Origin of the sequence: Bradyrhizobium sp. ISRA442, from assembly GCF_038085055.1 — a bacterium.
Lineage (GTDB): Bacteria > Pseudomonadota > Alphaproteobacteria > Rhizobiales > Xanthobacteraceae > Bradyrhizobium.
This window is the reverse complement of record NZ_JALGCN010000015.1, coordinates 1-57,044: the sequence shown is the minus strand read 5'-3', so window position 1 is coordinate 57,044 and position 57,044 is coordinate 1. Positions and strand designations below refer to the sequence as shown.

At 65.0% G+C, this 57,044-nt stretch carries 50 protein-coding genes and 2 pseudogenes (1 of these 52 running past the window's edge); 21 read left to right on the top strand and 31 right to left on the bottom strand.

All coding sequences use genetic code 11. The annotated features are described in order from the left end of the window. Positions 1-934, top strand: partial view of an ABC transporter substrate-binding protein gene (locus MTR72_RS27185; protein ID WP_280967180.1) — the 3' portion only. 254 nt of this gene lie to the left of the window's left edge; the window shows 934 of its 1,188 coding nt (coding positions 255-1,188); its start codon lies beyond the left edge, outside the window; it ends in the stop codon at positions 932-934. 207 nt (positions 935-1,141) lie between these two features. Here the strand turns inward: MTR72_RS27185 and MTR72_RS27180 are convergent, their stop codons facing one another. Genes MTR72_RS27180 through MTR72_RS27165 form a run of 4 tightly spaced genes read right to left on the bottom strand, consistent with a single transcriptional unit; the run spans position 1,142 to position 5,738 of the window. After that, entirely contained in the window at positions 1,142-1,528 is a 387-nt protein-coding gene (locus MTR72_RS27180; protein WP_280967179.1) for an MAPEG family protein, read from the bottom strand. A gap of 25 nt (positions 1,529-1,553) precedes the next feature. Then, a complete protein-coding gene (locus MTR72_RS27175) occupies positions 1,554-2,636 on the bottom strand; it encodes a lipocalin-like domain-containing protein (RefSeq protein ID WP_280967178.1) in 1,083 nt (360 codons plus the stop codon). Beyond that, the gene (locus MTR72_RS27170; protein WP_280967177.1) at positions 2,626-5,088 is read right to left on the bottom strand and encodes an ABC transporter permease; all 2,463 of its coding nucleotides are present in this window, start codon (positions 5,086-5,088) and stop codon (positions 2,626-2,628) included. The genes MTR72_RS27175 and MTR72_RS27170 overlap by 11 nt, the downstream gene beginning before the upstream one ends. After that, positions 5,085-5,738 (bottom strand): ABC transporter ATP-binding protein, encoded by a 654-nt coding sequence (locus MTR72_RS27165; RefSeq protein WP_280967176.1) that lies wholly within the window; start codon positions 5,736-5,738, stop codon positions 5,085-5,087. The genes MTR72_RS27170 and MTR72_RS27165 overlap by 4 nt, the downstream gene beginning before the upstream one ends. Before the next feature lie 141 nt (positions 5,739-5,879). On the opposite strand from MTR72_RS27165, the gene MTR72_RS27160 reads away from it, so the two are divergent. Continuing rightward, complete coding sequence (locus tag MTR72_RS27160) at positions 5,880-7,229, top strand: MFS transporter (protein ID WP_280967175.1); 1,350 nt, start codon at positions 5,880-5,882, stop codon at positions 7,227-7,229. Positions 7,230-7,426: 197 nt separating this feature from the next. On the opposite strand, the gene MTR72_RS27155 is transcribed toward MTR72_RS27160, so the two are convergent. The 11 genes from MTR72_RS27155 to soxX form a co-directional block, all read right to left on the bottom strand. After that, a complete protein-coding gene (locus MTR72_RS27155) occupies positions 7,427-9,145 on the bottom strand; it encodes an N-acyl-D-amino-acid deacylase family protein (protein WP_280967174.1) in 1,719 nt (572 codons plus the stop codon). A gap of 107 nt (positions 9,146-9,252) precedes the next feature. Then, on the bottom strand, positions 9,253-10,461 hold the full coding sequence (locus MTR72_RS27150; protein WP_280967173.1) for an MFS transporter: 1,209 nt from the start codon (positions 10,459-10,461) through the stop codon (positions 9,253-9,255). A gap of 330 nt (positions 10,462-10,791) precedes the next feature. Beyond that, positions 10,792-10,947: a hypothetical protein gene (locus MTR72_RS27145; RefSeq protein WP_280967172.1), complete on the bottom strand. Its 156-nt coding sequence runs from the start codon at positions 10,945-10,947 to the stop codon at positions 10,792-10,794. 83 nt (positions 10,948-11,030) lie between these two features. Further along, positions 11,031-12,071, bottom strand: a complete 1,041-nt coding sequence (locus MTR72_RS27140; protein WP_280967171.1) for an MBL fold metallo-hydrolase — start codon at positions 12,069-12,071, stop codon at positions 11,031-11,033. 365 nt (positions 12,072-12,436) lie between these two features. Further along, positions 12,437-12,895, bottom strand: coding sequence for a DsrE family protein (locus MTR72_RS27135; protein ID WP_280967170.1), 459 nt, complete (start codon positions 12,893-12,895; stop codon positions 12,437-12,439). Beyond that, positions 12,892-14,640 (bottom strand): thiosulfohydrolase SoxB, encoded by a 1,749-nt coding sequence (gene soxB, locus MTR72_RS27130; RefSeq protein WP_341511565.1) that lies wholly within the window; start codon positions 14,638-14,640, stop codon positions 12,892-12,894. The genes MTR72_RS27135 and soxB overlap by 4 nt, the downstream gene beginning before the upstream one ends. A gap of 55 nt (positions 14,641-14,695) precedes the next feature. Next, complete coding sequence (locus MTR72_RS27125) at positions 14,696-15,004, bottom strand: hypothetical protein (RefSeq protein ID WP_280967168.1); 309 nt, start codon at positions 15,002-15,004, stop codon at positions 14,696-14,698. Further along, positions 15,001-15,855 (bottom strand): sulfur oxidation c-type cytochrome SoxA, encoded by an 855-nt coding sequence (gene soxA / locus MTR72_RS27120; protein WP_280967167.1) that lies wholly within the window; start codon positions 15,853-15,855, stop codon positions 15,001-15,003. The genes MTR72_RS27125 and soxA overlap by 4 nt, the downstream gene beginning before the upstream one ends. After that, positions 15,855-16,166, bottom strand: a complete 312-nt coding sequence (soxZ, locus tag MTR72_RS27115) for a thiosulfate oxidation carrier complex protein SoxZ (protein ID WP_280967166.1) — start codon at positions 16,164-16,166, stop codon at positions 15,855-15,857. Before soxZ ends, soxA begins: the two co-directional genes overlap by 1 nt. A gap of 11 nt (positions 16,167-16,177) precedes the next feature. Then, positions 16,178-16,669: a thiosulfate oxidation carrier protein SoxY gene (gene soxY / locus MTR72_RS27110; RefSeq protein WP_280967165.1), complete on the bottom strand. Its 492-nt coding sequence runs from the start codon at positions 16,667-16,669 to the stop codon at positions 16,178-16,180. Between the two features lie 26 nt (positions 16,670-16,695). Beyond that, entirely contained in the window at positions 16,696-17,052 is a 357-nt protein-coding gene (gene soxX / locus MTR72_RS27105) for a sulfur oxidation c-type cytochrome SoxX (RefSeq protein WP_280967164.1), read from the bottom strand. 237 nt (positions 17,053-17,289) lie between these two features. On the opposite strand from soxX, the gene MTR72_RS27100 reads away from it, so the two are divergent. Next, the gene (locus MTR72_RS27100) at positions 17,290-17,964 is read left to right on the top strand and encodes a DUF938 domain-containing protein (RefSeq protein WP_280971150.1); all 675 of its coding nucleotides are present in this window, start codon (positions 17,290-17,292) and stop codon (positions 17,962-17,964) included. 287 nt (positions 17,965-18,251) lie between these two features. Here MTR72_RS27100 and MTR72_RS27095 read toward each other — a convergent pair. Then, positions 18,252-19,364, bottom strand: a pseudogene (locus MTR72_RS27095) (prolyl oligopeptidase family serine peptidase); the annotation flags it as partial. Here MTR72_RS27095 and MTR72_RS27090 point away from each other — a divergent pair. The 3 genes from MTR72_RS27090 to MTR72_RS27080 all read left to right on the top strand — a co-directional run bounded on the left by MTR72_RS27090 (position 19,312) and on the right by MTR72_RS27080 (position 22,394). Then, positions 19,312-19,449: a hypothetical protein gene (locus MTR72_RS27090; RefSeq protein ID WP_341511564.1), complete on the top strand. Its 138-nt coding sequence runs from the start codon at positions 19,312-19,314 to the stop codon at positions 19,447-19,449. The pseudogene MTR72_RS27095 and the gene MTR72_RS27090 overlap by 53 nt on opposite strands. A gap of 248 nt (positions 19,450-19,697) precedes the next feature. After that, positions 19,698-20,945 (top strand): MFS transporter, encoded by a 1,248-nt coding sequence (locus tag MTR72_RS27085; RefSeq protein WP_280967162.1) that lies wholly within the window; start codon positions 19,698-19,700, stop codon positions 20,943-20,945. Positions 20,946-21,161: 216 nt separating this feature from the next. Beyond that, positions 21,162-22,394 (top strand): MFS transporter, encoded by a 1,233-nt coding sequence (locus MTR72_RS27080; protein WP_341511563.1) that lies wholly within the window; start codon positions 21,162-21,164, stop codon positions 22,392-22,394. 128 nt (positions 22,395-22,522) lie between these two features. On the opposite strand, the gene MTR72_RS27075 is transcribed toward MTR72_RS27080, so the two are convergent. Both MTR72_RS27075 and MTR72_RS27070 read right to left on the bottom strand, forming a co-directional pair. Next, complete coding sequence (locus MTR72_RS27075) at positions 22,523-23,017, bottom strand: VOC family protein (RefSeq protein ID WP_280967160.1); 495 nt, start codon at positions 23,015-23,017, stop codon at positions 22,523-22,525. A 110-nt stretch (positions 23,018-23,127) separates the two neighbouring features. Continuing rightward, entirely contained in the window at positions 23,128-23,673 is a 546-nt protein-coding gene (locus tag MTR72_RS27070; protein WP_280967159.1) for a carboxymuconolactone decarboxylase family protein, read from the bottom strand. 158 nt (positions 23,674-23,831) lie between these two features. Between MTR72_RS27070 and MTR72_RS27065 the strand changes: the two genes are divergently transcribed. Continuing rightward, positions 23,832-25,046, top strand: coding sequence for an acyl-CoA dehydrogenase family protein (locus MTR72_RS27065; RefSeq protein ID WP_280967158.1), 1,215 nt, complete (start codon positions 23,832-23,834; stop codon positions 25,044-25,046). Between the two features lie 155 nt (positions 25,047-25,201). Further along, entirely contained in the window at positions 25,202-26,341 is a 1,140-nt protein-coding gene (locus MTR72_RS27060) for an acyl-CoA dehydrogenase family protein (RefSeq protein ID WP_280967157.1), read from the top strand. 271 nt (positions 26,342-26,612) lie between these two features. Here MTR72_RS27060 and MTR72_RS27055 read toward each other — a convergent pair whose 3' ends face one another. The 10 genes and pseudogenes from MTR72_RS27055 to dctP all read right to left on the bottom strand — a co-directional run. Then, positions 26,613-27,650 carry an amino acid ABC transporter substrate-binding protein gene (locus MTR72_RS27055; protein WP_280967156.1) on the bottom strand — a complete coding sequence of 346 codons (1,038 nt, stop codon included), beginning with the start codon at positions 27,648-27,650 and terminating at the stop codon, positions 26,613-26,615. A gap of 111 nt (positions 27,651-27,761) precedes the next feature. Further along, on the bottom strand, positions 27,762-28,355 hold the full coding sequence (locus MTR72_RS27050) for a L,D-transpeptidase (protein ID WP_341511562.1): 594 nt from the start codon (positions 28,353-28,355) through the stop codon (positions 27,762-27,764). Between the two features lie 198 nt (positions 28,356-28,553). Next, a complete protein-coding gene (locus MTR72_RS27045; protein WP_280967155.1) occupies positions 28,554-29,528 on the bottom strand; it encodes a hypothetical protein in 975 nt (324 codons plus the stop codon). Positions 29,529-29,630: 102 nt separating this feature from the next. Beyond that, the gene (locus MTR72_RS27040; RefSeq protein ID WP_280967154.1) at positions 29,631-30,194 is read right to left on the bottom strand and encodes a thioredoxin family protein; all 564 of its coding nucleotides are present in this window, start codon (positions 30,192-30,194) and stop codon (positions 29,631-29,633) included. A gap of 30 nt (positions 30,195-30,224) precedes the next feature. After that, positions 30,225-30,923 carry a cytochrome c biogenesis CcdA family protein gene (locus MTR72_RS27035; RefSeq protein WP_280967153.1) on the bottom strand — a complete coding sequence of 233 codons (699 nt, stop codon included), beginning with the start codon at positions 30,921-30,923 and terminating at the stop codon, positions 30,225-30,227. Positions 30,924-31,423: 500 nt separating this feature from the next. Beyond that, entirely contained in the window at positions 31,424-32,035 is a 612-nt protein-coding gene (locus MTR72_RS27030; protein WP_280967152.1) for a sigma-70 family RNA polymerase sigma factor, read from the bottom strand. 310 nt (positions 32,036-32,345) lie between these two features. Next, the gene (locus tag MTR72_RS27025; protein WP_280967151.1) at positions 32,346-33,080 is read right to left on the bottom strand and encodes a response regulator; all 735 of its coding nucleotides are present in this window, start codon (positions 33,078-33,080) and stop codon (positions 32,346-32,348) included. 80 nt (positions 33,081-33,160) lie between these two features. Next, positions 33,161-34,906, bottom strand: a complete 1,746-nt coding sequence (locus MTR72_RS27020; RefSeq protein WP_280967150.1) for an ATP-binding response regulator — start codon at positions 34,904-34,906, stop codon at positions 33,161-33,163. Next, entirely contained in the window at positions 34,876-36,864 is a 1,989-nt protein-coding gene (locus tag MTR72_RS27015) for a sensor histidine kinase (RefSeq protein ID WP_280971149.1), read from the bottom strand. The genes MTR72_RS27020 and MTR72_RS27015 overlap by 31 nt, the downstream gene beginning before the upstream one ends. A gap of 141 nt (positions 36,865-37,005) precedes the next feature. Continuing rightward, positions 37,006-37,401, bottom strand: a pseudogene (gene dctP / locus MTR72_RS27010) (TRAP transporter substrate-binding protein DctP); the annotation flags it as partial. Between the two features lie 212 nt (positions 37,402-37,613). Between dctP and ugpB the strand changes: the two are divergent. From ugpB to MTR72_RS26965, 9 genes are all read left to right on the top strand, one after another. After that, complete coding sequence (gene ugpB / locus MTR72_RS27005; protein WP_280967148.1) at positions 37,614-38,936, top strand: sn-glycerol-3-phosphate ABC transporter substrate-binding protein UgpB; 1,323 nt, start codon at positions 37,614-37,616, stop codon at positions 38,934-38,936. Positions 38,937-39,369: 433 nt separating this feature from the next. After that, entirely contained in the window at positions 39,370-40,992 is a 1,623-nt protein-coding gene (locus MTR72_RS27000) for an ABC transporter substrate-binding protein (protein WP_280967147.1), read from the top strand. 542 nt (positions 40,993-41,534) lie between these two features. Beyond that, the gene (locus MTR72_RS26995; RefSeq protein WP_341511561.1) at positions 41,535-42,548 is read left to right on the top strand and encodes an ABC transporter permease; all 1,014 of its coding nucleotides are present in this window, start codon (positions 41,535-41,537) and stop codon (positions 42,546-42,548) included. 65 nt (positions 42,549-42,613) lie between these two features. Further along, a complete protein-coding gene (locus MTR72_RS26990) occupies positions 42,614-43,513 on the top strand; it encodes an ABC transporter permease (RefSeq protein ID WP_280967145.1) in 900 nt (299 codons plus the stop codon). 353 nt (positions 43,514-43,866) lie between these two features. Continuing rightward, positions 43,867-45,735, top strand: coding sequence for a dipeptide ABC transporter ATP-binding protein (locus MTR72_RS26985; protein ID WP_280967144.1), 1,869 nt, complete (start codon positions 43,867-43,869; stop codon positions 45,733-45,735). 20 nt (positions 45,736-45,755) lie between these two features. Further along, positions 45,756-45,935, top strand: a complete 180-nt coding sequence (locus MTR72_RS26980) for a DUF4089 domain-containing protein (RefSeq protein WP_280967143.1) — start codon at positions 45,756-45,758, stop codon at positions 45,933-45,935. Positions 45,936-45,942: 7 nt separating this feature from the next. Further along, a complete protein-coding gene (locus tag MTR72_RS26975) occupies positions 45,943-47,337 on the top strand; it encodes an AtzE family amidohydrolase (protein WP_341511560.1) in 1,395 nt (464 codons plus the stop codon). A gap of 1 nt (position 47,338) precedes the next feature. Then, positions 47,339-47,731: an oxalurate catabolism protein HpxZ gene (hpxZ, locus tag MTR72_RS26970; protein ID WP_280967141.1), complete on the top strand. Its 393-nt coding sequence runs from the start codon at positions 47,339-47,341 to the stop codon at positions 47,729-47,731. Between the two features lie 4 nt (positions 47,732-47,735). Further along, on the top strand, positions 47,736-48,458 hold the full coding sequence (locus tag MTR72_RS26965) for a GntR family transcriptional regulator (RefSeq protein WP_280967140.1): 723 nt from the start codon (positions 47,736-47,738) through the stop codon (positions 48,456-48,458). Positions 48,459-48,577: 119 nt separating this feature from the next. Here the strand turns inward: MTR72_RS26965 and atzF are convergent, their stop codons facing one another. After that, positions 48,578-50,386 carry an allophanate hydrolase gene (gene atzF, locus MTR72_RS26960; RefSeq protein WP_280967139.1) on the bottom strand — a complete coding sequence of 603 codons (1,809 nt, stop codon included), beginning with the start codon at positions 50,384-50,386 and terminating at the stop codon, positions 48,578-48,580. A 192-nt stretch (positions 50,387-50,578) separates the two neighbouring features. After that, entirely contained in the window at positions 50,579-51,085 is a 507-nt protein-coding gene (locus MTR72_RS26955; protein WP_280967138.1) for a MarR family winged helix-turn-helix transcriptional regulator, read from the bottom strand. A gap of 155 nt (positions 51,086-51,240) precedes the next feature. Here MTR72_RS26955 and MTR72_RS26950 point away from each other — a divergent pair, with 155 nt between their 5' ends. Beyond that, positions 51,241-53,100, top strand: a complete 1,860-nt coding sequence (locus MTR72_RS26950) for a feruloyl-CoA synthase (protein WP_280967137.1) — start codon at positions 51,241-51,243, stop codon at positions 53,098-53,100. A 491-nt stretch (positions 53,101-53,591) separates the two neighbouring features. Here MTR72_RS26950 and MTR72_RS26945 read toward each other — a convergent pair whose 3' ends face one another. Beyond that, on the bottom strand, positions 53,592-54,098 hold the full coding sequence (locus tag MTR72_RS26945) for a MarR family winged helix-turn-helix transcriptional regulator (RefSeq protein ID WP_280967136.1): 507 nt from the start codon (positions 54,096-54,098) through the stop codon (positions 53,592-53,594). An 83-nt stretch (positions 54,099-54,181) separates the two neighbouring features. Between MTR72_RS26945 and MTR72_RS26940 the strand changes: the two genes are divergently transcribed. From MTR72_RS26940 to MTR72_RS26930, 3 genes are read left to right on the top strand one after another with little or no spacing between them, the layout of a single operon-like run. Continuing rightward, on the top strand, positions 54,182-55,402 hold the full coding sequence (locus MTR72_RS26940) for a cytochrome P450 (RefSeq protein WP_280967135.1): 1,221 nt from the start codon (positions 54,182-54,184) through the stop codon (positions 55,400-55,402). Positions 55,403-55,414: 12 nt separating this feature from the next. Beyond that, the gene (locus MTR72_RS26935; RefSeq protein ID WP_280967134.1) at positions 55,415-55,738 is read left to right on the top strand and encodes a 2Fe-2S iron-sulfur cluster-binding protein; all 324 of its coding nucleotides are present in this window, start codon (positions 55,415-55,417) and stop codon (positions 55,736-55,738) included. 58 nt (positions 55,739-55,796) lie between these two features. Continuing rightward, positions 55,797-57,008: an ABC transporter substrate-binding protein gene (locus tag MTR72_RS26930; RefSeq protein ID WP_280967133.1), complete on the top strand. Its 1,212-nt coding sequence runs from the start codon at positions 55,797-55,799 to the stop codon at positions 57,006-57,008. Positions 57,009-57,044 lie beyond the last annotated feature (36 nt).

The window sequence follows — 57,044 nt, the reverse complement described above, 5'->3', positions numbered from 1 at the left end:
GTACGATGTCGAGAACGTCGACATGATCACGGAGCTGACGACGTCCTCGGTCGCGCTCGCGATCCACGAGCTCTCGAAGGAAAAAAAGAAGATCGACATTGTCGTGGGGGCCGCAACATCGCGCCTGACGGGCGATGCCTGCCAGCCCTACGGCTTTCACTGGGCCTATGACACCCGCGCACTCGGGGTCGGGACCGGCGGCGCCCTGACGAAAGCCGGCGGCGACACCTGGTTCTTCCTCACGGCCGACTACGCCTTCGGTTACGCGCTGGAGAAGGACACCAGCGAGATCGTCACCGCCAATGGCGGCAAGGTGGTCGGCTCGGTCCGCGTTCCCCTCAACTCGTCGGACTTCTCCTCCTTCCTGCTCCAGGCGCAGAGCTCGAAGGCCAAGATCGTCGGGCTCGCCAACGCCGGCCTCGATACCACCAACTCGATCAAGCAGGCCGCCGAGTTCGGCATCGTCACCGGCGGCCAGAAGCTTGCGGGCCTCTTGATGACACTCGCGGAGGTCAACGGCCTTGGCCTCCAGGCCGCGCAAGGCCTCGTGCTCACCGAGGGCTACTACTGGGATCTCAACGACAAGACGCGCAGCCTCGGCGAGCGCTTCTTCAAGCGCACCGGGCGGATGCCGAGCATGATCCACGCCGGCACCTATTCGGCGACGCTGAGCTATCTCAAGGCGGTCAAGGCGGCCGGCACCAAGGATCCGGACGCCGTCGCCAAGAAGCTGAAGGAGCTGCCGGTCGACGACGCCTTCGCGCAAGGCAAGGTGCTCGAGAACGGCCGCATGGTCCACGACATGTATCTGTTCGAGGTGAAGAAGCCCTCGGAGTCGAAGAAGCCCTGGGACTATTACAAGCTGCTGGCCACCGTCCCCGGCGACAAGGCATTCTTCAGCGCCAAGGAAAGCGGCTGCCCGCTGACGAAGTAGCGGGAAAAGGCAACGCCCGCGCCACAACCTCCGTGTCGTCCCGGCGAAGGCCGGGACCCATAACCCCAGGGAGAAGTTGTGGCGCGAGATCGTGGTTACCAATCTTCGCCAAACCGCATTCTGTGGTTAGGGTCCCGGATCAGCGCTCCGCTTCGCTGCGCTTGTCCGGGACGACGGCCGAGATCGGAGTTGCTGCCGCAGCGCCCCTCACACCAGCCGCCACACCACGGCGCCGGTCGCGCCCGCCCAGAGGATGATGCAGGCGAAGGCCTGGATCGCGAATCCCGGGCTGCGCTTGGCCACCGCCTCGCGATAGCCGACGAAGTAGACGATGCGGCCGAGGATCCAGACGAGGCCGAGCGCCGCCGCGATGACATCGCTGATATAGATCGCGAACAGCCACAGCGACGGCAGGAAGATCGGCATCCATTCCAGCGTGTTCATCTGGATGCGGAACATGCGCTCGAAATCCGCATTGCCGGAGATCGACGGCAGCATCACGCCATAGCGGATGCGGGCACGCGCGACCTGCGTCGAAGTGAAGAAGTAGAATGCGACGGCGAGGCAGGTCACGATCGCGGTGTCATGATACATTGCAGGCACTTCCTCGTTGCTGGTCTCAATATCCGGTCATCTCAAGATAGCCGATTCCCGCGTGGCTGCCCGCAAACCGGATCGGGCCTTCCCAATAGGAGAATCCGGTACCCATCCAGGCCTTCGGGTTGAGCGGCGTGGTTTCGATCGCGAGGCCGCGGGCGGGAAGGTTCACGCGCCAAGAGGTCGGCAGCTTGCGGCCGTCGATCTCGGTCATCGCCAGTGGCGTGAGGCTGTTGCCGGGCGCGGCGATCTCGACCGAGCGGCCATCCGGCGTGATCCAGTTGCCGAGCAGGTTGTCGCGGCCGTCCTTCTGGCGCAGGCGATACAGCATCAGCTTCTCGTCATCAGGCAGATGCAGGGAGAACCAGTCCCAGCCGGTCTGGTCGGACGCCAGCGGCTGACTGCTCCATTCGCGGTCCATCCAGGCCTGCCCCGAAACGTCGACCGGTCTGTCGTCGATGGTGAGCGTGCCGCGGGCGCGGAAGAACGGCTGGCTGTAATAGTAGGACGCCTGGCCGCGATCGGACTTGCGGCTGTAGCCGGCATAGCCCTGCAGCACCACGGGACGATCAGTTTCAAGCGTCAGCGCGTAGCTGAAATCGGTGCCCGAGGCCTTCAGCGTCAGCGGTGCCAATGTCCGATCGTCGGTGCGCGCGGCGCCCTTCATTTCCCAATCGTCGATCCAGGCCATGAACGGTTTTGCTTCGACGCCGGCCTGCCCGACACCGCCGCGTGCAAACAGCTCGCTGAAGCGATGGGTCTCAGCGCGCGTCACGGCGGCGTGTCCCATCCACACCTGCTGATTGGCCCAGCCTTCTTCTTGCAGTCCCGGCCGCGTCGCCTGGCGAAACAGCGTCCATTGCAGGCCGCAAGCCGCGCCACTGCCGTCGGTGAGGTTCGCCGTGAGATACCACCACTCGATGCGAAACTCAGGGTGCGGGCCGTGATCGGCCGGAAAAGTGAACACTTTTCCGGGCGTGACCGGCGCAAAACCGTCGGCGGTATCGCCGAGGCCGGCATAGCCCTGCGCACCTGCGCGGCGGGCGAAGCTGAGTGCGGCGATGCCACCGGCGAAGGCGCGCCGCGAGATCATCTCAGCGCTCATTGGCGAACACCTTGACGAGGTCGGTCGGCTGCATCCGCGCGAGCCGCGCGACGGGCAGGAGCGCAGCCAGCAGCGCAGCGAACAGCGCCACCGCCACCAGTTCGAGAAGCTGCAGCGGAAATACGTGGAACGGCAGCCGCCAGCCGAATGCCTTCACATTCACGATTGCGATCAGGCACCACGCCACCACCAGCCCGAGCGGCAGTGCCAGGAGCGCGGTGAACAGCGAGACCGACAGCGTCTTGGTCAGCTCGATCGCGGCGAGCCGTGGTCGCGTGATGCCGATCGCCCAGAGCGGCGCGAGCTGCGGCAGGCGCGAGTTCGCCAGCGTCAGCAGGCTGGTCAGCAGTGCGATTCCGGCGACGCCGAGCGTAAAGGCGTTCAGCGCGGAGGTGACCGCGAAGGTCCGGTTGAAGATGCGGATCGATTCCGCCTTCACCGTGGCCTGGTCGGCGACGCTGCGGTCGTCGAGCGAGAACTGCTGCTGCAATGCTGCGTTCAGCGAGGGGATTTGTTCGCGCGGGACAATGAGCCCGATCCGCGTCTGCGGCGTCTGCGGAAACTGCCGGATCAGCGCCGCGACGTTCACGGCGAGCTGCCCCTTGGGATTGCCGTAGTCGGCATAGATGCCGACGATGTCGAGCTCCCAGGGGCCGCCCGGCGCCGGGACCTCGACCACATCGCCGACGCGGACGTTCAGGCGGCGGCTCAATTGTTCGCTGATGAAAGCGGCATTGCCCGGTATGAGCCGGGTCCAGCCGCGTGGCGCGGCTTCCAAGAGCGGCCAGCGCTCGCGATAGAGCGCGTGATCGGGCAGTCCGAGCAATTCCACGGGCTGTCCTTGAACTTGCGTCTCGGCGCGCCCGCCCGACAGGATCGCCTGCACCTCGCCGCGGTCCTTCAGCCAGTTCCGGATCGCAATAGCTTGCGCGTTGTCGGATGCGCTAATGTAGACGTCGGCGGCGAGCCGTCCATTGAGCCAGCCGATGAAAGTGCGGCTGAAGGTTTCCACCATGGTGGAGACGCCGACATTGACGGCAAGCGCGAGCAACAGCGCCATCAAGGCCAGCGACAGTCCGGAGAGCTGTTGCCGGCTGTCGGCCCAGAACCACAGCGCGAGCGGTCCGCGCGCGCGGCGCTGGCCCGCGAGCAGGATGATTTCCAGGAAAGCCGGCAGGATCAGCGCGGCGCCGAGCATTAGTGCGGCGAGCAGGCCAAACCCCGCGATCAGCGATTCGCCGTAGCGAAGCACGAGCAGCGCGACCGCGAACACGGCACAGGCGGCGGCGCTTTGCAGGATCAGCCAGCGGTGCTGTGCCTGCTGCCAGGCGCGCGGCTGCGCCGTCGCCAGCACCGGCATCCGGATCGCCTTGATCAGGCTGGTCGCCGCCGCCACCATCGCACCGGCGATGCTGATGCCGATGCCGGCGAACCACCACTCGGCATGTAGCGTGAGCTGTCCCGGAATCTGCGCACCATAGAGCCCGCGCAGCGACGCCGCGACATCGGGCAGCAGTGCGGCCGCGATGAAATAGCCGCAGACGAGCCCGATCAGGCCCGCGATCAGCGCCAGCACCACCAGCTCGAGCACCAGCACCGTGTTGACGAGCCGCGCCGAGGCGCCGCAGGCGCGCAGGGTGCGCAGCATTGGCAGCCGCTGCTCGAAGGCGAGGCCAACGGCCGAGTTGACGATGAAGAGGCCGACGAAGAACGACAGTAGGCCAAACGCGGTGAGGTTGAGATGGAAACTGTCGGTCAGACGCTCCAGCTCGGTCTCCGCAGTCGCCTCGACGCGCTGCAGCTTGTCGCCGACGACGCTTTGAAGCGGCGCCGGCGTGCCCTTCGGCTTGCCGATCAGGAGCCGCGATACCTGGCCCGGCTTGTTCAGAAGCCGCTGCGCCACGCCGATGTCGACCACCAGCACATCAGGCACGAGCTGAGGCTGCACATGCAGCGGCGGCAGCTTTGCGCCGCTGCTGATCGGCGGAGCCGTCCCTTCCTGCTCCTGCAAATCGGTCAGCGTCTCCTGTGCGACCAGCGTTTGTCCTGGCGGCGCGACGAAGCGCGTCAAATCCGCAGCACCGAGGCGCGGCGCGTTGCCGACATCGGCCGGCAGCGTCACCGGCTCGATGCCGAGCAGGCGCAACGAATGCCCGTTGAGCTGGACGCGGCCTTCGAGCACCGGCGAGACCGGCCAGCCGGCCCGCCTCAGCTTGACGAACAGGTCTTGCGAGAAGGTCGCGGCGTTCGGCGCGACCAGCATCGCCATGCGCACGCCGCCGAAGGTCGCCGCCGCGCGATCATAGGCGTTACGGGCCTGCTGGTTGATGGCCTGCACGCCGCTCCACAACGCGGTCGCCGCGATCAGCCCGATCAGCAGCGTCGCGAACTGCATCTTGTGCCGCCGCCAATGGCTCAGGAGCACCGCGAGGACCCACAGCGCGCGCCTCATGTGATTCGCCCCGCATGCAGGGTGACATGGCGATCGAGCGTGGCGGCGAGATGCAGGCTGTGCGTCACCATCAGGAAGCCGCAGCCGGTCCGCGCGACGAGGTCGCGCGTCAGCGCCAGCACGTCATCGGCCGTCGCCTCGTCCAGATTGCCGGTCGGCTCGTCCGCAAGCAGCAGCGAAGGTTTCGTTGCCAGCGCGCGGCCGATCGCAACGCGCTGCTGCTGGCCGCCGGACAATTGCTCGGGATAGCGCTTGAGCAGGCTGCCGAGCCCGAGCCGTTCGACCAGCTCCTTGCTCCAGGCCGCATCATGGCGACCGGCGATCCGCGCCTGGAAGGCGAGATTGTCCTCGACCGACAGGCTCGGGATCAGGTTGTACTGCTGGAAGACGAGGCCGATCCGGTCGCACCGTAGCCTTGCGCGCCCCGCGTCGGACAGCGCGGTGACCTCGGTGTCCTCGAGCCGGATCGAGCCGCCGTCGGCGGCATCCAGCCCCGCGATCAGATGCAGCAGCGTGCTCTTGCCGCTGCCGGATTCCCCGGTCAGCGCGACGCGCTCGCCGGCCTTAAGGTCGAGATCGACGCCGCGCAGCACGCGGACCGGCTCGCCGGCCGAGGAGAAGCTCTTGGAGAGATTTTTGATGTTGAGCACGATGAATGGCGCCGGATGGAATTAACCGGAATGCTGCGTAGCACACTCGGTGCGGAAATGCCGGGGTTGCGTTGGCTTCAAAGCCGTTGTTAGCTCCAAAACGGCCAAATCAAAAAGTGCCAAAAGACAGCGGGGAGAACGATGAGCGCTCAGGGAACGCCAATGGCGGCGGGCAAGACGACAGGGACGTCCAGAGAAGCCGGCAAGCAAACTCCGAAGGGCGCTTGGACAATCACATTTCTCCTGTTTCTGTTCATGCTGGTCAACTTCGCCGACAAGATCGTCGTGGGTCTCGCCGGCGTGCCGATCATGACCGATCTGAAGCTCGAGCCCGCGCAATTCGGCCTGCTCGGCTCGTCCTTCTTCTTCCTGTTTTCGATCTCGGCCATCGTAGTCGGCTTCATCGTCAACAAGGTGGCGACACGCTGGGTGCTGCTGACGCTCGCCGTGATCTGGGCACTGGCGCAGTTTCCGATGGTCGGCACCGTCAGCTTCACCACGCTCCTGATCTGCCGCATCGTGCTGGGCGCCGGCGAGGGGCCGGCCTTCGCGGTTGCCGCGCACGCCATCTACAAATGGTTTCCCGATGAGAAGCGCACGCTGCCGACCGCGATCCTGTCGCAGGGCTCCGCCTTCGGCGTCATCCTGGCGGTGCCGGCGCTGAACTGGATCATCGTCAATCATTCCTGGCATTATGCGTTCGGCGCGCTCGGCGTCGTCGGCCTCATCTGGGTCGCGGCCTGGCTCGCCCTCGGCAGGGAAGGACCGTTGGAGGATACGCAGGTCCTGGCGGTCACCGAACAGAAGATTCCCTATCTCCAGCTCCTCACCTCGCGCACCTTTGTCGGCTGCGTGGCCGCAACCTTCGGCGCCTATTGGGCGCTGTCGCTCGGGCTGACCTGGTTCACGCCCTTCATCATCAAGGGACTAGGCTTCTCGCAGAGCGATGCCGGCTGGATCTCGACCATGCCTTGGATATTCGGCGCCACCATCGTGATCCTGACGGGCTGGATCTCGCAGGTGATGATGGCGCGCGGCGCCACCACGCGCATCGCGCGCGGCGTGCTCGGCTCCGTGCCGCTGGTCATCGGCGGTCTGATCCTGGCCTTGATGCCGCATGTCGAAGGAGCCGGCCTCCAGCTCGCGTTGCTCGTGGTCGGAACGGGCCTGTGCGGCGCGATCTACGTCGTCTGCCCGCCCATGCTCGGCGAGTTCACGCCGGTGTCGCAGCGCGGCGCCATCATCGCGATCTACGGCGCGCTGTACACGCTCGCCGGCATCATCGCGCCGAGCGTGATGGGCACGGTGATCCAGCGCGCCGGCAGCATGCTCGGCGGCTACATGACCGGCTTCACCATCAACGCCGCCGTCATGGTCGGCTCCGGCCTGCTCGGCCTCCTGCTGCTGTGGCCGAATACCGAGCGCGCCAGGCTGACCCGCGGCGCCGTCCCGCAGGCGAGCGCGCTGAAGGGCGTGGTGTCGCCGACGTGAGGGGGCCATTGCTGCTCACCACAAATGCTACGGTCGTCCCGGCACAGGCCGGGACCCATAACCACAGGATTGAGTTGTGGCGCGAAGCTCTCACTCCGAGTCTTAGCCAAACTTTTCCCTGGGGGTATGGGTCCCGGCCTTCGCCGGGACGACGCTGAGTAGTTGAGGCGGCCTGCTCGCCTCACACGCAATCTGCGCTACTGCGCCACCCCCTGCGCGCCGCGGATCAGCTTCCCCGGTCGGCGTCCGGTTGCCTCGCCTTGCCGCCGCGTCACCACGCCGGAGACGATGGTGGCCTCGTAACCGTCGACATCCTGCAGCAGACGGCGGCCGCCGACCGGCAGGTCGTAATGCACCTTCGGCGGATGCAGGTGCAGCCGGTCATAATCGATCACGTTGACGTCGGCCTTATATCCGGGCGCAACGAGCCCACGATCGGTCAGCCCGACCGAAAGCGCGGTCTTGCGTGACTGCGCCGCGACCACGAAGGGGATCGACAGCTTCTCGCCGCGCTTGCGATCGCGTGTCCAGTGCGTCAGCAGATAGGTCGGGAAGCTCGCGTCGCAGATGATGCCGCAATGCGCGCCGCCGTCGGAGAGGCCGGGCACCGATTGCGGATCGATCAGCATCTCGCGCGTCGCATCGAGATTGCCGTCGGAATAGTTGAGGAAGGGCACGTAGAGCATGCCGCGGCCTTCATCGGACAGCATCGCCTCATAGGCGAGCTCCTCCGGCTGGCGGCCCTGCCTGCGCGCCTGCGGGCCCAGCGCGTTCTCCGGCGGCTGTTCGTAGTCCGGGGGATCGCCGAGCAAGAACATCTTGTCGTAGTCGGGACGGAAGAACAGCGGATCATCGGTCGCGGTCGCCGTCTCCGAGAGGATCGCCTTGCGCACCTCCATCTGGTGCAACCGCGCCAGCCGCTCCTGTAGCGGCAGATGCGCAATCGCCTTGTAGCTCGGATGGGTCTGGAACGGATTGCGCGACAGCTCGAGCCCGAGCAACAGGCCGACCGGCCGCGCCGCGATCTGCGCGGTGATGGAGAGGCCGCGCTTTGCCGCCGCATTGATCTCGTCCAGCGTCTGGCGCCAGCGCCGCGGCGACTTGTCGTTCTGCGTGATCGAGAATGAGATCGGACATTTGGTATTGTCGGCGACCCGCAGCATCATCGGCAGGTCTTCGTGGATGGTCGAAAGGTCGAGCACGAACTGCAGCACGCTGCGGCCCTCAGCCTGCATGGCGCCGGCGATCGCGGTGAGCTCGTCCTCGCCCGCTTTCAGCGTCGGCGTGAAATCGCCGGTCGAGGTGCGGTGGTTGAGCGTGCGCGAGGTCGAGAAGCCGAGCGCGCCTGATCGCACCGCCTCGCCTGCAAGCTTTGCCATCGCCGCATTGTCCTGGGCGGTCGAGGGATCGCGGCGCGCGCCACGCTCGCCCATGACATAGACGCGCAGCGCCGCATGCGGCAGTTGCGCGCCGACATCGATGTCGAAATCGCGCTTCGACAGCCAGTTCATGTAGTCCGGAAAACTCTCCCAGGCCCAGGGGATGCCGGCGCTCAGCACCGGCTCGGGAATGTCCTCGACGCCTTCCATGAGCTGGATCAGGCGGGTGTGGTCCTCACGCTTGCACGGCGCAAAGCCGACACCGCAATTGCCCATGATCGCGGTGGTGACGCCGTTCTGCGACGACGGCGTGATGTCCTGGCTCCAGGTGACCTGGCCGTCATAGTGCGTGTGGACGTCGACGAAGCCCGGCGTCACCAGCTTGCCGCGCGCGTCGAGCTCCTCTTGTCCCTTTGCAGCAACCTTCCCGACCTCGCTGATCTTGCCGCCGGTGATGGCGACATCGGCCTCGAACAGCTCGCCGCCGCGGCCATCCGCGATCGTGCCGCCGCGGATCACGAGATCAGGATTGGTCATATGTTTCTTCCCGTTTTGTTGTTGTGGTTATCTCTACGTCGTCCCGGGCTCGCGACTTTTGTCGCGCCCCCGGGACGACAGTCGAGTTTGTGCTTGAGCCGCTGGGCTCACGAACTGCTTTGCTGCTTCCGTTCCGTGAACGGCGACAGCACCACGGTCGCGACCATGAAGATCACGGAGGCGCCGAAGACCCAGTGGGGGGCGCTCTGGTCCATGATCCAGCCGAACAGCAGCGGGCTGACGATGCCGCCGAGATTGAAGCCGGTGGAGACTATGCCGAAGGCGCGGCCGGCGGCGCCGGGAGGTGCGGCATTGCGCACCAGCATGTCGCGCGAGGGTGCGATCACGCCAGAGAGGAAGCCCGCGGCCGTCATCGCGGCGGCGAGAGCCCAGGTGGGCAGCGCGACCAGTGCGATCAGCAGCACGATCGCTGCGTTCGCGGCAAAGCAGGCCGCTGCGACCTGGCCATGGCGCTCGGTGTGGTCGGCGAGGAAGCCTCCCGCAAGCACGCCGATGGCGCTTGCGCCAAGGAACGCCGTCAGCACGACGTTGGCCGTGGAGTAAGAGGCACCATAGCCGCTCATCAGCGCCACCACGCCGAAATTGTTGATGCCGGCGACCGACAGGCTGAGCAACGTGAAGAGGATCGTCAGCATGATCAGCGCCGGGGTGATGACGGCCTGCTTCGGTGCATTCGTGCTGCCCGGCTTCTTCTTGTGCGCGCCGGCGTCGGGAATGTTCATGAGGACCAGCAGCAGCGCCACCAGTACGCCGATCGCGCCCGATGCGATCAGCGCGCCGACACCGCCGGAGACGGTGACGAGGGCCGCGACGATCGCTGGCGCGACCGCGCCGCCGAGAAAGCCGGCAAAGGTGTGAATCGAGAAGGCGCGGCCCATCCGCGCCTCATCCATGTGCTCGGCCAGGATCGCGTAGTCGGCCGGGTGATAGACGCTGTTGGCGAGCCCGAGCAGCACGGCGCAGGCAATCAGCGAGGCGTAGCTGAGGTGCAGGCCGAGCAGGATCAGTGCGAAGCCGCCCAGCACCAGTCCTGCCAGCAGGATTTTTCGCGCGCCAAAATGATCGACGAGATAGCCCGTCGGCGCCTGGGTCAGGGCGGACACCACCGCGAACACGGTGAGCGCGAAGCCGAGCTCGATATAGCCGACGCCAAGCTGGCTCTTCAGGAACGGGAACAGCATCGGCAGGACCAGCAGATGGAAATGGCTGACCCAATGCGCGATCGAAATTCCGGTCAGCGTGCGCAGCGCGCTGTCCGCTTTACCTTGCTGCGATGCGGCGAGAACATCGGCCATTGCAGTTCCGTGTTGCGTCCCGAGGGATGCGCAAACTATCGGCCAGGGCGGTTATTTGTCCATGAACGGCGGCGCATGGCAGGTAGTGCGGGGTGGGGCTTTTCCCACCGTCGTCCCGCAAAGTCTGTAGCAGTGCGGGCAGACTCTATCCCCAATGTCGTCCCGGCGAAGGCCGGGACCCATACCGCGGAATCCATCAGTTGCGGATGATCGTAGAACCGAACGACGACCTTCCGCCAAACTCCTCCCTGGGGGCATGGGTCCCGGCCTTCGCCGGGACGACACTGGAGGATGTGCGAAAGCGTGCATCACAACGCGCCGCCCCCACCCTCACAACGGCTCGTCATCCGGGCCGTAACGATCCCGCTTGGGCGTGGCAATATCGCCGTCTTCGCAGTCGTCGTCGGTGTCGCGTGGGGGCCGCGGCTTCTTCGCCTTGTCGTCCGCCTTTTTCGGCGGCTCGCTTGTCTTGCCGGTCTTGGCCATGGCTGGTTCCGGATGGTGATGCTGCATCCGATTTTAGCCGGAAACTGCCGAGGGTTCCTGACTTATCTCAAGCCGCCGATGGGTCAGGCTGGCACCACCGGGCCGCCGGCCTTTTTCCAGGCGTCGAGGCCGCCGGCGATATGGGCGGTGTTGGCAAGGCCGGCTTCTTTCGCCGCGGCCACGGCCATCGCCGAGCGCTCGCCGAAGGCACAGAAGAACACGACGCGACGGCCGGTGGCGGCCGCGACCTCGCGCAGCATGCCGCCGGGCTTCAGGCTCTCCTCGACAGTAGGGTAGGGCGTATGCAGCGCGCCTTCGAGCATGCCGTGCTTGGCGCGCTCGTTGCTCTCGCGCAGGTCGACCAAGAGTATATCGGGCCGGCCGAGCGAGCGGATCGCCTCGACCGCGCTGAGCACGCGGCCTTCCTTCTCCAGCTCTTCCTGATGCAGTCCGACATGCATGTTGGCAGGGATCGCCACGTCCATCATCTTCGGATTGGGCAGCTTCAGATTGGCCATCAGCTCGATATATTCGTCGACCGAGCGCACCTGGAGGCGCGGGTTGTAGCGCTTCTCCTCGCCGATGGTGGAGACGGTATCGCCCTTGTAGTCATGCGCCGGGAAGACCAGCGTCTCCTCCGGCAGCTTGAGCAGGCGATTGAAGATCGATTCGTATTGCGCGCGCGAGGAGCCGTTCTGGAAATCGGTGCGGCCGGTACCGCGGATCAGCAGCGTGTCACCGGTGAAGACGCGGTCGCCCATCAGATAGGAATAGGAATCGTCGGTGTGGCCGGGCGTGTACATCACGTCGAGCGACAGGCCCTCGATCGTCACCTTGTCGCCGTCGGAGACGCGCATCGCCACCACGTCGGCCTTGCTCTGGTCGCCCATGATGGTCATGCAATGGGTGCGGTCGCGCAACTCGCCGAGGCCGGTGACATGATCGGCATGAAGGTGGGTGTCGACGGCCTTGACCAGCTTGAGGTCGAGCTCGCGCAGCAATTGGCAGTAGCGATCGACCTTTTCCAGCACGGGATCGAGGATCAGCGCCTCGCCGCCGGGGCGGCTCGCAAGCACGTAGCTGTAGGTGCCCGAAACGCTGTCGAAGAGCTGGCGAAAGATCATGGCAGGACCCGCGTGAGCTGATTGCAGTTTCTACTACGCCACGGGATAAAAGGAGAAGCAAGTCACTGTGTTGGGAGGGAAATAGGGAATATTATTTTACTTAGTCGTCATTCCGAGGCGGCTCGCAGAGCCGAACCCGGAAAGCTCAAAGGCGGTCGTGGACGCTGTAGCGTCGCCCCAGCTACCGCTGTCATTCCCCGCGAATGCGGGGAATCCAGTACGCCGCGGCTTCTCCGTACCTTCGCTGTCTCTGGAATACCGGATCGCCCGCCTTCGCGGGCGAGGACGGCGAATGTGTTGCAGGGGGACGTGCCACGAATTCCGAGTTCGGTCCTGCGGACCGCCCCGGGATGACAGGAGAGAAGTTACGGCCTGACCAGCGTGTAGCCGTTTTCGGTCAGGAACAGGATCTGCCCGACCCCGACCTGGACCGGAGTGGCGGCGGGGATGAAGTCCGGCCGCTTGCCGCTGTCGCGTTCGATCGTATCGACGGTGTTGAGGCAGATGTCGAAGCGCACGCCCTGTGCGATCAGGCTTTCGACCTGCTTGCGATGGTCGCTGCCGGTGAGCAGGAGGTCGATGCCGGGACCGAACGCCACCACCTCGATCGCAACCTTGTCGGGGTCGTAGAACTTCAACAGGTTGTTGGCGACGCTCAGCACCAGCGCCTGCTTCCGGGCATCGCCGTCGGAGAGCTGCAGCACGATCTTGTGCTCCGCGAACGGCTTGTCCTGGAGCGGCACCTGCTGGGCTGCGGCCGGCGCCGCCGAAGCAAAGGCGAACAGCGCCAGCATCATCGCGCGAAACGTTTGCAAGCCCATCATCCCTGTCCTGCGATGCCCGGATTGTCCTCCACGCCCTGCAGTCTGACGCCGGAGTGGTACGGCTCGGGCATCCGGCCCGAGCGCAGATATTTGCCGACGACATCCCACACAGGTGCGCCCCGCTGGGCGTTGATCGAGGCCCAGCCTGCAACCTTGTAACGCTTGCTTGCGGCAACCGCCTTGCCGCCATCGAGCTGTAACTCCGAGATGCGGCTGCCGACGGCGACCGTCGGCGTGCAGGTGTAGGTGAGGCCGCCGACGCGGACCATGTCGCCACCCTGCTGATAGTAGGGATCGGCGTTGAAGAGATTGTCGCAGATATCCTCGAGTGCGTTCTTGATCTCTGCGCCGGTCATCTCCTGCACATAGGTCTCGGGATAGCTGATCGCGGTTTCCGCGAGCACGTCCTCCATGGTCAGCGCCTGGCCGGATAGCGTGGTGACGCCCCAGCGGAAGCCCGGCGACAGCGCGATCTCGGCGTCGAGCTGGGTGCGGAGCGCGGTGCAGATCAACTGATCGACGGGGCCGGAGAAATTGCCGCGGCGATAGAGCAGGCGGTCGGGTGTTGCGATCTTCTCCGACCAGTCCGTCACATGCGGCGCGCGCACCCGGCCGATCAATTCCGCCATCGCCGGATCGGCCTTCAACAGCTCGGAATAGACCGGCAGCAGATGGTATCGGACGTCGCCAACCTTGCCCTTGTCGAGCACGAGATCGAGCACCGCCACGAATTTTCCGTTGGAGCCGGCATTGGTGACCAGCGTCGTGCCGCTCGCATTCTTCACTGCGACCGGCCGCGGCACGGCGTCATGGGTATGGCCGCCGAGGATAACGTCGATGCCGGTGACGCGGCTGGCGAGCTTGAGGTCGACATCCATGCCGTTGTGCGACAGCAGGATGACGGCATCCACCTTGTCGTGGCCGCGCAGGCTGTCGACATGCTTCTGTAATTCCTCCTCGCGGATGCCGAAGGTCCAATCCGGTGTGAACCGCTTGGGATGTGCGATCGGCACGTAAGGGAACGCCTGGCCGATGATCGCGACGCGATGGCCGCCGAGATCCTTGATCGTCGAAGGCTTGAACACGCGGCCCGTGGCCTTGTCGAAGGCGAGAGCGTCGTTGAACGCGGCTTCCTCGGTCAGGAACACGTTCTGCGCCAGAAATTCGCCCTTGAAGCGCTCGAGATTGTCGCGCAGCACCTGCTCGCCATAGGTGAATTCCCAATGCCCGGTCATCGCCTCGATGCCGAGCAAATTGGCGACCTCGACCATGTCGCGGCCCTGCATGATGTTGGCAAGCCCGGTGCCTTGCCAAAGATCGCCGCCGTCGACGAGCACCGAATGCTTCTCGCCGACATCGCTGCGCAAGCGGTCGACCAGCGTCTTCAGATGGGCAAAGCCGCCGAGCTTGCCGAAACGTGGCGCGGATTTCTCGAACTCGAAGCAGGTGAAAGCATAGGCATCGGCGCTGTCGGAGCGGATGCCGAAATGGTCCAGGAATGCGCGGCCGACCAGATGCGGCGGCCGTCCCGCCATCTCGCCGATGCCGATATTGACGCTGGGCTCGCGAAAATAGACCGGATTGAGCTGCGCGTGCGTGTCGGTGATGTGCAGGATCCGCGCATTGCCGAAACGCTCGAGGTCGTAGATGCTGGCCGTCTCGGCGCCGCGCGCAAGCCGCGGCAGGCCGGCTGTTGCGGCAATGGCGCCTGCGCTCTTCAGGAAATCGCGGCGGCGGATAGCCATGCTTGAGTACTCCGCGCCCCTTGACGACAGTCCGACGGTTCCAAGGAAGCCCAGTTTAGCGGATTTCCAGCGCCTTCCAGGCTTCTTTTTCGGACGTGGCCTGGAAGATCGACGCCTTCGCCAACGCCTCGGCTTCTTTCGCTGCGGCAACGGCGCGGTCGAAATCGCCGCCGTCGGCCGCCTTTTTCGCTGCCGTCAAATTCGAGATGGTCGTGGTCCACTGGTTGCGCAAGCCGGCCGCCTCCCTGGAGGCGGCCTCCGCGGCAGCATAGGCCGCCTTGTAGTCAGCTTCGGTTGCCGCGCGCGCCGATGGCAGCGCGAAGCTCACGACGAGCAGCATGGCGAGAGGAAGTGACCGCTTCATGGCCGTGCTCCCGGTCCGGAAATCGGCAGGCCGTTGGCGACGTAGGAGAGGAAATACTCGACGTCGCGATACTCATCGGACTGCGGCTCGAGCGGAACCGCGCGGGTCTGGCTGTTGCAGGTGATGAAGCGGCGGCTGATCGTGCCCATACCGCTCCATTCGGAGCGGTAGATCGGCATCGCATTGAGGATGCCGAGCGCCGGCGCCAGGATCTCGGCGCGGATGCGCTCGCCCGGGCTCTGCACATGGCAGCTCGCGCAGGAGAAATTCATCTGGCCGCGGCGGGAGTAGAAATAGCGCTTGCCGTTCTCGAAAGCGGCAAGCGCGCGCGGGTCATCGGGAATCTTGATGTCCATCGGCTTGCCGCGCGAGGTGTACGCCATATAGGCGGTCAGCGAGGCCATCTCGTCCTTGACGTAGGAATAGGGCGCTTCGCCATTGGCCTCGCGGCAGCGGTTGAGCGCGAGCTCCAGCGTGACGACCTTGCCTTCCTTCTCGTCGAAATAAGGATAGTTCTGGCGGATGCCGATGCCGCCGTTCGGGAAGCAGTCGGCATAGGTCTTGCCGTTCTTGAACGGCGTCGAAAACATCTCCTTGCCGGCATCGAGCGCGAACTCGTAAGGAGGGAATTCCTCCTTCTCCTGCCACTGCCGCTTCATGTCCTCGTTCATGGAATAGGGACCGTTGACGAAATCCTCGTGCTTTACGGTCGGGAATTTCTGGAAGAAGAAGTTCTGGAACGCCTTGGCGTCAGCGGCGGGATCGACCTTGTCGGCGGCGATCCCTTGCGAGGACGCAAGGGCGGCCGCGACCAGCGCGGAGCCGAGCAGGATTGCAGATCGGGCCTTCATCACGAAATCTTCGCGGTGGTCGTGTCCGACGCACCCTTGTTATCGACCCAGGAGATCTTGAGGTCGTCGCCTTTCTTAGCCCCCTTGAAGCTGAACTTGATGTAGGGGTCCTTGGAGACGGCGGGGCCCCAATCGGCGACGAAGACGTCCTTGCCGTTCCATTCGAACTTGAGCTCTTGAATGAAATGCGCCGGAATCAGCTCGCCCTTGGAATCCTTGACGAAGCCGGAATCCATGGGGTGCTGGACCAGCGCCTGCACCTCGGTGATGTCGCCGTTGGTGGTGGCACGTACGCGAATGGTGGATGCCATCTCGGTTCTCCTTAACCGCCGCAGCCACCGACGGTGACTTTGACTTCCTTGGTCGCGCTATAGAGCTTGCCGTCGGCCTCGACGATCGCGACGACCTTGGTGGTCTTCGCCATCTTCAGGCGGTTGGAGACGCTCGGCACCGTGCCGTCCGGGATCTTGTAGGAAGCTGCGAGCGCGTTCGGGTTCTCGGCCACGAAGAACGAAATCGAAGTCACCTTGTCGAGCGCGGTCGTCACGGCAATCGGCACCACGGCGCCGTTCTCGGCGATCTCGGGCGCGTCTAACTTGACCTTGTCGGAGGGCTCGGCGGTCTTGCCGTAGAGTGCCTTGATGGCGTCGGCCTCGCTCTTCTGCCTGAACGCCTCTTCCGGATATTTGTCGTTGGCGGCGGCGCGCGCGGGTTCAGTGGCGAACGGCAGGTTACCGAGGCCGATCAGCGCGACGGAAACCGCGCCCCGAAGGATCAGGCGCCGCGTCGCGAGAGGGCCGGTGACGGTCGTCATCTTAAGGTCTCCTGGCGTGCCGGCCGTCACAGGGTTTGCAGGAAATCAACGATCGCGTTGATCTCCTGCTCGGTCAAAATCCGGTTCCGTCCGAACGGCGGCATCATGGTCTGCGGATTGCGCTTGGTCTCATCGAACAGAATCGCGAACAGCTCGTTGCGGTCTGGATACCTGCTCTTGATGTCCTTGAGCTCGGGGCCGATCGTTCCGGGCAGGTCGCCGCCCCTGATGACATGGCAGGTGAGGCAATTGCCCTTGCCGCGGTCGAAGGCGAGCTTCTGGCCCTCGGCCATAGCTGATTGCGCCCGCGCCGGGCTCACGGCAAGGCCGGCCAGCAGGGCCAGCATGAACGTCAGGGAAGGCTTCCGGGGGAGGGCGGGCAAGGGTCGTTCCAAACCGTTATGTCGATGATCTCGTTCGCGGAAATACAATGCTCAAAGCACAAAGGGCATCGCCTGACAATCAAGACTATGCACGCCCCAAAATGGCGTTAATATCCGCCGCATTGCAACCCAGAGATTATCTCTTTGGCGGATGCGGCCTGGGCGCGGGCCAATTTTTTGAGGCGTTTCGGCACTTCAGCTTCGTTTTCCTTGTCTTCTCGTTTTCGGGGACCTCAATTGGCTGAATATCTCGTTGAATTTGGCAGGGACGGCGGGCGGGTCGAGCCCGATGGGCGCCTTGATGCACCGGCGTTTCATCGCAATCACGAACCGATCTGGGCGGCCCTGGAAAAGCACCTCAAAGGCCTTTCGGGCCATGTGGTCGAGGTCGGCAGCGGAACCGGTCAGCATGTGGTCCAGTTTGCCCGCCATACGCCCGGGCTCATCTGGTGGCCCAGCGACCTCAATCAGCGCCACCTGAGGAGCATCGAAGCCTGGCGCGCGCATGCCGGCCTGCCGAACATCCGCCCGCCGTTGCGGATCGATCTGTCCGACCCGGACTGGTGTCCGGACATGAAGAGCGGCGAGGGGCCGGCGAACCTTGCGGCGATCTTCTGCGCCAACGTCATCCACATCGCGCCATGGAACGTGGCCGAGGGCCTGTTCGCCGGGGCCGGCCGCTACTTGCGGGCCGACGGCAAGCTGTTCCTCTACGGCCCATTCAAGCGCGGTGGCAAGCACACCGCGCTCAGCAATGCCGTGTTCGACACCTCCTTGCGCGAGGGCAATCCCGAATGGGGCGTGCGGGACGTCGCCGACGTCGAGACGCTCGCGCAGGCAGCAGGCCTCCGCCTGGTCGATGTCATCGACATGCCCGCGAACAACCTGACGCTGGTGTTCGCGCGCGCGTGAGGCGCGATGAGATGAGATCTGAACTGGCCAGGAAGAAGGTGCGCTCCCTCCCCCCTTGCGGGGGGGGTTGGGGAGGGGGGTAGCCCCGGGTGAGGTCGGAGTTCGTGGCTACCCCCCTCCCTGCCCCTCCCCCGCAAGGGGGGAGGGAATGAGAGAACAGTGCCCGCCTTACAAGGGGCCTGTGCGAGCGAACTTCATCCTGAAGTGTCGCAATGGCGAGCATCTCGAGGGATGGGCCGCCAAACGGTCTTTCAAATCCGGCGCCCTGACCTGAAGACACAAGCCCATCACGCCTCGCCGTCCCGCCAGCCAACCCTGTCCTTCAAAAACCGGAAGCCCAGCACCTCGAAGCCGGCGCGCTCTTTGTTGTCCTTGCCGTAGCCGTGGCCGCCGGCCGCCGGTTCGTAGAAATAGGCCTCATAGCCCATCGCCTGGAGTTTGGCGGCCATCTTGCGCGCATGTCCGGGATGGACGCGATCGTCGCGCCGCGTGGTGGCGATCAGGATCGGCGGATAGGGTTGGCCGGGTTTGGCGGCATGATAGGCAGAATATGTCTTCAGCCACTCCCACTCCTCCACGTTGTCGGGATCGCCATATTCCGCGATCCAGCTCGCGCCCGCGAGCAGCTTGGTGTAGCGGCGCATGTCGATCAGTGGGATCGTGCAGAACAAGGCACCAAAGCGCTCGGGATAGCGCGTCAGCATGTTGGTGATGAGGATGCCGCCGTTCGATCCGCCCTGCGCCGCGATGCGTTTCGGCCTCGTGACGCCGCGGCGGACGAGGTCGGATGCGACGGCCGCGAAATCGTCATGCGACAGTCTCTTGCCGGCGAGCCGGCCGGCATCGTGCCAGCGCGTGCCGAACTCGCCGCCGCCGCGCAAATTCGCCTGCACGATGGTGCCGCCGCGCTCCAACCACAGCTTGCCGAGCGCGGAGTTGTAGTAGGGCTTCACCGAATGTCCGAAGCCGCCATAGGCGCTCATGTAAACCGGCGCGTCGCCGGTCTCCCGAGCGGGGCCGGTCTGCACATAGGGGATGCGCTCGCCGTCGATCGAGATCGCCTCGTGCTGGGTAACGATGAGCCCATCCGCGGTAAACGTTCGCGGCGCCTGCTTCAGGACAGTCGGGCTTGCGACATCGGGCTCGATCAGCATCAGCGACGGCGGCGTGAGCGGGTCCTGGACGTTGGCGAGCAGATCGCCATTGCTCTCGGATTCGTGGTGATCGAAGCGCCAGACGTCGACGACGCCGATCCCGGGAAGACCGTGCAGGCGTGTGCTGCTCCAGCCCGCCGCCGACGGCGTGCAGATCTCGAACACCGGTCGCAACTCGTCGAGGATCGAGAGGATGAGCTTGCCGTTGGCCCAGAACCAACCTTGCAGCGCGCGGCGTGGCGCCGGCGGCCGCGCCGCCGAACTTGTCCAGCGTCAGGCGATTCTGCCGTTCGACGAAGTCGAGCGCCCGTGCGCCTTCGATTTCCTCTAGCCAGAGCCAGGGATCATTGTCCGGAGCTTCGAGCGTAGGCCTGTCGTCGACGGACATGATCGGATCTCCAACAGATCGGGCCGCAGGGTTCGGCTTGATCGTGCGCAAGCGGGAAGCCGCGCGACCCCGTTATACTCCGTGCAATTGCGTCAGGGGCATGGCTTGCGCTCATTTGCGCCGGTTGCCCGCCTACGCCGCTATCTCCATAGTGCCGCGAATCACCAGAGCGCCGCGGGGCGAAAATACCGATGCTAGATGTGACTGCAGCCGACGAGATCGCCGACGACGCCCGAGCGCGCGCCAATGTGGTGCGCCTTGCGGCCGCGCAGGCCCTGACCGGCGCCAATTCCGCCGTGATCTTCGCCACCGGCTCGATCGTCGGCGCGACGCTCGCGCCCGACATGTCGCTCGCGACCGTGCCGCTGTCGATGTATGTGCTCGGGCTTGCCGCCGGCACGCTGCCGACCGGCGCGATCTCGCGCCGCTTCGGCCGCCGCACAGCTTTCATCATCGGCACGGCCTGCGGCACGCTGACCGGCCTGCTCGGCGCGTTCGCGATTCTGCACGCATCGTTTCCATTGTTTTGTCTGGCGACCTTCCTCGGCGGCCTCTATGGCGCGGTGGCGCAATCCTATCGCTTCGCGGCCGCCGACGGCGCCAGCGCAGCGTACCGGCCCAAGGCGGTGTCCTGGGTGATGGCCGGCGGCGTGTTCGCCGGCGTGCTCGGTCCGCAGCTCGTGCAATGGACCATGGACGTCTGGCCGCCCTATCTGTTCGCGTTCAGCTTCGTGATCCAGGCCGCGGTCGCGCTGGTGGCGATGGGCATCGTCGCCGGCGTCGATATCCCGAAGCCCGCGGCGGCCGATCTCCATGGCGGGCGGCCGCTCATGCAGATCGTGACCCAGCCGCGCTTCATTGCCGCGGCGCTGTGCGGCGTCATTTCCTATCCCATGATGAATCTGGTGATGACCTCGGCGCCGCTGGCCATGAAGCTCTGCGGCCTCAGCGTCAGCGATTCCAATTTCGGCATCCAATGGCACATCGTCGCCATGTACGGGCCGAGCTTCTTCACGGGCTCGCTGATCGCACGCTTCGGCGCGCCGAGAATCGTCGCGGCCGGTTTGCTGCTGGAAGCGGGTGCGGCCGCGATCGGTCTCTCCGGCATCACCGCGATGCATTTCTGGGCTACGCTGATCGTGCTCGGTGTCGGCTGGAATTTCTCCTTCATCGGCGCATCCGCGCTGGTGCTGGAGACACACCGCCCGCAGGAGCGCAACAAGGTGCAGGCCTTCAACGATTTCCTGGTGTTCGGGATGATGGCGATCGGCTCGTTCTCCTCCGGCCAGTTGCTCGCGAGCTACGGCTGGTCGGCAGTGAACATGGTGGTGTTCCCGCCGGTGCTGCTCGGCCTCGTCGTCCTCTCGCTCGCCTCCTGGGCCCGCCGCCGCAAGGAGCGGCTGGAGGCGGCCATGGGCGAATTCCCCGACGCGATCTGAGGCTGGCAGGAGCCTGGCAGCAGTCTGAACGCTTCGATTTGCATCGAAGCGTTCGCCTTGCGATGATTGCTAGACGATGTCGTCATGGCCGGGCGAAAGCGCGAAGCGCGTCTTCACGCCAAATGTCCCGGCCATCCACATCTTTGGCGCGAGGATGGACGTGGATGCCCGGGACGCCCCGGGAATGACGGAGCAAAACAACCGGCAAGCAAGAAAATGCTCGACAATCCTCAGTCCCCGGCCATCGACGAATCCTCCCTCCGTTACGAAGGCTGGCGCATCGTTGCGGTCTGCTTCCTGCTCGCGACCTTCGGCTGGGGGCTCGGCTTCTACGGGCAGAGCGTCTATGTCGCCGAGCTTCAGCGCGCGCATGGCTGGCCGGTCTCGCTGATCTCCTCGGGCACGACCTTCTTCTACCTGTTCGGCGCGCTGCTGGTCGTCTTCGTCGGCGAGGCGATCCGGACATATGGCCCGCGGCTTTGCCTGATCGCCGGTACGCTGGCGATGGCGGCGGCCGCGGTTGCGATCGGCGCGGTGCGCGAGCCCTGGCAGCTTTATCTCGCCGATGCCGTGCTCGCCTTCGGCTGGGCCGGCACGAGTCTCGCGATGATCACCAACACGATCAGCCTGTGGTTCGACCACAAGCGCGGCATGGCCATCAGCCTGGCGCTCAATGGCGCCAGCTTCGGCGGCATCGCCGGCGTGCCGCTGCTGGTGACCATGATCGGCCATGTCGGCTTCGCGAGCGCGATGTTCACTGCCGCCGGCGCCATGCTGGTGCTGCTCCTGCCCGTGATTCTGATCGTCGTCGGTCATCCGCCCGACCGCCACGGCTGGCACGCCGCGACAAAAGCGAAGGCGCGATCATCGGCGCAGATCCGAAAGGACGCGGTGCGCGATGTCGGCTTCCTCACGGTGACGGTCGCGTTTGCGCTTGTGCTGTTCGCGCAGGTCGGCTTCATCGTACATCTCATCTCGTTCCTCGATCCCGTGATCGGGCGCGAGCGCGCCGCCGTTGCCGTCGCGGTGCTGACGGCGATGGCCGTGGTCGGCCGCGTGCTGTTCTCGATGGTGATCGATCGTCTCAATCAGCGGCTCGCCTCCGCGCTGTCGTTCCTGAGCCAGGCGGCCGCGCTCCTCGTCGTGATCAACCTGCACAATGACTACGTGCTGATCGCCGCCTGCGCGGTGTTCGGCTTCTCCGTTGGCAACCTCATCACACTGCCGTCGCTGATCATGCAGCAGGAATTCGATTCGCGTTCGTTTGGCGTGCTGATCAGCCTGAACACCGCGATCAACCAGGTCACCTACGCATTCGGCCCGGGCGTGGTCGGCTTCCTGCGCGATCTCTCCGGCGGCTACGCGCTGCCGTTCTATGTCTGCATCGCGCTGGAGGTGACGGCCGCGGCGCTGATCATGGTGCGCGGTGGCAACGCGAAGGCGTCATAGAGGCGCGACGGCGCTTCAACACACTTCGTCATTGCGAGCGGAGCGAAGCAATCCAGAATCTTTCCGCGGCGGCAGTCTGGATTGCTTCGTTGCGCTCGCAATGACGGAGTAAGCGGATCCAGCGGAGCTCACGCCCCCCGCTGCTTCAACAAATCCTCAAGATCCAGCCGCTTGGTGAACATCGCAAGCTTCCCGTCCGGCGCAAACGGCCATTGCTCTTTCGGCCGGTCCCAATACAGCTCGACACCGTTCTCATCGGGATCGCGCAAATAGAGCGCTTCGCTGACGCCGTGATCGCTGGCGCCGTCGAGCGCGATGCCGGCCGAGAGCACGCGATGCAGTGCATCAGCCAGAGCGGAACGTGTCGGATAGAGGATCGCGGTGTGATAGAGCCCGGTCGTGCCGGGCGGCGGCGGTGAGCCGCCCTTGCTTTCCCAGGTGTTGAGCCCGATGTGATGGTGATAGCCGCCGGCCGAGATGAAGGCGGCACCGGAGCCCATGCGCTGCATCAGCTCGAAGCCGAGCACGCCGCAATAAAAGCCGAGCGCGCGATCGAGATCGGCGACCTTGAGGTGAACGTGGCCGATCCGGGTGCCGGCATTGACGGCTGGGCTTTGCGACATGTGATTGCTCCGTTGACCAACTCCACATAAGCCGGGCTTCGGGACCGTGCTATCAGCCTATCTCGAAACCCAGCGTTTCCGGATGCGCAATTGCGCACCCGGATGCGTAATTACGAGAGCTCTGATACCTCGCCCTCCGGCAAGCCGAACTCGAACGTGTTCAGCGTCATCGACACCAGCGTATAGTAGCCGCACAGCCCGATCACCTCGACGAGCCCGCGTTCGCCGAGCAGCCTGACCGCGTCGTCATAGAGGCCCTTCTCGAGGCCGTGACCCTCATGCAGCGATTTCGCAACGTCGTAGATCATCTTGCCCTTGGGATCATCGAACTCCGGCGTGCGACGGTCGCGGATCGCCTCGATGATCTCAATCTTCATGCCGCCCTGCAGCGCGAGGCGCTTATGCGCATACCATTCGTAATGCGCCGTCCAGTGCCGCGCCGTCACCAGGATCGCGATCTCCGAGAGCTTTGCGGGGAAGACGGTGTCGAAGCGCAGGACTTCGCCGAGCCGCGTGGCGTGGCGGGCCATGTCGGGGCTGCTCAGCCAGGCCATCATCGGTGCCGGCGGCTTGCCGCGCTTTCCGGCAATCGACTCCTCATAGGTCTGCCGCTGGTTGTCGCTCATTTCGTCAGGCGAAAGTAGTTTGAGGCGCATCGTTGTTTCCTCGTTGTTTTTTAGCGTCGCCGTGGCCGCCACTATAGCCTGATGCCTCACGTTGTGAGTAGCCGGAGCGCACGGAAGTGGTTGAATTCCGCGGTGCGATGGCCCAGAGTCGCCGGCAACAAGTCGATTTTGAGTGATGGAAGCGACCCATGAGCGACTCTAAGACCACAGATTCCGAGGCGGCGGATCTCGAACAATTCCGCAACGAGACGCGCGCCTGGCTGGAAGCCAACTGCCCGCCGGAGATGCGCAAGCCCGCGACATCAGACGCCGACGTGTTCTGGGGCGGACGCAACGCAAAGTTCTCGTCCGAGCCGCAGCGCGTCTGGTTCGAGCGCATGCGCGACAAGGGCTGGACCGTGCCGGACTGGCCGAAGGAATATGGCGGCGGTGGCTTGAGTGCCGCCGAGCACAAGGTGCTGCGCGCGGAGATGGCGAAGATCGGTGCGCGTCCGCCGCTGTCGAGCTTCGGCATCTGGATGCTCGGGCCGGCGCTGTTGAAATACGGTACCGAGGCGCAGAAGCAAGAGCATCTGCCGAAGATTGCGGCCGGCCTGATCCGTTGGTGCCAGGGCTACTCCGAGCCGAACGCCGGCTCCGATCTCGCTTCGCTGCAGACCCGCGCGGAGAGTGACGGCGACGACTTCGTCATCACCGGCCAGAAGATCTGGACGTCCTATGCGAACTACGCCGACTGGATCTTCTGCCTGGTACGCACCGATCCTGCGGCGAAGAAGCACGACGGCATCAGCTTCATCCTGTTCGACATGACCTCGAAGGGCGTCTCGACCAAGCCGATCCTCCTGATCTCCGGCTACTCGCCGTTCTGCGAAACCTTCTTCGACAATGTCCGCGTGCCGAAGTCGCATGTCGTCGGCACCGTCAACCGCGGCTGGGACGTCGCGAAATATCTGCTGCAGCACGAGCGCGCGATGATCTCCGGCATGGGCGAGCGCGGCGTCGGCCGTCCGCTCGGCCAGATCGCTGCGGATTCGATCGGCACCGATGCGGTGGGGCGCCTCGACGATGCGATCCTGCGCAGCCAGATCGCGACCTTCGAGGTCGATGAAGCCGCGCTTGCGGCTTGCGCCGAGCGCGCGGTCGATCTCGCCAAGGCGGGGCAGGCGCATCCGGCATTTTCCTCGGCCATGAAATATTACGGCACCGAACTGAACAAGCGCCGCTACGAGATCCTGATGTCGGCCGGCGGCGTCGATGCGCTGGAATGGGAGAGCGAGCGCTCCAAGCAGGGCGCCCGTCCGCGCGCCTGGCTGCGCACCAAGGCCAACTCGATCGAGGGCGGCACATCCGAAGTGATGCTCGGCATCGTCGCCAAGCGCATCCTCGATCTGCCGGGGGCGTGAGGCACACTTTCGCAGCACGTCATTCCGGAGCGCCGCCGATAGCGGCGAGCCCGGAATCCATATCCACCAATCGGGAGTATGGATTCCGGGCCTGCGCCTTACGGCGCATCCCGGAATGACGAAGATCAGATAGATTTCGAATCGGAAACACCACCATGGCCCTCGTCCTCACCGAAGAACAATCGATGCTCCGCGACTCTGCGCGCGGGCTGATCAGCGACAAAGCGCCGGTATCGCATCTGCGCCACCTGCGCGACTCCAAGGATCCGACCGGATTCTCCAAGGAGTTTTGGCAATCCTTCGCCGAGATGGGCTTTGCCGGCCTGCTCGTGCCGGAAGAGTTCGGCGGCAGCGGCCTCGGTTATGTCGAAGCCGGCGTCGTCATGGAGGAGATCGGCCGCACGCTGATGCCCTCGCCGTTTCTGGCGACAAGCGTGGTCGCCGCCTCAGCGCTCTCGCGCGGCGGCAATGCCGCCCAGAAGTCGGAATATCTGCCAAAGATCTCCAGCGGCTCGCTGCTCGCGACGCTCGCGATCGACGAGGGCGCCAAGCACCGGCCGCTCCAGACCAGCCTGCAGGCGGTGCGCGCCGGCAATGGCTTCAAGCTCTCCGGCGCCAAGGCGCTGGTCGTCGACGGCCACGTTGCCGATCTTCTGATCGTCGCCGCGCGCACCGCGGGCTCCGCCGGCGAACGCGAGGGGCTGACGCTGTTCCTGGTCAACCCGCGAGCCAAGGGCGTTGCGATCGAGCGCACCATCATGGTGGATTCGCACAACGCGGCGCGGATCGAACTCGCCAATGTCGAGGTCAATGCCGATGGCGTGCTCGGCGAGGTCGATCAGGGCGCCGGCCTGCTTGACGGCGTGCTCGATATCGGCCGCGGTGCGGTGGCCTCCGAGATGGTGGGTCTCAGCGATGAGGTGTTCGGCCGCACCACCGAGTACCTCAAGCAGCGCAAGCAGTTCGGCAAGCTGATCGGCGAATTCCAGGCGCTGCAGCACCGCGCCGCCCAGCTCTATGTCGACATCGAGATCACGCGCGCCGCGGTGATGAAGGCGCTGCAGGCGCTCGATGCCGACGTGACCAAGGCCGCGTCAGCCGTTGCTGTGGCCAAAGCGCGCGCCGGCACCACCGCAACGCGCGCGGTGCAGGAAGGCGTACAGATGCACGGCGGCATGGGCATGACCGACCAGTTCGACATCGGCTTCTTCATGAAGCGCGCGCGGGTCTGCGAGGAGCTGTTCGGCGACGCCAACTACCACGCCGAGCAGCTCGCGCGGGCAAGGGGGTATTGAGGCGGAGTGAGGCGCGGGAACGCCGCCTCACCCTCAGGCGTCATCGCCCGGCTCGACCGGGCGATCCAGTACGCCGCGGCCTTTCCGCATACGTCAGGCGTCTCTGGAATACTGGATCGCCCGCTTTCGCGGGCGATGACACCAGAAAAATGGAGAATGCTCGCCCCAAGCCCGTCATTGCGAGCGAAGCGAAGCAATCCAGAATCCTTCCGCGGCGGCAGTCTGGATTGCTTCGTCGCTTCGTTCCTCGCAATGACGGCGGAGAGTCCCGTTACCGCATCGGCGGCGCGTATTGCACGCCGCCGGCGTTCCAGAGCTGGTTCATGCCGCGCGGGATCTTCAGCTTGGATTTCTCGCCGATATTGCGCTCGTACATCTCGCCGTAATTGCCGACGTGGCGGATGATGCGCACGGCCCAGTCCTTGGTGAGGCCGAGCTGCTCGCCGTAATTGCCCTCGGTGCCGACCAGCCGCATCACTTCGGGCTTCTTCGACTTCAGCGCCTCGTCGATGTTCTCCGAGGTGACCCCTAACTCCTCGGCGTTGATCATCGCATAGAGCGTCCACTTCACGATCATCATCCAGTCGTCGTCGCGCTGGCGCACGACGGGGGCCAGCGGCTCCTTGGAGATCATGTCGGGGAGGATCATGTGGTCGCCGGGCTTGGACAGGTTGAGCCGCAGCGCATAGAGCTGGGAGACGTCGGCGGTCAGCGTGTCGCACTTGCCGGCGTCGTAGGCCTTCACGACGTCGTCCAGCTTGTCGAGCTTGACCTCCTCATACTTCATGTTGTTGGCACGGAAGTAGTCGGTGAGGTTGAGCAGCGTCGTGGTGCCGGCCTGCACGCACACCTTGCTGCCGTTCAGGTCCAGCGAGGTTTCCTTGTTGCGGGAGCGGGGCACCATGAAGCCCGCGCCGTCGTAATAGGCGACGGCCGGGAAGTAGAGATCGTAGTCGAGCTCACGCGCCATGCTCCAGGTCGAGTTGCGCGAGAGGATGTCGACTTTCCGGCTCTGCAATTCCTTGAAGCGCTCGCTGGCGTCGAGCGGAACGAATTTCGCCTTGCTCGGATCGTTGAAGATGGCGCTCGCCACCGCGCGGCAGAAATCGACATCGAAGCCGGTCCAGTTGCCCTTGTCGTCGGGGATCGAGAAGCCCGGCAGGCCCTTGTTGACGCCGCACAGCACCTCGCCGCGCCGGATCGTGCGCTTCAAGGTGCGGGTGTCGTAGAACTCATAGGTAACGGCCAGGGCACCGACCAGTACGGCGACTGCGAGCCCGATCAGCAGGCCGCCTCGAAATGTGCGCATGATGTCTCTCTCTCGAAATAATCGGCAAAAGGAATTTGGACGGAGGCGGGGAGCATGATCCGGAAAAGCGCGAAGCGGTTTTCCGAAAAGATCATGCTCAAACGATAACTCTCAGAGTTCAGGCTTCTGCCGCACCACCACCTTGGTGCCGACCGGGACGCGATCATAGAGATCGGCCACGTCGTTGTTGACCAGGCGGAAGCAGCCCGACGACACCTTGGTGCCGATCGTGTCCGGCCGGTTGGTGCCGTGGATGCGGTAGACCGTCGTGCCGAGATACATGGCGCGCGCGCCGAGCGGATTACCGGGGCCGCCGGCCATGAAGCGCGGCAAATAGGGCTGGCGCTGGATCATTTCCGGCGGCGGCGTCCAGTCCGGCCATTCCTTCTTGTTGGTGATGTTCAGCAGACCCTGCCACTGGAAGCCGTCGCGGCCCACGCCGATACCGTAGCGGATCGCGCGCCCGCCGGGCTGGACCAGATAGAGGTGACGCTCGGCGGTCGAGATGATGATCGTGCCCGGCGCTTCGGTCGTGCGGAAGTAAACGACCTGCTTCTGCCATTCCGGATCGAGCTGGTAGCTGTCGTCGGCGATCAGGCCCGGCTCGTCGCCGCGGTCGGGCTGCTGGGCGAAAGCCTGAGGCCCGGACAGGATCAGCCCGATCGCGGCCATAAACATCCCGGTCAGGCGACGAAAATCCGTCATTTCAAGCTCTCCCCGCTGCCACAGCGCAAATCATTCGGAACCATCAGAACTCAGGGGCAGCTTCATGGCAAGGTCATGGCGCGCCCAGCAGGTATGTCACGAGAATGCTTTGGTTTTTTGACGAGGCGCGGCAACGCCAAAAACAGGGGATGGCGCGAAAAGCAGTCGCCCCACATCCTCAGCGGGCGGGAGGGCGCCTCAGATCTGGTTGCTTTCGGGCGCGATGGCGAGCCGCCGGACGATTTCGGCACCCACGGCGCGCGCCTCGTTCCTCGAGCCGATGCGGGGGCTGCGAAACCTTCGCCCGGACCGCAATCTGATGACAACGATGCAGTGCTCGTCCTCGGATCGACCGCGGCGCTCGACCGTGATCGCCTTCACGTCGCGCCCTTCGATATGGTCGGCGCGCAGCTTGCCATCGCCCGATAGGCGCTCGATGCGAATATCCCGCTGCCGGATGATCCAGAAGGCACCGGTCACGAGATTGGCGTATCGGTGAACGGCAAACGCGGCGATCGCGCCAATCGGCAACAGCATGATGTCGATGGGGCCGGGCGACAAACCGCGCCACAGCTTGTAGGCGTAGGGAACGACGGACAATGCGACGACGATCACTGCAACGATCCGAACGTCCCTCTCGCTAAACGGCTCGACGGGTTCGCCAAGATGCATCTCGGGATTGCTGGCATCGAGCGGATTGACCGGCGCCTCGACGTTGGCAACGCCGAATTGGGTCGCGATCCGGGCAACCGTTTCGCGAACATGCGTGACGTCGGAGATCGGCGGGGACGTCAGGCGCTCGCCCGAAGCTAGCGTGAAGACCAGATGGAAGCGCGCCCTGGAAACCTTGCTTTTGGGGACCCGCAGCTCCGCTACGTCGTCCTTCGCGACGATCCTGCTGCGGAGCCGTCCGAACGGTCGCTGTCGCCCGATCAGGATTTCATTCGGCGTGATGATCCAGACCACGGCCGGTGCAAGCATGACGGCGCCGATGAACGCGGCCCCCAAGAGGAGCGCGACCACGGAGATGATCACCTCGAGGTAGTCGTGCGTGAACAGGCCTGGCGTGAAGCAGAGGGAAACGGCTGCCGCAAAGCCGGCCATGACCAGCCGCTGCGCAATTGAAGAGCCTTCACGAAGGCGAATGTCGTTGCTGGGGGGCGCTTCGTCCATCGCGGGCGGCTGATTCCGTCGGCACGAAACTCCACGGACGAATCCGTGGAGTCAAGCAACAATAGCGACGGGCGGAACCAGCCGCGCGACGTCCGCGCCGCCTCAGCTATTGGCGCTGAGCAGGCGTGCCACCGTCCGGTCGATCTCGTCATAACTGCCTTCGCCGGCATGCTGGAAGACGATCTTGCCGTTCTGGTCGATGACGTACTGCGCCGGCCAATACTGGTTCCGGTAGGCGTTCCAGGTCCGGGAGTCGTTGTCCTGCGCCACCGGATAGGTGATGCCGTGGCGCTTCAGCGCGGCCTGCACATTGGAGGCCGAGCGCTCGAACGGAAATTCGGGCGTGTGCACGCCGACCACCACCAGGCCCTTGTCCTTGTATTTGGCGTAGAGCTGGGTGACATGCGGCAGCGTGTTGACGCAGTTGACGCAGCCATAGGTCCAGAAGTCCACCAGCACGACCTTGCCGCGGAGATCGGCAAGGCTGAGCGGCTTGGAGTTGAACCAGTTGCTGATGCCGGCGAAGTCGGGCGCGGTCTGCTGGCTCGCGGCAGCGGTGACGATCGGTCTTGCGGGCGAGGCCTCGTCGCAGATGCCGGGGATCACGGCGCCGGTCAGGGCGAAGCCAATCAGCGAAGCAGACACAGTGGGCAGTTTTAGCGTCATGGAAGCGTCCTCCGGTGGAATGAGGGATGATCACAGGCCGATCTGGCCGGTGGGATAGAAGCCGGTGAGCCACGCCACGATCAGCGTGTCGTATTGGAAGTAGGCGGCGAGCGCGAAGGCGATCACGACGACGCCAAAGCCCTGCTGCAGGCGTGGCGAGATGCGCGCGAGGCTGCGCACGCGCGTGGTCGCGGCCTGCCCGCCATAGGCGATCGCCAGCATCGGGATCGCGGCGCCGATGGCGTAGGCGACCAGCAGAGTGCCGGCCCAGGACAGGTTCTTCGACGTCGCAACCAGCGTCAGGATCGAGCCGAGCACGGGGCCGGCGCAGGGCGTCCAGACGAGGCCAAGCGTGGTGCCGAGCACGAGCCCGCCGACCGCGCCCTCGCGCTGCGCGGCGCTGGATGCGCCGAGGTCGAGCCAGCCGTTGAGCCGGATCGAGAGCCACTCGAACGGCGCCGGCCACAGCATCAACAGGCCGAATCCGATCAGCAGGATCGCCGCGGCCGAGCGCAGCACATTGGGATCGAAATCGAATAGCCGCGTGAGGGCACCGAGCAGCAGCGCCGTCGCCGAGAACGAGATCACGAAGCCGAGCGCGATCAGGACAGGGCGCAAATGCGAGGTGCGTCCGATCGAGGCGCCGAGCAGGATAGGCAGCATCGGCAGCGTGCAGGGCGCGGCGATGGTGAGGATGCCGGCAAGCACAGCGAAAATCAGGTCGAGCATCGGGCCACTCGTGAATGGGTCACGAGGTTGCTTCGAGCCGGATGCGTCGGTCGTTACGCAGCGTCACGCGTTCGTTACGAGCCACAATGACGGTGCGCTCCCTCCCCCCTTGCGGGGGAGGGCTGGGGAGGGGGGTAGCCCCGGGTGAGATCGGAGTTCGTGGCTACCCCCCTCCCTGCCCCTCTCCCACAAGGGGGGAGTGGTGCCCGCCTCACTTAAGTGCAGCCACCAACGCTGGGTTCGTGGCCCGTCCTGACGCTTAATCACGCGGACGGGCGAGACGCTACATCGCCCAAACACAAAACGACCCGGAGGGGGGCATCCCGTCCGGGTCGCTGGAGGTCCTTGGGAGGTTTAGGCAAAACCGTATGAAAGCGTTATAGGGACGAAGTTTTTCCGCCTGATGTTGTGGTTTGTTTCAATTGTTTCGAGCCCGGTAACGCTTTCGCGAGCGGGACGGCGCCAAAGCCGAGGTCCTATCCCGTTGAAATCTCGAATTTTTACGCGGCGAAGCGGTCGACGCCGGCTCCTTTAAGCAAATCGGCGAGCTGCTTGCGGGCGTAGAACATCCGCGTCTTCACCGTGCTCTGCGGGATGCCGATGATCGCCCCGACCTCCTCCACCGACTTCTCATGGTAGTAGACGAGGTTGATGATCTCGCGATGCGCCGGCGACAGCTTGGCCACGCAGGCGCGCAGGATCGCGCTGGTGTCGCTGCGGTCGAGCGAGGTCTCGGGCGTGTCGGCCTCGTCGGCGATCTCTCGCACGTCTTCCTGGTCGATGTCCTCGAAGCGGCGCTGGCGCATCGCGGTCAGGGCCTTGAAGCGGGCGATCGAGAGCAGCCAGGTCGAGACCTGCGAGCGGCCCTGGAATTGTCTGGCGGTCCGCCACACGTCCAGGAAGACCTGGCTGACGAGGTCCTCGGCCGTGGTGGCGTCGCGCACGATGCGCAGGATGAAGCGATACACCCGCACATTATGCCGGCAATAGAGGATGTGCATGGCCGTCCGGTTGCCGTCGGCGATGCTTTCCAGGAGCATGTCGTCCGAGGTCGCCTGAGCAGCAATGATGCCCTGGCTGGCTTCGGCGTTGATGGCGACGACGTTCTGCATGACTGGCTCCCCGTAGCGCCGCAACCGAGCGGCGTTTCCTTGGGTGAAAGTGTTAATGAGCCAGCGTTTCGGGACGTCTGCGCGACAAGCGGAAAATGGTTTCGTGGGCCGCCAAATTGTTTCGTCGGAAGAGGCACGACGAAACATTCGGGGCAAAAAATCGTGCAATTTCAATGTGCGGAAAATACGGTACTGCGGACTTGGACTGGGCGGAACGAATTTCGGGTTGCCACGTTTGGTCGCGCCACGCGCTCCGCTGTCGTCCTGGCGAAAGCCAGGACGCGTTGTGGCGTGTACGCCTACGCGCGCCTCACGCCTTCTCGCCCGCCGGCGAGAACAGATAGCCGCCGCCGCGGATGGTGCGGATGACGGCGGGCTTGGTCGGGTCGGGCTCGATCTTGCGGCGGATGCGCATGATGCGCAGGTCGACGGCGCGGTCGAACGCTTCGGCATCGCGCGCATTGGCCAACTCCAACAGACGCTCGCGCGACAGCACACGCTTCGGATTGGCCGCGAACACTTTCAGCAGCCCGAACTCGGACGCGGTCAGCGGATGCTCGTTGCCTTCGTCGTCGCGCAACGCCTGGGCTTCGAGGTCGAGCCATTTGGTGCCGAAGCGCACGAGCTGATCCTTGTCCGACTTCGCCGCCGCGGCTTCCGGTGCCGCCTTTGCCGGCGCGCTCCGCCGCAGCACCGAGCGGATGCGTGCCATCAATTCGCGCAGCTCGCAGGGCTTGGCCACGTAATCGTCGGCACCGAGCTCGAGGCCCACGACGCGGTCGATCGGGCTTGCGGTCGCCGTGAGCATGATCACCGGCACGTTGATGCGACTCTTCAGGTCGCGGATGATCGAGAGCCCGTCTTCCTCGGGCATGTTGAGATCGAGCACGACGAGATCGGGCATGCTGCCCTCGATCGCGGCGCGTAAGGACTTGCCGCCGTCGCACAGCGTCACGGTGAAGCCGTGCATCTTGAGGTAATCGCCGACCATTTCCCGGGCCGGGGCCTCATCGTCGACGATCATGATGTGCTGGCTTTGGGTCATGTTACTCGGATCTTGGCGTTCGGATCTTGGCGTACAGATCTTGGCGTACAGATATTGTCGTTCTGATTCTTGCGTTCAGATCAGGGTATTTCGGTCGCAGGCAGCGTGATGGTGAAGGTCGATCCCTTGCCGGGGCCGTTGCTCTCGGCGGTGACCTCCCCGCCATGCATGTCGATAATACGCTTGACGATGGAAAGCCCAAGGCCCGTCGAGCTCTCGCCCGCGGTTGGCTTTGCCGACAGCCGCTGGAACCGGCCGAACAGGCGGCCGAGATCCTCCGGCGACAGCCCGGCGCCCTCATCGGTGACGCGGACGACGGTGTCATTGCCCTCGTGCGTGACTGCCACGGTGATCCTGCCGCCGATCGGGCTGTACTTGATCGCATTGCTGATCAGATTGTCGATCGCCTCGCGGATGCGGTCGGTGTCGCACATGGTGACGATGTTGGGCGGCGCCGCGACGGTGATCGCCTGCTGCTTGTTGACCGCCAGCGGCTGGTTGGCCTCGGCGACCTCCTGGACCAGCGCGGCGACGTCGACGGGCTCGCGGCGAATCGTGATGTCGAAGGCATCGGCCATCGCGTCCGAGATCAGATGATCAACCATCGTGGTCAGCCGCTTGGTGGCGTCGCGAATGTGGTCGACCTGCGCGACCACGCCGCCCTCGGAGGCGCCGGTCGAGATCAGCTCCTTCAGCATCTCGGTGCGGCCGAGGATGACGCCCAGCGGATTCTTCAGGTCGTGCGCGACCGTGCCCAGGATCTCGTTCTTGAAGCCGTTGGCGCGCTGCAGCCGCAGCCATTGCGCCGAGAGGCGACGGTTGGCCTGCATCAGCGCGCGGGTGCGCTGGGCGACGCGGTCCTCGAGCTGCGTGTTGGCGTCCTGAAGCTGCTGATAGAGGATCACATTGTCGAAGGCGATCGAGAGCCGGCTGGAGAATATCTCGACCAGCGAGCGATCGGTCTCGGACAGCTCGCGCTCGGCCTGCAGCAGCACCACGACCTCGCGGCCGCTGCCGGTGCGCAGATAGATCACGCTGCGATGGTCGGCGAATTCGTTCTTGCGGCGCTGGAACGCGGCCTCGACCATCGCGCGCAGATCGGGATCGAGCGCCTTCGAGGAGGTCGTGCCGATGAAGCGGCTGTAGCAGCCGCTGCCCGCCAGCACCGAGAGCTCGGCGTCCGATCCGCCATTGTCGCGCAGGACCAGTATTCCGGCGCAGTCGACATTGAGCAGCGAAGCGAGCTGGGTCAGCACGCCCTCGGCGAGGCGCTGCATCGACTTGAAGTCGTAGAGCGTCGAGGCCGCATCGATGATGATTTCGAGTCCGCGCCTGGTCTGCACCATGCGCTCGAGCTGCTGATAGGAGCGCAGCGCCGCAGTCAGCGAGGTGAACAGCTTGTCCGCGGTGAGCTCGGTCTTGGCCTTGTAGTCGTTGATGTCGTACTGCACGATCACGCGCCGCTCGGGCGCCTGGCCGGGCTGGCCGGTGCGCAGGATGATGCGAACGGTCTCGTTCTTGAGCTCGTTGCGGATGAACTCGACGAGTTCGAGGCCCGCGACGTCCGTCTCCATGATGACGTCGAGCAGCACGGCGGCGATGTCGTGGTGCTCGGCCATCAGCTTGCGACCTTCCGCCGCGGAATGGGCGGAGAGGATCTCCAGGCTCTGGCCGTTGAGGCTGTAGTCGGACAGCGCGAAGCGGGTGCCGTCATGCACGGCCGGATCGTCGTCGATGACGGCGATCTTCCACTTCCTCGCGTTGGTATCCTCCGACGCGGTACCGGTATCGTCGATCAGGTGGAGGACATCGTCCTGTTCGGCCATTGAGAAGTCCCGTCAGTCTCTGTGCTTTGCGCGCCGCCCTTGGCGACCCGCGGCATGATAATCCGAAAGGTAGTGCCTTGTCCCGGCTTGGATTCCAGCATCATCCGCCCGCCGAGCTGCTGGGTGACCAGGTTATAGACGATATGGAGGCCGAGACCCGTGCCGCCTTCGTTGCGCCGGGTGGTAAAGAAAGGGTCAAAGGCCTGACGTTGCACGTCGGGCGTCATGCCGGCCCCATCATCGGCAAAGATGATCTCGATGTCGTCGGAGCCGCGCGGCCTTGCCGAGATCGCGATCGTGCCGGCGCGACCGTCGCCGAAGGCGTGGTTGGCGGCGTTGAGGAAGAGATTGGTCAGGATCTGGCCGTAGGAGCCGGGATAGCCGTCGAGAAGCAACCCTTCGGGCACGTCGACCTGTAGCGTGATCGGCGAGCGTTTCAGGACCGGGCGCAGGCTCGCGATGATCTGGTCGGTGGCCTCGCTCAGCGAGAACTGCCGCCGCTCGGCGTGCGAGCGGTCGACTGCGACCTGCTTGAACGACTGGATCAGCTCGCCGGCACGCGTGAGGTTGGCGACGAGCTGCTGCGAGGCGTCGCGCGAGGCCTGCACGAACTCCTCGAGCTGCGAGCGGCGCAAGCCGCCGTCGCCCTTGAGCTGCGCCTCGAAGATGTCGCTGCGCCGGGCGAAGCTCGAGGCAACGGTCAGGCTGATGCCGATGGGATTGTTGACCTCATGGGCGACGCCGGCGACGAGGCCGCCGAGTGCCGCAAGCCGTTCGGCATCGATCAGGTTCTGCTGTGCGGTGTTGAGCTCGAGCAGCGCGCTCTCGGCCTTTTCCTTGGACGCGCGCAGCTCGTCCTCGGCCTTGCGCTTGGCGATCGCGTTCTCGCGGAACACCTCCACCGCGCGTGCCATGGCGCCGACCTCGTCGCGCGCCTTGATGCCCTGCACCTCGCGATCGAGATCGCCCAGCGTGATCGCGCGCATCGCGGTCATGATCTGCTGCAGCGGCAGCCGGATCGACAGCGCGATCAGCACGCCGGCGCTCAGGATGATGCCAAGGAAGATCACCGCTATCGAGAGCACCCGCCGCGAAATGTCCGCCAGCGTGCGGTCGAACGTCTCCTGCGCCTTCTGCTCGCGCTGGCGCATCTTGGTCGAGAGGTCGTCGATGGCGCCGATCGCCTCGGCCTGGCTGGCATCGATCGTGTTGCGGAGCAGCTCGGTGCGGCTCGTGAGCTGCTCGGAGAGCTTTGCAAACCCCTCGCGCATCGCGGTGGTGCGCGCTTCCAGCCTTTGCAGCGCCATGCGCTGGAGGTCGTTGTCGGCGAGGTCGATCATGACCGGAATGGTCTTCTCGATCGTCTCGGTGTTGCGGCGCGCGTCGTCGGCGGCGGCCGGTGACAGCGACAGGTAATAGGAGTTCGCCGCGACCAGCATGGCGGTGAAGGCTTCGCGGGATTTGCCGAGCGAGGGCCAGATCAGCGCGTCGCGGTGGCCGGTGGCGCCCTCGATGATCGAATAGAGGCCCGCCATGTCCTTGGCCGGGCCCTGCACCTGCTCCTCATAGGTCTTGGCGATGGTCGCCTGCACGCTGCGCAGTTCGCCGAAGCCGTTGAGGAAGCGCTCGGTGGTGCGCTCCAGCTCCTCGACCGAGCCTGATAGCATCGGGTCCTTGGCGGCGCGGTTGGTCAGCGTGCCCAGCACCGCCTCGCGCAACAGCAGGATTTCGGCGAACAGGTCCGGGCTCGGCTGGTTGATGTAGCGGTGGATCAGGTTCTGCAGGCGCCCGGTTTCGCTTTCGAGCAGCGCCAGGATCTTGTCGGACTCGCGCACCTGGCGCACATCGTCCCAGGCCGAGCCCAGCACCTGCGACCCGTTCCAGATCAGTCCGACCAGCACCACCACCACGGCGGAGTTCAGCGCTGCGATCGACAGGATGCGCCAGCGGATCGGCACCGCCCGCAACGCGCCGACCAGGCGCGCGCGCAGCCGCCCGACGGGGCCGGGCTGCCTGTCTGCGTGCTCGCTGCGTGCGGGCTCGGCCAAGACGCCTCACTCCACCTTGCGAATGCGTTCGATCAGGGCCGCCGCGGCGGGATCACGGCCGATCGGCCGGTCCGTCACCTTCTGCATGTGCTCGATGGAGCGGAACAGGAACGGCATGGCGAGCACATTCATCGCCGGGACGAAGTTGCCGATCAGTGCCACATTGATCCGGTTGAGGTCGATCGCGCCGGCCCGGGTCTGCTCGATCGTCTCTTTCTCCTCGCCGAGCTGGCGGGAGTGAAACACCTTGATCTCGTGCCGGCCGTTGGTGCGCTCCGCGATCAGGGCGCCCATGTAGCGCAGCGCCTGCACGGTCGGGTAGTCCTCGCTCTGGGTGTCGGCGGCGCGAAATTCGCGCGCAAACGCCTCGGTCGCGCATATCGCGAACAAAAGCACGACGAAAATCACCCCGGTCCGCGAGAGTTCGGCACGGCTCAACACTGGCACACTCAACCCCTCAGTGATGAAGTCTATGGCAGGACTAAAAGGTTCAATGCAATCTAGCAGATGGTTAAGGGAAGGCCATCCCGGCGCGGACCGGCCTTCGATTGTGCGGTGCGACCGAGCCTTATTCCCGGTTGAAACCGGAGATGCCGGGGCTTAAGCACGAGCGAACGCAAGTCGCTTTTTTTCGCAACCGACGGGATGAGCGAATCGTGATGTCAGTCTCGCGCCTCTTGCCAGTCCTTGCCGTTGCCGCGGTGGTTGCCCTGGTCTCGCCGGCCCGCGCCGCCACCGACATCGCGCTGTGGCACGCGATGTCGGGCGAGCTCGGCCGGCAGCTCGAGAAGCTCGCTTCCGACTTCAACGCCTCGCAATCCGACTATCGGATCCTGCCGAGCTACAAGGGCAGCTACACCGAGACCGTGACGGCGGCGATCTTCGCATTCCGCTCGCGCGGCCAGCCTGCGATCGTCCAGGTCAACGAGGTCGCGACCGCGACCATGACCGCAGCCAAGGGCGCGATCTATCCGGTGTTCAGCCTGATGAGGGATTTGAACGAGCCGTTCAGGCCTGAGGTCTATCTTCCTGCGGTCTCGGGCTACTATGCCGACGCTAGCGGCAATCTGTTGTCCTTCCCGTTCAATGCGTCGACGCCGATCCTCTACTACAACAAGACCATGTTCCGCAGCGCCGGCCTCGATCCGGAGAAGCCGCCGAAGACATGGCCCGAGCTCGGGCTTGCCGCCAAACGCCTGCGCGAGCGCGGCGCGGTGTGCGGCTTCACCACGTCCTGGCCGTCCTGGATCCATGTCGAGAATTTTTCCGCCTTCCACAACCTTCCGCTCGCGACAAAGACCAACGGCTTTGCCGGGCTCGACGCGGAATTGACCATCAACAACGCAGCCCTCGTCCATCACATCGCCCAGCTCGCCGAATGGCAGAAGGACAAGGTGTTCGACTACAGCGGCCGCGGGCAGTCGGCCGAGCCGCGCTTCCAGAACGGGGAGTGCGGCATCTTCATCGGCTCTTCGGCGACGCGTGCCGACATCAGGGCGAATTCGAAATTCGAGATCGGCTACGGCATGATGCCGTACTGGCCGGACGTGAACGACGCGCCGCAGAACTCGATCATTGGCGGCGCCACGCTGTGGGTGCTGCGCGACCGCCCGCGCGACGAATACAAGGGCGTTGCGAGGTTCTTCGCCTATCTGTCGCAGCCCGGCGTGCAGGCGGCCTGGCACCAGAACACCGGCTATCTGCCGATCACCCGCGCCGCCTTCGAGCTGACGCGCGCGCAAGGCTTCTACGAACGCAACCCGGGCTCGGCGATCTCGTTCGAGGAGATCACGCTGCATCCGCCGACGGAGAATTCCAAGGGCATCCGGCTCGGCTCCTTCGTGCTGATCCGCGGCGCGATCGAGGACGAGCTGGAGCAGGCCTTTGCCGGCAAGAAGGGCGCGCAGGCCGCGCTCGATTCCGCCGTCGAGCGCGGCAACAAGCTCTTGCGCCAGTTCGAGCGCGCCAGCCCGGACCGGTAGGTGCGCGGTGGGGCGCCGGCCTCGCCACATCCGTCATTGCGAGCGCAGCGAAGCAATCCAGACTGTCGCCGCGGAGGGATTCTGGATTGCTTCGCTGCGCTCGCAATGACGGTGGAAACAGTGGTGACCCAATCACCACGGTCGTCCTGGATCGGCGCTCCGCTTCGCTGCGCTTGTCCAGGACGACAGCGTTGATTGGGGCGCTGCTTGTGTCAGCTCAACAAATGAGCGCGATCTTCATTCAGCTCATTTCATGAGCAAATGTACATCTTTGTATGCAATGGGAGAGCGCGCGTATCGGCGGCGAGTGGCCCATATTTTTGCATTCTCCCGCAATGCCAATACCTTAGCCTGCCGCCAATGCTCCGCTAAGCCTTGGCACGAACCTTGCGATGCCACCTCCAACCAAGAACGTTTGTGTTGGAGCCATTGCATGAAGCGCCGCGATTTCCTCAAGTCCGTGTCTGGATTGGCCGCAGGCGCGGCGCTTCCGGCGATGCCTGCGGTGATCTCTCCGGCCGGGGCCGATGCGCGCTCCGAGACGCTGCTGATCGTCTCCGAAGGCGGGCCGAACAATCTCGACATCCACGGCGTCGGCACCAACGTGCCCGGCTATGAGGTGTCCTGGAATTGCTACGACCGCCTGATCAGCCACGAGATGAAGAGCGGTCCCGGCGGCGTGCCCTATTACGACCGCGACAAGTTCAAGGGCGAGCTCGCCGAGGACATGAAGATCGACGACATGTCGGTCACGTTCAAGCTGCGCAAGAACGCCAAATTCCACGACGGCACGCCGGTCACCGCGAAGGACGTGAAATGGTCGCTCGACCGCGCCGTGAGCGTCGGCGGCTTTCCGACCTTCCAGATGAGCGCGGGCTCGCTGACCAAGCCCGAGCAGTTCGTGGCGGTCGACGACTATACGGTGCGCGTCGACTTCCTCAGGAAGGATCGCCTCACCATCCCCGATCTCGCGGTAATCGTGCCCTGCGTGGTCAACTCGGAATTGGTGAAGAAGAACGCCAGCGAGAAGGATCCGTGGGGCCTGGAATTCACAAAACAGCAGACCGCGGGCTCCGGTGCCTACAAGGTGACGAAGTGGACCGCCGGCACCGAAGTGGTGATGGAGCGCAATGAGGATTGGGCCTGCGGTCCGCTGCCGAAGATCAAGCGTGTGATCTGGCGCATGGTGCCGCAGGCCGGCAACCGCCGCGCGCTCTTGGAGCGCGGCGATGCCGACATCTCCTACGAGCTGCCGTTTAGGGATTTCCAGGAGATGAAGGCGAACGGCAAGCTCAACGTGGTGTCGCTGCCGTTCTCGAACGGCATCCAGTACATCGGCATGAACGTGACCAGGCCGCCGTTCGACAATCCGAAGGTGCGGCAGGCGATGGCCTATGCGATGCCGTATCAGAAGATCATGGACGCCGTGCTGTTCGGCCTCGGCAATCCCATGTTCGGCGCGCCCAACGACAAGGCCACCGAAGTGGCCTGGCCGCAGCCGCACAAATTCAACACCGACATGGAGAAGGCAAAGGCGCTGCTGACTGAAGCCGGCTACGCCAACGGCTTCGAGACCACGATCTCGTTCGACCTCAATTTTGCCGGCGTCAACGAGCCGCTCTGCGTGTTGGTGCAGGAATCACTGGCGCAGCTCGGCATCAAGACCACCATCAACAAGGTGCCCGGCGCCAACTGGCGCACCGAGCTCAACAAGAAGGAGATGCCGCTCTTCACTAACGTGTTCTCGGGCTGGCTCGATTACCCCGAGTACTTCTTCTACTGGTGCTATCACGGCAACAATTCCGTCTTCAACACCATGAGCTACAAGTCGGCGGAGATGGACAAGCTCATCGACGGCGCGCGCGTTGCTGCCGCGACCGGCGACAAGACCACCTACGACGCCGACGTGAAGGCTTTCGTCGATCTCGCCTACGCCGACATCCCTCGCATCCCGCTCTACCAGCCCTTCGTCAACGTCGCGATGCAAAAGAACATCTCCGGCTACGAATACTGGTTTCACCGCAGGCTCGATTACCGCGCGATGGCGAAGGGGTGAGGGGCGAATAGCGGGTGGCGAGTAGTGAGTAGGGAGCACCGAATGGATATGCACGGCAGCGACCAGTTATTCGCCATTCGCTATTTGCCATTCGCACGCGCAAGCGCCTTCCCAAGTGAGGCGAGCACTCCTCTCTCATTCCCTCCCCCCTTGTGGGGGAGAGGCAGGGAGGGGGGTAGCCACGAACTCCGAACTCGCTTGGGGCCACCCCCCTCCCTAGCCCTCCCCCGCAAGGGGGGAGGGAGCGCAGCGGAGCGTGCGGCGGCGCATTCGCCAACTATCGAGAAGGCACTCTTCGATGACGCATCAGCATCTACGAGTCTCGTCGTTCTCTTCGATCTGAGTCAGGCAGGCACTCCTCTCTCATTCCCTCCCCCCTTGCGGGGGAGGGGCAGGGAGGGGGGTAGCCACGAACTCCGACCTCGCTTGGGGCCACCCCCCTCCCTAGCCCTCCCCCGCAAGGAGGGAGGGAACGCAGCGGGGCAAGTGGCGACAGCCTCGCGAACCAGCGAGAGCTGTTTGTCATGCTGGAGTGCCGCGCCATGCTGACCCTGATCGGCAAGCGGCTGATGTTCGCGATCCCCTCGCTGATCGGGGTCGTCATCGTCACCTTCCTGCTCACGCGCGCGCTGCCGGGTGATCCCGCTGCCTACTTCGCCGGTCCCGCCGCGACGAAGGAAGCCGTCGAGCAGATCCGCAGGAAACTCGGCTTCGACAAGCCGCTGGTCGAGCAGTTCTTCCGCTACGCGAGTGATCTCGCCCATGGCGATTTCGGCACGTCGCTGACGACCGGCCAGCCGGTCGCGACCGAGATTCGCAATCGCCTGCCGGCCTCCGCCGAGCTGACGCTGCTCGGCCTCATCGTCTCCATCACTATTGCGATTCCGCTCGGCGTGCTGGCGGCAACGCGCCCGGGCTCGTGGATCGATCATCTCTGCCGGGTGACGACGACGGCGGGCGTGTCGCTGCCGGTATTCTTCACCGGCCTCGTGCTGGTGTATGTCTTCTACTTCCGGCTCGGCTGGTCGCCGGCGCCGCTCGGCCGGCTGGATGTGTTCTACAGCGCGCCGGCGACGGTGACGGGCTTCTATCTGATCGACACCCTGATCGCGCGTGACTTTGAGGCGTTTCGCTCGGCGCTGAGCCAGCTCATCCTGCCGGCGGCAACGCTCGCGATCTTCTCGCTGGCGCCGATCGCGCGCATGACGCGCGCCTCGATGCTGGCGGTGCTCGCCTCCGAATTCGTCCGCACCGCGCGAGCCAGCGGCCTGTCGCCGGCAACCGTCATCGTCACCTACGCCTTTCGCAACGCGATGCTTCCGGTGATCACCACGCTCAGCATGGTGTTCTCGTTCCTGCTCGGCGCCAACGTGCTGGTGGAAAAGGTCTTCGCCTGGCCTGGCATCGGCTCCTACGCGGTGGAAGCGCTGATCGCGTCCGACTTCGCACCGGTGCAGGGTTTCGTGTTGACCATGGCGGTCATGTACGTGCTGCTCAATCTCGTGATCGACATTCTCTACGGCGTGATCGATCCGCGCGTGCGGCTGGAAGGGTAGAGCATGATCCGGAAAAGTGGAGACCGGTTTTCCGGCAAGATCATGCTCCAAGAAAGAGTGCCATCATGAGCACCGTTGCGCCTGCTGTTGAACCGGTCGGTCCGGCGCGAACCTCGGGACTCGCGGCGATGTTCGAGCACACCCGCTATGTGCTCGGCGAGAACAAGGTCACGGGCTTTGCCTTCGCGCTGCTCCTGCTCATCATCTGCGCGGCGCTGTTCGGTCCCTCCATCGTGCCGCACGATCCGCTCGCCTCGGACACCGCGGCTGCGTTAAAACCGCCATCGGCGGCGCACTGGTTCGGTACCGACCAGCTCGGCCGCGACATCTTCAGTCGCGTCATCGTCGCAACGCGGCTCGACGTCTTCATCGCGGTCGCATCGGTTGCGCTGGTGTTCCTGATGGGTGGGCTCGCCGGCATCGCGGCGGGCTATTTTGGCGGCTGGACCGACCGCGTCGTCGGCCGCATCGCCGATACCATCATGGCCTTTCCGCTGTTCGTGCTGGCGATGGGTATCGTGGCGGCGCTCGGCAACACCGTGCAGAACATCATCCTGGCGACCGCCATCGTGAACTTCCCGCTCTATGCCCGCGTCGCGCGCGCCGAAGCCAACGTCCGCCGCGATGCCGGCTTCGTGCAGGCGGCGCGGCTGTCGGGTAACGGCGAATTCCGCATCCTCCTGGTGCACATCCTGCCCAACATCATGCCGATCATGATCGTGCAGATGTCGCTGACCATGGGCTACGCCATTCTCAATGCCGCCGGCCTCTCCTTCATCGGCCTCGGCGTGCGCCCGCCGACCGCCGAATGGGGCATCATGGTCGCCGAGGGCGCCGGCTTCATGGTGTCGGGCGAATGGTGGATCGCGCTGTTCCCGGGCCTCGCGCTGATGATCGCCGTGTTCTGCTTCAACCTCCTCGGCGACGGTCTGCGCGACATCGTCGACCCGCAGCGGAGGACGTGAGCGATGGTTGGGCTCGAGTGTGTGGTGAGCAACGCGAGGCTCACATGTGAGGAGCGCACAATCCTCTCATTCCCTCCCCCCTTGCGGGGGAGGGGCAGGGAGGGGGGTAGCCACGAACTCAGACCTCGCTTGGGGCTACCCCCCTCCCCAACCCTCCCCCGTCGCAAGTCGGGCCTGCCCGACTTGCGCAAACAAAGGATGCGCAACCGGGGTACACCCCGGTTGCGTGGGGGAGGGAGCGAGAGAGTTGTACCCGCCTCGCGCCTAAGTCCACCGCGGAAATTGTCCAATGAATCCAACCCCGTTCTACTTTGCATGGGGTTGTTTTCGCGATTTTTGAGTGGGAGGCATTCATGACTGCTCAGCCCCTGCTCGACGTCCACGACCTCACCGTCGAATTCACCACCCGCCGCGGCATCGTCAAAGCGGTGCAGCACGTCGACATCTCCGTCGCCAAGGGCGAGACGCTGGCGATCGTCGGCGAGTCCGGTTCCGGCAAGTCGGTGACGTCCTACGCCGTGATGCGCATCCTCGACCGCGCGGGGCGGATCGCCGAGGGCTCGGTGATGTTCTCCGGCATCGATGTGAAGGCCGCGACCGAAGACCAGATGCGCGATCTGCGCGGCCGCGAAGTCTCGATGATCTTCCAGAACCCGCGTGCCGCACTCAACCCGATACGGAAAGTGGGCGACCAGATCGAGGACGTGCTGCGCACCCATGTGCAGCAGGCGCAAGTCACAGGTCACGGCGAGAAAGCGATCGAAGCGCTGGAGCAGGTCAAGATCGCGCGCCCGCGCGAGCGCTATCACGCCTATCCGTTCGAGCTGTCCGGGGGCATGTGCCAGCGCGTCGTCATTGCGCTCGCGCTCGCGTGCAATCCGCAGCTCCTGATCGCGGACGAGCCGACCACCGGGCTCGACGTCACCACGCAGAAGGCGGTGATGGACCTGATCGTCGAGCTGACCAAGCGGCGCGCGATGTCGACCATCCTGATCACGCACGACCTCGGCCTTGCTGCGGCCTATTGCGACCGCGTCGTGGTGATGGAGAAGGGCCGCGTGGTCGAGACCGCGAAGGCCGCCGACATCTTCGCCAGCCCGCAGCATCCCTACACGCGAAAATTGATGCGTGCGACGCCGCGGATCGGCGTGCAGCTAAGAGACTTGTTGCCAGAGGAAGACGGGAGCGCGGCAGCTTCCTTCGCCTCTCCCCGCGCGCGGGGAGAGGCCGACGCACTCGGCAGCGCACTTGCGCGCCAGAGTCCGGCGGGTGAGGGGGACTCTCCGCGAGTCGAGCTCGAGGAAACAGCCCCTCACCCCAACCCTCTCAGAGCGAGCGAAGCTCGTCTCGACCCCGCGAAGAGCGGGGAGAGGGAGAAGAGCGGCAAGCCCCTTCTCCTCGTCGAAAAGCTCGTGAAAGACTATCCCCGCCAGGGCGCCACCGCGGTGCTCGGAAAGCTGTTCGGCCGCAAGCCGCCGGTCGAGCCGGATGTGTTCCGCGCCGTCGACGGCATCAGCTTCTCGATCGGCCATGGCGAGAGCGTCGGCCTGGTCGGCGAATCCGGCTGCGGCAAATCCACGACGTCGATGATGGTGATGCGGCTGTTGGACCAGACCTCGGGCCGCATCCAATTCGACGGCGAGGAGATCGGCAGCATCATGCCGAGCGCCTTTGCCCGGCTGCCGCTGCGCAGTCGCATCCAGATGGTGTTCCAGGACCCGACCGACAGCCTCAATCCGCGCTTCACCGCCGCGCGCGCCATCGTCGACCCGCTTCTGCAACTCGGCGACGTCCGGGGGCGTGATGCGCTGCGCGCGCGCTGCGAGGAGCTGGCGGCAATGGTCGGATTGCCGCTCGATCTGCTCGATCGTTTCCCGCACCAATTGTCCGGCGGCCAGAAGGCCCGCGTCGGCATCGCCCGCGCGATCGCGCTGCATCCAAAGCTCGTTATCCTGGACGAGCCGACGGCCGCGCTCGACGTGTCGGTCCAGGCGGTGGTGCTGAATCTGCTGGAGGACCTCAAGCAGCGGCTTCGCATGAGCTACCTGTTCGTTTCGCATGATTTGAATGTGGTGCGCTTGCTGTGCGATCGTGTCATTGTGATGCGGACGGGTCGAATCGTGGAGGAAGGGTCTTCCGAGAAGGTCCTGAGCGATCCGCAGGACGACTACACCAAGGCGCTGTTGACGGCGATTCCGCATCCGCCGTTGCCGGTTCACTGAGAGACTTTCGTGGGAGCGTGATGGCCGAACCGCTGGACGACTATATCGACGCCGTGTCGAAAGCACTGTCGCTGCCGATCGAGGAAGCCTGGCGGCCCGCGGTGCGCGCCAACCTCGAAGTGTCGCTGCGGCTCGGCCGCCTTGTCGACGAATTCGCGCTGCCGGACGAGACCGAGCCGGCGCCCGTGTTCACGGCCTGACGCCGCCATGACGATTGATCCCGAAATGACGGCCGCGGAGATCGCCGCAGCTATTGCCACCAAGAAGCTGACTGCGTTCGAGGTCACCGAAGCGGCGCTGGCGCGCATCACTCGATACAACGGCCTGCTCGGTGCCTTTACTGATTTCACTTTCAGGCGAGCTCGCGCCAAGGCGCTCGCCATCGACGCCGACATTGCCGATGGTAAGCAGGTCGGCCCACTCGCTGGTGTACCCTTTGCGGTTAAGAATCTGTTCGACGTTGCTGGGCTGAGGACCTACGCCGGCTCGAAGATCAACCGCGACCTGCCGAAGGCCAAGCGCGATGCCACCCTGATCGAGCGCATGGAAGCCGCGGGTGCCGTGCTGGTCGGCGCGCTCAACATGGGCGAATACGCCTACGATTTCACCGGCGAGAACGTGCACGATGGTCCCTCGTGCAATCCGCATGACATTGATCGGATGAGCGGCGGCTCCTCCGGCGGCTCCGGCAGTGCCGTCGGCGGCGCGCTGGTGCCGATCGCGCTGGGCTCGGATACCAACGGTTCGATCCGCGTGCCGTCCTCGTTCTGCGGCATTTTCGGTTTGAAGCCGACCTATGGCCGGCTGTCGCGAGCGCGCTCCTTCCCGTTCGTCGCGAGTCTCGACCATGTCGGCCCGCTCGCGCGCTCCGTCACCGATCTCGCGCTGGCCTATGACGCGATGCAGGGCCCGGATGCGGACGATGCCGCTTGCACCACGCGCGGCGTCGAGCCGGTGACGCCGCTGCTCGGTGAATCCATCGCAGGCCTGCGCGTCGCGATCGCCGGCGGCCACTTCCAGAAGAACGTGTTTCCCGAGGCCGTCGAAGCCGTCAGCCGCGTCGCCAAGGCGCTCGGCGCGACGCGAGTTGTGGACGTTCCCGAAGCCTCGCGCGCCCGCGCCGCGGCCTATGTCATCACCACGACGGAAGGCGCCTCGCTCCATCTCGATCGCCTGCGCAAGCGCCCGAACGATTTCGATCCGGCGGTGCGCGACCGGCTGATCGCCGGCGCGATGGTGCCGGCGTCGCTGGTCGATCGTGCGCAAAAATTTCGCCGCTGGTATCGCGCGCAGGTCATGGAGCTGTTTAGGTCGGTCGACGTTTTGCTCGCGCCCGCGACGCCCTGTACGGCGCCGAAGCTCGGACAGGTGAATTTCACACTCGACGGCGTCGAATTGCCGGTGCGCGCCAATATCGGCATCCATACCCAACCGATCTCGTTCATCGGCCTGCCCGTGGTGGCGGTGCCGGTGCCGCTGGAGCCGCTGCCGATCGGCGTGCAGATCATCACAGCGCCCTGGCGCGAGGACATCGCGCTGCGGGTCGCGCATGCGCTGGAACGAATGGGCGTAGTATCAGCGCCGTCACCGAGAGGATTTTGAAATGGAGATCGATCTTCCCGACGTGGTCGCGGAAGTCAAAGCCGCGTTCGAGCGTTACGAGACGGCGCTGGTCAGCAACGACGTCGCCGTGCTCGGCGAGCTCTTTCGCAACGATCCCCGCACGCTGCGCTACGGCATCGGCGAAAACCTCTACGGCTATGAGGCGATCTCCGGCTTCCGCGCCGCGCGCTCGCCGGTCGGCCTCAACCGCCGCACCGCCAAAACCGTCATCACCAGCTATGGCCGCGACACCGCGGTCGCCTCCACCCTGTTCTATCGCGACACCGCGCCCGGCAAGGTCGGCCGGCAGATGCAGACCTGGATTCGCTTCCCGGAGGGCTGGCGCGTCGTAGCTGCCCATGTCAGCATCATCGACGAGCCGAAAGAGGCGTGATCGCATGACGCTCGACGACCTCCCGCCTGGGACATTGCCGACCGAGCCGGTCGTGCCGCGTGTCGACCGGCCGCACCCGACCGTGCACAAGGTCACGCGCGCCGAGGAGCTGCGGCTGCAGCTCGCCGACGAGATCGTGCGCGGAGCTTTGGCTCCCGGCGCGCCGCTGGATGAGACCGATATCGCGCGCCGCTTCAGCGTTTCGCGCACGCCGGTGCGGGAAGCGTTGCGCCAGCTCGTGGCCAGCGGCCTCGTCGAGGCCCGCGCCCATCGCGGCGCGGTCGTGGCGCAGCCCTCGATCGAACGGCTGACCAGCATGTTCGAGGCGATGGCCGAGCTCGAGGCGCTGTGCGCCGGGCTTGCCGCCGAACGCATGTCCGCGGCCGAGCGTCATGGCCTCGAGGCCATCCACGAGGAACTCCGGGTCCTGAGCTACGCCGGCAATCCCGAACGCTTCCACGAGGTCAACGAGCGCTTCCACAACGCGATCTATGCCGGCTCGCAGAACGGCTACATCGCCGAGATCACGCTGGCCACCCGCGTCCGCGTGCAGCCGTTCCGCCGCGCCCAGTTCCGCAACCTCGGGCGTCTGGCCAAGTCCCAAGCCGAGCACGACCGCGTCGTCGTCGCCATCATGCGCGGCGACAAGCAGGCCGCCGCCGCCGCCATGCGCGCGCATATCGAGCTGGTGCGTGGAGAATACGAGATCTACGCGGTGTCGGTGTAGCGCGACGACGGTGGCACACATTCGCTGTCGTAGGGTGCGCAAAGGCGCGAAGCGCCGTGCCCACCATCTCTCTCGCGACACCATGCTGGGCACGCTTCGCTTTGCCCACCCTGCAAAAGCTACGCCGTCGCCCTCTCCGCCATATACGCGCGCCAGCCGCCATAGGCGGTGATGTCGCGCGCATCGCCGAGCACTTCGGGCTCCACGATAAAGCCTTTCACGCTGCGGCCATCGGCGAGGCGCACCGTGCCGATCGACAGCGGCGCGGGAATCGCGTTGACGAATTTGCCGAAGGCGGATGCCGACAGCGACCAGATCTCGAGCTGGATCGCGGCGCCTTTGCCGGCTTCGACACGCAGCATGCCGGGCTTCGGCGGCGTGGTCTGGAGCGCATAGAGCTTGTAGTCCGGCGCAGTCTTGGTCGCCTCGATCAGGCGTCCGTTCAAGGCCTTCAATTCGCCGTTCAGCGCCATGCCGGAGAGATGCGCGCCAATCACCGCGATCGGAATCTCATCGCTCGTGCTTGCGGATGGCTGAGCGAGCGGTGGGTGCGCAACGCCCTTTGCGCCGACGCTCAGCTTGGTATCGGCATGGAAAACGCGGCCGATGCTGGCGAGCAGCGCATCGCGGCCAGCCGGTGCAAGCAGGGTGATGCCGAACGGCGCGCCGTCGGACCGCATCGATGCCGGCACCGCGAGGCCGCAGAGGTCGAGCAGGTTGACGAAATTGGTGTAGGTGCCGAGCCGGCTGTTGAGCTCGATCGGATTGGCCAGCACCTGCGCGGTCGAATAGACCGTCGGCGCCGTCGGCAGCACCAGCGCGTCCAGATTGACGAAGGTGCGCTCGGTGATCCTGCGCAAGCCCTGCAGGCGGTAGAACGCGGAGAAGGTCTCCGCCGCCGTCAGCCGCGCGCCGGCCGCGGTGATCTCCCGCGTCACCGGATGGATCGCATCCGGTGCGGACGCCAGCAGGTTGCGGATCACGAGATAGCGCTCGGCGACCCATGGTCCTTCATAGAGTAGCCGCGCCGTCTCGTAGAACGGCTCGAGATCGAACTCGACCAGGGTCGCGCCGAGCGCGGTCCAGCGCTCAAGTGCCTCGCCGTAGGCGGCCTCCGCCTTCTTGTCGCCGAAGAAGATCAACTGTCCGTTGCGTGGTACGCCGAGCCGCAAGTTCGCCGGGAACGGCGTGAGCGCGCCCAGCGGCCTGTCGCGCGAGAACGGATCGGCCTGATCGGGCCCCGCCATCACCGAAAGCGCGAGTGCGGCATCGTCGACGGTCAGCGCGAACACCGAGACGCAGTCGAGCGTGCGGCAGGCCGGCACAACGCCCGCGGTCGAGATCATGCCGAGGCTCGGCTTCAGCCCGACGATGTTGTTGAGCATCGCCGGCACGCGGCCTGAGCCCGCGGTATCGGTGCCGAGCGACAGCGGCACCAGCCCCGCGCCGACGGCGGTCGCCGATCCCGAGCTCGAGCCACCGGGAATGAGATCGTCGCGGATCGAATTTCTGGGGATGCCATAGGGCGAGCGCACGCCGACGAGACCGGTTGCGAACTGGTCGAGGTTGGTCTTGCCGATGACGATGGCGCCAGCGGCACGCAGGCGCTCCACCGCGGTGGAGTCATGCCCCGGCATGTAGGAGAAAGCCGGGCAGGCCGCGGTGGTCGCAAAGCCCTGCGCGTCGATATTGTCCTTCACCGCGACCGGCACGCCGTAGAGCGGCAGGTGCGCTGCGTCCCTTCGTGCGGCAAGCTTCTCGGCTTCGGCGATCGCATCCGCCTCGTCGCGCAGGCCGATGAAGACCGCGGGATCGTCATGGTCGCGAATGCGCCGATAGCTGCGCGCGACCGTTTGCGCCGGCGTCAGCGTGCCCGCGCGATGCGCGGCCACAATCGCGGCGATCGTTTCAGGCTGTTCCGCCCCCATGGCGACAAAACTCCGGCAATTTGTCTTCGCCCGATTGAAGCAAGCGATGTGCCATTGTGTACAGCAGCCGGGAAGGATAGGTGCTCCGGATATTATCGAATTATCATGCGCTTAGTCGGTATTTCGATGGCCAAAGGGCCGCCGCGTCCGCGCCCCAATAGGGGCATCTGCCCAAATCCTGGGCAGGGAGGATCAGGTGAAGCAGGCGAGGATCCGGAGCAGGTGCTCCCGGTTCTCCTTGCCGATCTTCGCCTCGACGTGCCGCTCATGTTCGGCGGCAAGCCGTTTGAATTTCGCCAGCGCCGTCTCGCCTTGCGCGGTGAGATGCAGCGCATGCGAGCGTCGGTCCGTCTTCGACTTGATCCGCTTTACCAGCCTGCGGGATTCAAGGCTGTCGAGCAGATGCACGAGCCGGGCGCGCTCGATGCCGAGCCGTTTTGCGACGGCCATCTGGGAGAGGCCGGGATTGGCACCGATGATGGTCATCACCGAATACTGCGTCGGGCGGATGTCGACATTGGCAAGCGTCTTGATGAAATCCTGGAAGATCCAGATCTGGAAGCGCCGCACGGCATAGCCGGCGTGGCCGACCAGCGCATCGAGGCCGACCTCGTCCGCGACATCGGGACGCGCTGCGCCGTTGCCGGCTCGTTTGCGCGGGGAGGTGCGGCCGTCGGTTCGGGCTACGCTGGCTGTCACATCGTGTCTCCTGCCTTCGCATCCTTGTAGCGCGGCGGCAAGCGCAGCGAAAGATTGTTGTTGACGACAACAATTGCCGTGCTCAACATTACGGTCAAGCAGTCCGGAACGAGGCTGCGGCCGGTCCCGGCATTCGACCGGGCGAGGAGGAAACGATGACCACGCCCGCCGCACGCGGTGATGCTTCCAGCCTGTTCGCAACGCCGTCGACCGTCGCCGAGCATCGCGCCGACGGCACCATCGTGCTGCGCTCGCCGGAGCGGCTGCGTGAGAGCGCGCGCTGCATCGGCGACTGGCTGGAGCATTGGGCACGGCAGACGCCCGACAGGGTCTTCCTCGCCGAGCGCGGCAATGTCGAAGCGCCCTGGACCACCGTCACCTATGCGCAGGCACTACGGCAGGTACGTGCCGTCGCGTCCTGGATCCTGGCGCAGGGTCTGAGCGCAGAGCGCCCCGTCGTCATCCTCTCCGACAACAGCATCGATCACGCGCTGCTCGCGCTGGCTGCCCAGCACGTCGGCGTGCCCTCGGCCGCGATCTCGCCGGCCTATTCGCTGATGTCCCGAGATTTCGACAAGCTGAAGAGCATGATCGCGCTGCTCGAGCCCGGCGCGATCTATGTCGCCGCCACAAAACCGTTCGCCGCGGCGCTCGCCGCGATCAAGTCGCTGCATCAGGCGCAGGTCATCAGTAGTAACGCCGATGACACCGATGCGCGTGCGTTCCGCGCCATCGCAGCCACGCCGGAGACGCCCGACGTCGCAAGCGCATTCGCGACGGTGACGCCGAATACGATCGCAAAATTCCTGTTCACCTCCGGCTCGACCGGCACGCCCAAGGCCGTCATCAACACCCAGCGCATGCTGACCTCCAGCCAGGAGGCCAAGGCGCAGACCTGGACCTTTCTCGCGCAGGGCCGCGGTGATCTCGTCATCCTCGATTGGCTGCCCTGGAGCCACACCTTCGGCGCCAACCACAATTTCAACCTCGTGCTGCGCAACGGCGGCTCGCTCTATATCGACGGCGGCAAGCCCGCGCCGGGGCTCTTTGCGACGTCGCTAGCCAACTTGAAAAGCGTGATGCCGACGGTCTATTTCAACGTTCCGCGTGGCTTCGACATGCTGATCGCGGCGCTGCGCAGCGACGAGGCGTTGCGCCGCCGCTTCTTCGGCGAGGTGAAGTTCGCCTTCTACGCCGGCGCGGCGCTGCCGCAGAATCTCTGGGACGCGCTCGCGCAGCTTTCGGTGGAGACGGTCGGCCGCCCGCTGCCGATGGTTTCCGCCTGGGGCTCGACTGAAACCTCGCCGCTCGCGACCGACTGCCATTTCCTCGCCGAGCGCTCCGGCAATATCGGCGTGCCGATCCCCGGGACCGAGCTGAAGCTCGTCGCCTCCGGCGACAAGCTCGAGGTGCGCGTGCGCGGACCCAACGTCACGCCGGGCTATTGGAAGGCGCCGGAGCTGACGAAGCAGGCCTTTGACGAAGAGGGCTTCTATCTCATCGGCGATGCCGTGAAGTTTGCCGATCCGGAGCGGCCGGAGCGCGGCCTGTTCTTCGACGGCCGCGTCGCGGAGGACTTCAAGCTCAATTCGGGCACCTGGGTCAGCGTCGGCACGCTGCGCGTCGCCGGCATCGCCGCGCTGGCGCCGCTTGCGCAAGACATCGTCGTTGCCGGCCACGGCGGTGACGAGGTGACATTCCTGGTCTTCCCGAACCTGGCTGCCTGCCGCGTCCATGCCGGTCTTGCCGAGACGGCAGGCGTCAACGATGTGCTCGCGCACGACAAGGTCAGGACCGCGATCGCGCAGGGGCTGGCCAAGCTGAAACAGCAGAGCGCCAACTCCTCCGGCCATGCGACGCGGGCGCTTCTGCTCGCCGAGCCGCCGTCGGTCGACGGCGGCGAGATCACCGACAAGGGCTACATCAACCAGCGCGCCGTGCTGACGCGCCGCGCCGATGCGGTCGCGCGGCTGAACGGTGATGCGTCGGCGGAGTGGATTGGTTGCGCCGGTTGAACACGCCGGCTTTACGGAGCGCTCGTGCCCCGGACGCGACGCAGCGCATCATTTCATGCCGCGCCGCGTCCGGGACACGAGAGCAGTAGACGCCTCTTATATGCATTCGTTCCACATCGTCATTGCGAGCGCAGCGAAGCAATCCAGAATCCCTCTGCGGAAAGACTCCGGATTGCTTCGCTGCCATCGCAATGACGGAGAGTGGGCGCGTGCTCGACCTCGATGGATGCTGAAGCAGCCCACCCTCATTCTCCCCGTAAGGACGGGGAGAGGGAGTGAGGTAGCCTGCCAAATAGGCCAGCCAACCTGCCGCATTCTCGGTCTCAAATCTTTTGTTGCCTAGGCAACTAATTTGTGCGAACCGTTCCAAACAAGGATGACGGCGGGCGAACCGCTGCGGCTGATCTGGAGGAAACATGCTCGGCAGGAATGGCGCCGTCGGCAAACGCCGCTGCGCGCCCGAGGACGGATCGCGCGTGCGACGCGGCGTGTCAGGCGTCGGTGCCGGCCGTCACGGCGCCGAGATTCTCGTGCAGCCGGCGCAGCAGGTCGATCAGCACCTCGCGCTCGTCCTTGCTGAGGCAGGACAACAGGCGCCGCTCGCGCTCGAACGCGGCGACGATCACCTTGTCGTGGGTGGTGCGGCCCCTCGCCGTGAGCGAGATCGAATGGGTCCGGCCGTCGTTGGGGTCGGTGCGGATCGCTACCAGCCCGCGCTTCTCGAGGCCCGCCAGCGTCCGGCTGACCGGCCCTTTGTCGAAGCCGATGACGTGGCAGATGCGCGAGGCCGGAATGCCGGGCTCGATCGCAAGCAGCGACATGATCCGCCATTCCGTGACGTTGACGCCGAACTGCCGCTGATAGAACGCGGTCGCGCTGTTCGACAGCTTATTGGCGATGAAGGTGATGAAGGCCGGGACATAACGGTCGAGGTCGAGCGTCGGTCCGGCTTCGGAGGCCGCAGGCTTCTGTCGGGTTCTGGTCGAAGGCGGAGGCATGTCGGGCTTTGGACTTTCGGCGTGCCCGGAGACCTAAGGACATGCGCTCGCGTTTCACAAGATCAAAATGAGGGAGGACTTCAATGAGTGCATCCGGCTCCCCTGTATCTGCCGGCCCAACGGCCGTTCCGCATCTCGACGTCGATCCCTTCGCAATGAATTTTTTTGCCGACCCCTATCCCACGCACGAAGTGCTGCGGGAGGCCGGGCCCGTCGTCTATCTCGACAAGTGGAACGTCTACGGCGTGGCGCGCTATGCCGAGGTCCATGCCATCCTGAACGATCCCGCGACGTTCTGCTCCAGCCGGGGCGTCGGCCTTAGCGACTTCAAGAAGGAGACGCCATGGCGGCCGCCGAGCCTGATCCTCGAGGCCGATCCGCCCGCGCACACCCGCACCCGCGCCGTGCTGTCAAAGGTACTGTCGCCGACCGTGATGAAGCAGGTACGCGACCGCTTTACCGCAGCGGCAGAGGAACGGGTGGACGCGCTGCTCGAGAAGCGCAGCTTTGATGCGATCGCGGACCTTGCCGAAGCCTATCCGCTCTCGATCTTCCCGGATGCGCTGGGCTTGAAGCCGGACGGCCGCGAGCACCTCATTCCCTATGCGAGCGTGGTGTTCAACGCCTTCGGCCCGCCCAACCAGCTCCGCCAGGAGGCGATCGCGCGCTCGGCGCCGCACCAGGCCTATGTCGCCGAGCAGTGTCAGCGCGAGAATCTCGCACCCGGCGGGTTTGGCGCCTGTATTCATGCCCGCGTTGACGAGGGCGAGATTGCGGCCACCGAGGCGCCGCTCTTGGTGCGCTCGCTGCTGTCGGCCGGTCTCGACACCACCGTCAACGGCATCGGCGCCGCAGTGTATTGCCTCGCGCGTTTCCCCGATCAATGGCAGCGCCTGCGCGACGATCTCTCGCTCGCGCGCAACGCCTTCGAGGAGGCGGTCCGGTTCGAAAGTCCGGTGCAGACCTTCTTCCGCACCACGACGCGGCAGGTCGAGCTCTCCGGCGCGACCATCGGCGAGGGCGAGAAGGTGCTGATGTTCCTCGCCGCCGCCAATCGCGATCCGCGGCGCTGGGACAAGCCCGACAGCTATGACATCACCCGCCGCACCTCAGGCCATGTCGGCTTCGGCTCGGGCATCCACATGTGCGTCGGCCAACTCGTCGCCCGCCTCGAGGGGGAGGTGATGCTGACCGCGCTGGCCCGGCGCATCGCGGGGATCGAGATCACCGGCGAGCCGAAACGCCGCTTCAACAACACGCTGCGCGGGCTCGACAGCCTGCCGGTCACGATCACCCCGGCCTGACAAGGAGCCTTGATGCCTGCGATTATCTTCATCCATCCCGACGGCAAGTCGGACCGCATCGAGACCAGCGACGGCGAGAGCGCCATGCAGGCCGCGACTCGCCACGGCCTCGACGGCATCCTGGCCGAATGCGGCGGCAACGCAATGTGCGCGACCTGCCACGTCTATGTCGACGAGAGCTGGCTGGCGCGGCTGCCGGCGATGGCCGACGACGAGGACGCGCTGCTCGACGGCACCGCTGCGGAGCGCCAGCCGGCGAGCCGGCTGTCCTGTCAGATCGTGATAACGCCCGATCTCGACGGGCTCATCGTGCGACTGCCCGAGCGGCAGATCTGAATCGTCCAATGTGCCGGCAACGACCGGCGCGACAGCAAATCGAACAGGGGAGGGAACCATGAAATATCTGAAGTGGACGCTCGTGCTGGCCGTAAGTGTTTTGAGCGGCGCGGCGAGCGCCGAGATCTCGGACAATGTCGTGCGCGTCGGCGTACTCAACGACATCTCCGGCATTTTCCAGGACACCAACGGCATGGGCTCGGTCGAAGCCGCGCGCATGGCCGCCGAGGATTTCAACGGCGGTGGAAAGAACATCAAGGTCGAGATCGTCTACGCTGATCACCAGAACAAGGCCGACGTCGGCAATGCGATCGCGCGCAAATGGCTTGATGTCGAAGGCGTAGACGCCATTGTCGACGTGCCGAACTCGGCCGTCGGCCTCTCCATCAACACGCTGCTGCGCGACAGCCGCATGACGTTCCTGGCGTCCTCCACGGCAAGTTCCGATCTCACCGGCAAAGCCTGCTCGCCCAACACGATTCAATGGGTCAACGACGCCTGGGCGACCGGCAACACCACGGCGGCCGCGATGATGTCGCGCGGCGGCAAGGACTGGTACTTCCTCACGGTCGACTACGCGCTCGGCAAGGGCATCGAAGCGGAGGCGCAGAAATATATCGAGGGCCACGGCGGCAAGGTGCTCGGCTCATCGAAACATCCGCTCGGCACCTCCGATTTCGCTTCCTTCCTGCTGCAGGCGCAGGGTTCGAAAGCGCAGGTGATCGGCCTGGCAAATGCCGGCGGCGACACCATCAATGCGGTGAAGCAGGCCGCCGAATTCGGCCTCCAGCAAAGCGGCCAGAAGCTCGTCGCCTTCCTGCTCTTCATCAACGACATCCACGGCATGGGCATCAGGGTCGCGCAGGGTCTTCAGCTCATGGAAGCGTTCTACTGGGACATGAACGACGATACCCGCGCCTTCGCAAAACGCTTCGCCGCGCGACCCGGCATGAACGGCAAGATGCCGAGCGGCAACCAGGCCGGCGTCTATGCGTCCACGCTCGCTTTTCTCAACGCCGTTGCGGCCACCGGCAGCGACAACGCCAAGGACGTCGTGCCCGAGATGAAAAAGTTTAGGGGCAAAGACAGGCTGTTCGGCGACACGACAATTCGCCAAGATGGCCGGGTCGTGCATCCCATGTATCTGTTCGAAGTCAAGAAGCCGGAGGAGTCGAAGTATCCGTACGACTACTACAAGCTGGTTTCGACCATCCCGGCGGATCAGGCGTTCCGGCCGATGGCCGAGGGCGGGTGTGAGCTGGTGAAGTAATTGCAGCCGAGAACGCTGCTGCACCCTTTCCCACAA

Bases quoted from the DNA above. Each gene is read 5' to 3' on its own strand.
- MTR72_RS27180 (WP_280967179.1), bottom strand. From the start codon at position 1,528: ATGTATCATGACACCGCGATCGTGACCTGCCTCGCCGTCGCATTCTAC.
- MTR72_RS27175 (WP_280967178.1), bottom strand. From the start codon at position 2,636: ATGAGCGCTGAGATGATCTCGCGGCGCGCCTTCGCCGGTGGCATCGCC.
- MTR72_RS27170 (WP_280967177.1), bottom strand. From the start codon at position 5,088: ATGAGGCGCGCGCTGTGGGTCCTCGCGGTGCTCCTGAGCCATTGGCGG.
- MTR72_RS27160 (WP_280967175.1), top strand. From the start codon at position 5,880: ATGAGCGCTCAGGGAACGCCAATGGCGGCGGGCAAGACGACAGGGACG.
- MTR72_RS27155 (WP_280967174.1), bottom strand. From the start codon at position 9,145: ATGACCAATCCTGATCTCGTGATCCGCGGCGGCACGATCGCGGATGGC.
- MTR72_RS27150 (WP_280967173.1), bottom strand. From the start codon at position 10,461: ATGGCCGATGTTCTCGCCGCATCGCAGCAAGGTAAAGCGGACAGCGCG.
- MTR72_RS27145 (WP_280967172.1), bottom strand. From the start codon at position 10,947: ATGGCCAAGACCGGCAAGACAAGCGAGCCGCCGAAAAAGGCGGACGAC.
- MTR72_RS27140 (WP_280967171.1), bottom strand. From the start codon at position 12,071: ATGATCTTTCGCCAGCTCTTCGACAGCGTTTCGGGCACCTACAGCTAC.
- MTR72_RS27135 (WP_280967170.1), bottom strand. From the start codon at position 12,895: ATGATGGGCTTGCAAACGTTTCGCGCGATGATGCTGGCGCTGTTCGCC.
- soxB (WP_341511565.1), bottom strand. From the start codon at position 14,640: ATGGCTATCCGCCGCCGCGATTTCCTGAAGAGCGCAGGCGCCATTGCC.
- MTR72_RS27125 (WP_280967168.1), bottom strand. From the start codon at position 15,004: ATGAAGCGGTCACTTCCTCTCGCCATGCTGCTCGTCGTGAGCTTCGCG.
- soxA (WP_280967167.1), bottom strand. From the start codon at position 15,855: ATGAAGGCCCGATCTGCAATCCTGCTCGGCTCCGCGCTGGTCGCGGCC.
- soxZ (WP_280967166.1), bottom strand. From the start codon at position 16,166: ATGGCATCCACCATTCGCGTACGTGCCACCACCAACGGCGACATCACC.
- soxY (WP_280967165.1), bottom strand. From the start codon at position 16,669: ATGACGACCGTCACCGGCCCTCTCGCGACGCGGCGCCTGATCCTTCGG.
- MTR72_RS27090 (WP_341511564.1), top strand. From the start codon at position 19,312: ATGAGCTTGCCGTTGGCCCAGAACCAACCTTGCAGCGCGCGGCGTGGC.
- MTR72_RS27085 (WP_280967162.1), top strand. From the start codon at position 19,698: ATGCTAGATGTGACTGCAGCCGACGAGATCGCCGACGACGCCCGAGCG.
- MTR72_RS27080 (WP_341511563.1), top strand. From the start codon at position 21,162: ATGCTCGACAATCCTCAGTCCCCGGCCATCGACGAATCCTCCCTCCGT.
- MTR72_RS27075 (WP_280967160.1), bottom strand. From the start codon at position 23,017: ATGTCGCAAAGCCCAGCCGTCAATGCCGGCACCCGGATCGGCCACGTT.
- MTR72_RS27070 (WP_280967159.1), bottom strand. From the start codon at position 23,673: ATGCGCCTCAAACTACTTTCGCCTGACGAAATGAGCGACAACCAGCGG.
- MTR72_RS27065 (WP_280967158.1), top strand. From the start codon at position 23,832: ATGAGCGACTCTAAGACCACAGATTCCGAGGCGGCGGATCTCGAACAA.
- MTR72_RS27060 (WP_280967157.1), top strand. From the start codon at position 25,202: ATGGCCCTCGTCCTCACCGAAGAACAATCGATGCTCCGCGACTCTGCG.
- MTR72_RS27055 (WP_280967156.1), bottom strand. From the start codon at position 27,650: ATGCGCACATTTCGAGGCGGCCTGCTGATCGGGCTCGCAGTCGCCGTA.
- MTR72_RS27050 (WP_341511562.1), bottom strand. From the start codon at position 28,355: ATGACGGATTTTCGTCGCCTGACCGGGATGTTTATGGCCGCGATCGGG.
- MTR72_RS27045 (WP_280967155.1), bottom strand. From the start codon at position 29,528: ATGGACGAAGCGCCCCCCAGCAACGACATTCGCCTTCGTGAAGGCTCT.
- MTR72_RS27040 (WP_280967154.1), bottom strand. From the start codon at position 30,194: ATGACGCTAAAACTGCCCACTGTGTCTGCTTCGCTGATTGGCTTCGCC.
- MTR72_RS27035 (WP_280967153.1), bottom strand. From the start codon at position 30,923: ATGCTCGACCTGATTTTCGCTGTGCTTGCCGGCATCCTCACCATCGCC.
- MTR72_RS27030 (WP_280967152.1), bottom strand. From the start codon at position 32,035: ATGCAGAACGTCGTCGCCATCAACGCCGAAGCCAGCCAGGGCATCATT.
- MTR72_RS27025 (WP_280967151.1), bottom strand. From the start codon at position 33,080: ATGACCCAAAGCCAGCACATCATGATCGTCGACGATGAGGCCCCGGCC.
- MTR72_RS27020 (WP_280967150.1), bottom strand. From the start codon at position 34,906: ATGGCCGAACAGGACGATGTCCTCCACCTGATCGACGATACCGGTACC.
- ugpB (WP_280967148.1), top strand. From the start codon at position 37,614: ATGTCAGTCTCGCGCCTCTTGCCAGTCCTTGCCGTTGCCGCGGTGGTT.
- MTR72_RS27000 (WP_280967147.1), top strand. From the start codon at position 39,370: ATGAAGCGCCGCGATTTCCTCAAGTCCGTGTCTGGATTGGCCGCAGGC.
- MTR72_RS26995 (WP_341511561.1), top strand. From the start codon at position 41,535: ATGCTGACCCTGATCGGCAAGCGGCTGATGTTCGCGATCCCCTCGCTG.
- MTR72_RS26990 (WP_280967145.1), top strand. From the start codon at position 42,614: ATGAGCACCGTTGCGCCTGCTGTTGAACCGGTCGGTCCGGCGCGAACC.
- MTR72_RS26985 (WP_280967144.1), top strand. From the start codon at position 43,867: ATGACTGCTCAGCCCCTGCTCGACGTCCACGACCTCACCGTCGAATTC.
- MTR72_RS26980 (WP_280967143.1), top strand. From the start codon at position 45,756: ATGGCCGAACCGCTGGACGACTATATCGACGCCGTGTCGAAAGCACTG.
- MTR72_RS26975 (WP_341511560.1), top strand. From the start codon at position 45,943: ATGACGATTGATCCCGAAATGACGGCCGCGGAGATCGCCGCAGCTATT.
- hpxZ (WP_280967141.1), top strand. From the start codon at position 47,339: ATGGAGATCGATCTTCCCGACGTGGTCGCGGAAGTCAAAGCCGCGTTC.
- MTR72_RS26965 (WP_280967140.1), top strand. From the start codon at position 47,736: ATGACGCTCGACGACCTCCCGCCTGGGACATTGCCGACCGAGCCGGTC.
- atzF (WP_280967139.1), bottom strand. From the start codon at position 50,386: ATGGGGGCGGAACAGCCTGAAACGATCGCCGCGATTGTGGCCGCGCAT.
- MTR72_RS26950 (WP_280967137.1), top strand. From the start codon at position 51,241: ATGACCACGCCCGCCGCACGCGGTGATGCTTCCAGCCTGTTCGCAACG.
- MTR72_RS26945 (WP_280967136.1), bottom strand. From the start codon at position 54,098: ATGCCTCCGCCTTCGACCAGAACCCGACAGAAGCCTGCGGCCTCCGAA.
- MTR72_RS26940 (WP_280967135.1), top strand. From the start codon at position 54,182: ATGAGTGCATCCGGCTCCCCTGTATCTGCCGGCCCAACGGCCGTTCCG.
- MTR72_RS26935 (WP_280967134.1), top strand. From the start codon at position 55,415: ATGCCTGCGATTATCTTCATCCATCCCGACGGCAAGTCGGACCGCATC.
- MTR72_RS26930 (WP_280967133.1), top strand. From the start codon at position 55,797: ATGAAATATCTGAAGTGGACGCTCGTGCTGGCCGTAAGTGTTTTGAGC.